The following is a 57,671-nucleotide window of genomic DNA, read 5'->3' on the forward strand; positions in this document are numbered from 1 at the left end:
CCTGACAGTGGGGGCAACATCGGCAAGCGGGGAGTTGAGCGGCCAGCGAGGTGATGGGATGGGGAGTCGTGAGTTCATGTTGCGCAAGACGACGCTGGCGCAAGGTGAGCAGTGGGAAGAGAGACAGTAGATGTTGAAAGGCTTGGGTATCCATGATGGTGGCCCTCAGGGGGATGACCTATTTCAAGGTTAGCCTTTCAACACGTAATTGGGACAGCGCCTTAGTTTTGGGCAAACTCGAAGGCCTTGATCACCTGCTTCACACCGCTGACGTGGCGGGCGATCTCGACGGCCTGATCCCCTTCCTTGCGAGTGACCAGACCGATGAGGAAGACCTCGCCATTCTCGGTCACGACCTTGACCTTGGTGCTGTCAAAATCCTTGGTGCCCAGCATGTCGGCCCGCACCTTGGAGGTGATCCAGGAGTCGTTGCTGCGCACGCCTATGCTCACTGGCTTGCCCAGACGCAGCTCATTGTAGACATGACGCACCCCTTCGATACGGCCCACGATCTTGCCCGCCTCCTGCTTGTAAGCGTCGGACGGCGTCTGACCGACTAACAAGACGCGGCCGTTGTTGCTGTAGACACTGATCTTGCTGGCCGCATTCAACTGCTTGTTGTCTGCCAGCAGATTGGCCGCCTTCAGTTCGATGGCCTGATCGTCCCATTGGGCGCCCAGGGTGCGGCGATCGCCGGTCGCCTTGGCGGTACCGGCTGCTCCACCGACCACCACGGCGGCGCAGCCTTGCAGCAGCAGGGAACCGGCGAGCAGGCCAAGTACGAGAATATGCTTGTTCATGGTTTCAATCTTCCTGTTGCGGGAAAAGTGTCTGGTCGATGAGATCACAGAGGCAGTGCAGGGTCAACAGGTTCACCTCCAGAATGCGAGGGCGACGGGCCGACGGCACCCTGACTTCCACATCATTGGGGCCGAGCAGGCCGGCGATCTCGCCGCCATCGCCACCGCCGAGCACGATGATGGTCATGTCGCGGGAGAGCGCCGCCTCGGCGGCCTTGATCAGGCTGCGGCTGTTGCCCGTGGTGGTGATGACCACCAGGATGTCGCCAGGCTGGCCCAGGGCCCGGATCTGTTTGGAATAGACCTCTTCGAAGCCGTGATCGGTGGCGATGGCGCTGATGGTCGCCATATCGGGGGTGAGTGCCAGACCCGGCAGGGAGGGGCGTGGCGTCTCGTAGCAGTTCACCAGTTCGGAAATGAACAGCTGAGCCAGTGCCGAGGAAGGGCCATTGCCGCAGGCCATCACCTTGTGGCCATTGAGCAGGCAGATGGTCAGCATCTGGGCCGCGGTGTGGATGGCCTCCGGCAGCGCCTCGGCGGCGGCTATCTTGGTCTGGATGCTTTCGGTGTAATTCTCTTTGATGGGATCAGTCATGGGGTCCTCTTAAAAAGCGTTCTGGATCCAGTCTGGCTGGTCGCCCTCGAACGCGATCACATCGAATCGGCAGGCCTGGCTGGCCTCGTTGATGGCATGTTGCTTGAAATAGTGGCGGGCGGCCAGCACGATCTTGTGCTGTTTGCGTCGGGTGACCGAGGCGGTGGCCCCACCATGGCTGGTGTGAGCACGATATCTGACCTCGACAAACACCAGGGTATCCCCCTGGCGCATGACGAGATCGATTTCGCCTCCTCGGCAACGGTAATTGCGAAGCACGGGCTGCAGGCCCCGGGCCTGCAACCAGCGTTCAGCTACTTGCTCAAAGTGCTGTCCCTTGCTCACCGTTGCCGATGGCAACAGGTTCAACCACTGCTGGTGCAGTCTGGTCAGTAGCTTCTTCATGGGAGCTGTTCTCGGGCTGGGGCAGGGCGCTATCGCTGACCAGCTTGCCATCCTGATAGACGGCCCAATCCAGCACACGCACTATGTTGCCATTGGGATCCACGCTCAGCTGGCCGCTCATGCCTGGTTGCTGCATGGCGTTGACCTTGCGCATCTGCTGCAGATTGCCGGCCAGGCTGACCGCATCGTAACCGAGGGCAAACAGACGCAGCAGGTCACCCTGGGTCTGTGGCCAGAGCAGCGCTATCTGCTCCCGCTCTTTCTCGTAGCCGCCCAGCAGCAGCGGCATGTCGGCGATATGCATGCCGTTGAGCTCGGAGGCCGCCTCGGTGGCTCCGCTGTCATAACCTCGCGAGCTGCTGTAGATGGGCAGGCTGCCCATGGGATTGACCGAGATGTCCACGTAGGGCTTGATCATCCGGGTCTCCAGGCTGTTGGCCACCACATAGACGGCGTCTATGCTGCGTGGGGCTGCATCTTCGATCTGGACTATTTCCCCGGCACGGGCGGTGGAGCGCCCGCTCAGGGCGTTCTTGACCATGCCTTGCACCTCGTTGCGCGCACCGAAGGTGGCGACCACGGGTTTCTCCTGGCTGACGCCGGCCCAGGCCTGTTCGAACGCCTTGATGCTGCTGTAACCAATCCGGCCTTGTGCCGCGATCAGCAGTGGCTTGCGATAGCCCTGACCATAGAGGTACTGGGCGGCCTGGCTCGCATCGGCGGCGGCGGAGAGGGAGAAGTAGTAGGTGTTGTCGTTGACGATGGGCTTGTCCAGCTCGTTGAGGGCCAGCACCGGTACGGCGGGGTTGGACTTGAGCAGCTCCTCGACCCTGTCCTTGAGCAGCGGGCCGATGATCATGTTGGCCCCCTCCTGGATCGCCTGTTTGTAGAGATCCGCCATCGCCTTGCTCTGAGTGTCATAGAAGTTCAGGGTGAATTGGCCCTGATTCTCCTTGTAGGACATCAGCATACCGTTGCGAATGGCCGTCCCCTGAGCTTCCAGATTACCGGAAAGAGGCAGGAAGACGGCGATCTGCTGCAGCGCACCTGCGTCCGTCGCGGCCAGATCGCCGAGGCCAGCTGGCATGTCGGTCTGGGCCGGGTGGTTCGGGAAGCTCTGCTTCCAGCCTGTCAGCTGGCGAGCGAGCTGGTTCGGCTGAGCGCCGAACTCGTTCACCAGCGCCGCCAGTCGCAGCCAGCCGGTGGTCACGTCGGGAGCGGGGGCTTCTTCCAGCGCCTGCAGGGTGGAGGGGGTCATGCTCTTGAGCAGGGACCAGATCTGCTGGTGATTGGTCGACAGTTCATTCTTGGCCAGATAAGGTTCCAGCAAGATCAGCGACTTGGCTGCACCAAACTTGTTGTTGATGTCCAGCTGCAGCACCACCCGCTGGCGATACCAGTCCTTCTGGGTGTCGGCATCGAGGGCCACCTCGGGTTTGCCTTCCAGCAGGATCAGCGCCTGATTGGCATTGCCCTGGGCCAGCAACAGATGCGCCTGCAACAGTTGCAACTGCGCCTTCTGCTCCGGGCTCTGGGCCTGCTTCTGCAGTTGCTGGTACAGGGCGGCAGCCGGTTTGGCCTGACCGAGCGCCAGGTAGCTGCGCGCCGCCATCACTTGCCAGGTGAAGGCCTCGGCCGGTTTGGCAGGGTCGACCTGCTCCAGATACCATTGGGCATTCTTGGTCAGATCCGAGAACGCCGACGGCATGCCAGGCTGCCCGGAAGATGGATTAGGCTCCGACGCACAGGCGACGAGCAGAACCGCCGCGAGTAGGATGCCGAAGAGTCGTGATACACTTAGCTGCTTTGTAACCCGGTTCAAGTTCATTCCCCGACCAGTGTTGAAGTTCCCCATAGTGTAAACGGGCCAATATGGCGACACAATTGTCGGGACACTCGGAGATCCCATGAGTGACATCCCAACCCTGTATATAGTCCCCACTCCCATCGGTAATTTGGCGGATATCACCCAGCGTGCATTGAACATTTTACGCAGCGTCGATTTGGTGGCTGCCGAGGATACGCGTCATACCGGTATCCTGCTCAGCCACTACCAGATCTCGGTGCCGACCTTCGCCCTGCACGATCATAACGAGCAGCAGAAGGCCGATGTGCTGATCGGCCGGATCAAGGAAGGCAAGAGCGTGGCCCTGGTGTCCGATGCGGGCACCCCGCTCATCAGCGACCCCGGTTATCACTTGGTCACCCGCTGTCGCGAGGCCGGGGTCAAGGTGGTGCCGCTGCCGGGCCCTTGTGCCGCCATCACAGCGCTCTCTGCCGCTGGCCTGCCCACCGACCGCTTCGCCTTCGAGGGATTCTTGCCAGCCAAAGCCAAGGGCCGTGACGACCGGCTGCAAGCCGTCATCGAAGATACCCGTTCCCTGGTGTTCTACGAATCTCCCCGCCGGGTACAGGATACGGTGGAGGCGATCGCGCGCATCTTGGGGGAGCGTCAGGTGGTGGTGTGCCGCGAGCTGACCAAGACCTTTGAGTCCATCCACGGTCTGCCCGCCTCCGAGATGCTGGCCTGGCTTGGCGAAGACGATAACCGCTGTCGCGGCGAAATCGTGCTGGTGGTGGCCGGCGCCAGCAAGCTGGATGAAGAGCTGCCTGCCGAGGCGCTCCGCACCCTGGGGCTGCTGGCGGCCGAATTACCGCTGAAGAAAGCCGCCGCCCTCACCGCCGAAATCCACGGCGTGAAGAAGAATGCCCTCTATAAATATGGTCTCGAGCACCATTGAGTCAGACGTCAGTGCAGGCGCCGAGTTGCGGCTCAAGAAAGAGCATTGGCGCCGAGAACCACGGCGTGAAGAAGAATGCCCTCTATAAATATGGTCTCGAGCACCATTGAGTGATCTAATAGCGCAGAAAATTGTCTTGATGGCAGTGAAATGCACTGATTGGAGTGTAAAAATCAGCGATACTCTCTGTTGAAATGGGGCTGTTATCACCCTGAATGGAGGTGAACGGCAATTGTCGGTTTACCCGGGGCGACGGACAAGGCTATAATCCGCGCCCGGAGTCGGCTGGGCAATCGCTGCTTCGTCGTTGTGTCCCTCGGGACAGACGGGCGGAGGGGAGGAAAGTCCGGGCTTCATAGGGCAGGGTGCCAGGTAACGCCTGGGGGGCGTGAGCCTACGACCAGTGCAACAGAGAGCAAACCGCCGATGGCCCGCAAGGGATCAGGTAAGGGTGAAAGGGTGCGGTAAGAGCGCACCGCGCGACTGGCAACAGTTCGTGGCACGGTAAACTCCACCCGAAGCAAGACCAAATAGGCCCCTATTGGCGCGGCCCGCGTTGGGGGCGGGTAGGTTGCTTGAGCCAGTGAGCGATTGCTGGCCTAGAGGAATGATTGCTACCGGGGCAACCCGGAACAGAACCCGGCTTACAGGCCGACTCCGACCTATTCCTGAAGAGCCTTGCGATTTATCGCGAGGCTCTTTTTTATTACCGGGAAAATATGCTGCATGTGAGCATGGGGTATCTGGATTGAATAGGTCTGTGATGCAGTCAGGTTGCTTTAAGATCATGAGATTAGGGCCCGTTTGCGCTAGCCTCGGCGCCATAAACGGTCGTATTGACGAGTCTGAAAGTATTCAAGGATACTTCCACCTTGTTTATTTTTTAATTGATTTCAAGCAGACGCACAGCCGTCATCAGAAATAACTCGTGGAAAATCAACTCATTTAATCGGTAGCCTCCCCGCGCTGCGTCAATATGTTCCCCATGCCCGAGATCCTTGCTTGAAAAGCCCTCAGCTCGTCCTTAAACTTCAAGGTGGGGAAAAGTGGATCAAAGTGGTTTTATGGGGCAGTCTGCCCTCCTTAATTCACCTTCGGGGACTGCAATTTGTTGCGTGGCGCTCACGCCATCAGCCTGGACAGCAAAGGGCGATTGGCGATTCCGACCAAATATCGAGATTGGCTGCGCGACGAATGCGACGGCCAGCTGGTCTGCACCATCGACATCGCTCACCCCTGTCTGCTGCTTTATCCCCTGAACGAATGGGAAGAGATAGAGCGCAAGCTCAAGACGCTTTCCAGCACCCAACCGGCGGAGCGCCGCCTGCAGCGCCTGTTGCTCGGTAATGCCGTGGAGTGTGAACTGGACGGCAATGGCCGCCTGTTGCTCAGCCAGCCGCTGCGCAGCCACGCTGGATTGGACAAGAAAATCATGCTGGTGGGCCAGCTCAACAAGTTTGAGCTGTGGGATGAAGCCCGCTGGCAACAACAGATCAATGACGACATTCAGGGGTTGCCTGAGGATGATTGGGCAAGCTCACCACGACTACAGGATTTTTCTCTATAAATGACCCAAGCCGCTGAACACATCACAGTGCTGTTGCACGAAGCCGTCGAAGGGCTGGCCATCAAGCCGGACGGCATCTATGTCGACGGTACCTTTGGCCGGGGTGGTCACTCTCGTCTCATTCTCCAGCAGCTTGGCCCCCATGGTCGGCTGATCGCCATCGATCGGGATCCCCAGGCCATCGCCGAAGCGGGCAAGATCCAGGATCCCCGTTTCGAAATCGTGCACGGCCCCTTCTCCGGCATCACCACCTATCTGAGCGAGCGCGGCTTGCTCGGCAAGGTCGACGGCTTCCTGTTGGATCTGGGGGTTTCCTCCCCCCAGCTCGACGATGCCGAGCGCGGTTTTAGTTTTATGAAGGACGGTCCCCTCGACATGCGGATGGATCCGACCAGCGGCCAGAGCGCCGCCCAGTGGCTGGCCAAGGCCGATGTGGACGACATCGCCTGGGTCTTGAAGACCTTCGGTGAGGAGCGTTTCGCCAAGAAAATCGCCCGCGCCATCGTCCATGATCGCGTCACCGAGCCCTATGTCCGCACTCGCCAGCTGGCGGAGATGATCGCCCGGGTCAATCCGAGCAAGGAGAAGGGCAAGCACGCCGCGACCCGCAGCTTCCAGGCCATTCGCATCTACATCAACAGCGAGCTGGACGAGATCGAAACCGCGTTGGACGGTGCCTTGCAGGCGCTGGCCCCCGAAGGACGGCTTTCCGTCATCAGCTTCCACTCGCTGGAAGACCGCCTGGTCAAACACTTCATCCGCAAGCATGAGAAGGGTCCCGAGGTGCCGCGTGGCATCCCGTTGACCGAGGCGCAGCTGGCCGGCGGACGCAAATTGAAATCGATCGGCAAGGCCCTCAAGCCTTCCGAGCATGAAGTAACCGAAAACAGTCGATCCCGCAGCTCGGTGCTGCGGGTCGCCCAGCGTCTGGCGGATTGAGCCATGAGCGAGGTGCGCGTTCATCTGTCCAAAGAGATCATCGGGGATCTCTGGCGCCACAAGCTGCAGATTGTGCTGGCTGTCGCCGTGCTGATCACCGCCTTTGCGGTGATCTTGGTGACCAACATGACTCGCGGTTTGACCGCCAAGCAGAATGATCTGATGGCGGAAGAGGATCGGCTCAACATCGAGTGGCGACACCTGCTGCTGGAGCAGGGCACCCTGGCCGAGCATTCCCGGGTAGCAAGTCTGGCCATGGACAAATTGCAGATGGCTCGCCCGCTGGTGACCACCGAGAAGGTAATAACCCAACCATGACACGCAAGGTCACCACCAAGGCACCGGCAAAGGACAAAGCCAAGGCGAAAGCCCCGTCACTCTACCCGTGGCGCTTTCGCACGCTGATATTTTTCATCGGTATCGCCTTTGCAGGCCTGATCCTGCGTCTGGCCTGGATCCAGGTGATAGATCCCGACCGGCTGCGCCAGGAAGGGGATATGCGTTCCTTGCGCACCACCTCCACCCAGGCCGTGCGCGGCATGATCACCGATCGCAACGGCGAACAGCTGGCGGTGTCGGTGCCGGTGGAAGCGGTCTGGGCCGACCCCAAGACGGTGCACGAGTCCGGCGCCATCCATAACGAGCGCGCCTGGCTGGCGCTCTCCGCCGTGCTCAAGCTCGACATCAACACCCTCAAGCACCGCATTTCAAATCCAAGCAAGCGCTTCGTCTATCTGCAGCGCCAGGTGACCCCTGCGGTGGCGGAATACATCAAGGGTCTCAAGCTGGGTGGCATCTACTTGCGACCCGAGGCGCGCCGCTTCTACCCCACCGGCGAGATCAGCTCCCACCTGGTGGGGGTGACCAACATCGACGGCAGCGGCATCGAGGGGATCGAGCGCAGCTACAACGAGTGGTTGACCGCGACCCCGGGCGAGATGCGGGTCCGCAAGGATCGTCAGGGCCGGGTCATCGAGCGGCTCGGTCTGGTCAAAGAGGGCAAGAACGCCAACGATCTGCAACTGAGCATCGATCAGCGGGTGCAGGCACTGGCCTACCGCGCCCTCAAGCGGGCCACCGACGAGAACAAGGCCACCTCCGGCTCCATGGTGATGCTGGACGTGAAGACCGGCGAGGTGCTCGCCATGGTCAACACCCCTTCCTACAACCCGAACAACCGCGGTCAGTACCAGAGTTTCCGGGTACGCAACCGGGTGGTGACCGATACCTACGAGCCGGGGTCGACCGTCAAACCTTTGATCCTGTTGAGTGCCCTGCAGGCTGGCGTTACCAGCTGGAAGGACACTATCCAGGGTGGACCACTGTTTATCGGGGCCAAGCAGATCCGCGATGTGAGTATTCACAAGGCGACCAACCTGTACGACATCCTGCGTTACTCCTCCAACATCGGCATGTCGCGCATCGCGCTGCGGATGCCTGCACAGGAGATGATCAACACCCTCAGCATGGTCGGCTTTGGCATGGACACCGGCAGTGGCCTGATGGGTGAAAGCAGCGGTATGCTGCCCCAGCGTCGCCGTTGGTCCGACATCGAGCGGGCGACTCTGTCGTTTGGCTACGGTCTGCGGGTCACCCCGCTGCAACTGGCCTCCGCCTACGCCACCCTGGCCAACAAGGGCAAGCGGGTGCCGCTCTCCATCATCAAGGTGACCACTCCGCCCAAGGGTGAGCAGGTCATCGATCACAACAATGCCACCGCCATGTTGCAGGCGCTGGAGTATGTGGTCAGCAACGCCATCCCGAAGGCGCAGATCCCGGGTTACCGGGTCGGCGGCAAGAGTGGTACCGCCAAGGTCGCCGTCGCCGGTGGTTACGGCAAGGACTACATGGCCTGGTTTGCCGGCTTCGCTCCCGCCAGCAACCCCCGCTTCGTCATGGTGGTGGTGATCAACGAACCCAAGGGCAGTGCCTACTACGGTGGCGCCGTCGCGACACCACCGTTCGCCGAGGCCATGGGCGGCGTGCTGCAACTCTTCAATATTCGTCCCGACGCGGTGCCCGCAGAGGTACCCGCCAAACTTGCCCGTACGGAGGCTCCCCTTGCACCGCGCACCTGATCTGCCCCTCTATCCCATCGGTTCCGGGGTGTATTCCATGCTGTTTTGCGGTGTGAGCGTCTGCATTCCTGCCCATGCGGAGGCTTCCCATGTCGCACCGCGTACTTGATCAACTGCTGCGCCCCCTAGGCATCCATGCCCCGGCGCTCCCCCTCACCGATATCCAGCTGGACAGTCGGCGGGCGGGGCCAGGTTGCCTCTTCGTCGCCGTCCGCGGGCATCAGGTGGATGGCCGACGCTTCATCGAACAGGCGGTGGCACAAGGTGCCGCCGCCGTGCTGTTTGAGGAGGACGGGGAATTCGTCGCGCCCGAGCTGACCGTGCCCTGCTTCGGGATCCCTGCGCTGCCCGCCAGACTCTCCGAGTTGGCCGGTTATTTTTACGATCAGCCCGCGCACAAGCTGCAACTGGTCGGCATCACCGGCACCAACGGCAAGAGCACCACGGCGCTGCTGGTGGCCAACTGGCGCACCCTGCTGGGGGGCAAGGCCGGGGTGATGGGCACCATAGGCAACGGCCTGTTTGGTGAGCTGGTGGAAGCACAGAACACCACGGGTAGCGCAGTGGAGGTACAGGCCAATCTGGCAGCCCTGCAACAGCAGGGGGCTGATCTGGTGGCGATGGAGGTCTCCAGCCATGGTCTGGTACAGCACAGAGTCTCAGCCCTGCCGTTCGCGGCGACCGTGTTCACCAACCTGAGCCGGGATCATCTGGATTATCACGGCACCATGGAGGCCTATGGCGCCGCCAAGGAAGAGCTGCTGAAGCTGGTCGATGAGCCCAATGCGGTCATCAATGCCGACGACGAGGTGGGGCAGGCATGGCTGGCACGTTATCCCGCCGCCGTGGCGTTCGGGGTGAATGGCCCGATTGAAAACCATCCGGGGCGACAGTTAACGGCGCAGGATCCCCATTTCCACCAACAAGGTTTTCACACCAGGATTAACTCCAGCTGGGGGAATGGTGTATTATCCGCCCCCTTGCTCGGCCGCTTCAACGTCAGCAATGTGCTGGCGGCGATGGGCGCCATGCTGGTGCTCGGTTACGACTTCGATGCGCTGCTGGCCAGTGCGCCGCAATTGCAGCCGGTGACCGGCCGCATGGAGTGCTTCGGGGGCGGCAATGCGCCGCTCGCCGTGGTCGACTATGCCCATACCCCGGATGCGCTGGAAAAAGCCCTGCAGGCCCTGCGGGTGCACTGCGAGGGCGAGCTCTGGTGCCTGGTGGGGTGCGGTGGCGACCGGGATCGCGGCAAGCGTCCCATGATGGCTGCCATGGCAGAACAGTATGCGGATCGCGTGATCCTGACCGACGACAATCCCCGTACCGAGGAGCCGGCCCAGATCATGGCGGACATGGTGGCGGGTCTTCGCGATCCCGCCGCCGTGCAGATCGAGCACGACAGAACCAGGGCGATCGCACTGGCGCTCGGTCAGGCGAGCAAGCAGGACATCATCCTGGTGGCCGGTAAGGGCCACGAGGATTATCAGATCATTGGAACCGACAAGCGGCACTACAGCGATCGGGAAACCGTCGCGGCCGCCTTGCACACATTATTGGAGTCATTCAGATGATGACCCTCAGGCTTGCCGACCTGGCGCAGGTACTCGATGCCCGTCTGATCGGCGGCGATGCCGAGATCACGGCGGTCAGTACCGACACCCGCACCCTGGGTGCCGGCGCGCTGTTCGTCGCCCTGCGCGGCGAGCGATTCGACGCCCACGATTTTTGCGAGCAGGCCGTTGCCGCAGGGGCCTCTGCCCTGCTGGTGGAACGTGAACTGCCGCTGGCCGTGCCCCAGCTTGTCGTGACTGACAGCCTCAAGGGGCTGGGCCGTCTCGGCAAGCTGGTGCGTGAGTGCATCAACCCGAAAGTGCTGGCCATCACCGGCAGCTGTGGCAAGACCACGGTCAAGGAGATGGCGACTGCCATCCTGCGCCACGAAGGGGAGGTGCTGGCCACCGCCGGCAACTTCAACAACGAGGTGGGGGTGCCGCTCACCCTGCTGCGCCTCGAGCCGCAACACAGGTTCGCAGTGATGGAGCTGGGGGCGAACCACCCCGGCGAGATCGCCTGGACTACCTCCCTGGCCCAGCCCGATGCCGCCATTATCAACAACGTGGCGGCGGCCCATCTGGAGGGCTTCGGCTCCCTGGAAGGAGTTTTCCACGCCAAGAGCGAGATCTTCGAAGGCTTGCGTGAACAAGGCGCGGCCATCGTCAACGCCGACAACGAGTTCTGGCCCAAGTGGCAGGCGAAGGGCATTCATTGCGCCTTCTCCATCGATGATCAAGGTCAGCCGTTCCACGCCCGCGACATCCGCTTCAACACAGAAGGTTGTGCCCAGGGCACTCTGGTGACACCCCAGGGAGAGGTGAGCCTGACCCTGGCGATCCCGGGTCGTCACAACGTGGCCAACGCCCTGGCCGCCACCGCCGGTTGCCTCGCGCTCGGCGCTTCGCTTGCATCCGTCAAGGCGGGGCTGGAGCAGATGGCGCCGGTCAAGGGCCGCTTCTGCGTGCAACGCTGGGGTGGTCTCACCCTGGTGGATGACACCTACAACGCCAGCGTGGAATCCGTGCTGGCAGGCATCGACGCCCTGACCGCCATGGGCGGCTACAAGGTGCTGGTGTTCGGTGACATGAAGGAGTTGGGTGAGGAGTCCGCCGAGCAACACGCCCGGGTCGGACGCCACGCCAGCGAGCAGGGCCTTGACGCCGTGCTGACCGTAGGGGAACAGAGTCGTCACACCGCAGATGCCGCGGCTGGCCGACATTTCGATAACAAGGCATCGTTGTTTGAAGTGCTTGCGCAAATGATAAATACACATCAAGAAATTTCGATACTGGTCAAGGGCGCCCGTGGCTCCCGCATGGAAGATATCGTCAAGATGGTCGTGGACCGTCAGGAGTCAGCCACATGCTAGTCTGGCTGGCAGAACTGCTCACCCCGCACTTCACCTTCTTCAATGTCTTCTCCTACCTGACGTTTCGCGCCATCCTGTCGATCATCACCGGTCTGACGGTGGCGCTCTGGATGGGGCCACGCCTCATCCGTCGCCTGCAGATCATGAAATTCGGCCAGGTGATCCGCAACGACGGTCCCGAATCCCACCTGAGCAAGAAGGGTACCCCGACCATGGGGGGTCTGATGATCATCGCCGCCATCTTTATCTCAGTGTTGCTCTGGAGTCGCCTCGACAACCCCTATGTCTGGCTGGTGCTGTTCGTGCTGGGTGCCTACGGCGCCATCGGTTTTGCTGACGACTACCTCAAGGTGGTGCGCAAGAATACCGACGGCCTGATCGCCCGCTGGAAGTATTTCTGGCAGTCGGCGGTGGCGCTGGCGGTGGCCGTCTTCCTCTACGCGACGGCCACCCACGATGGCCAGACCCAGCTGGTGGTGCCCTTCCTCAAGGATGTGATGCCGCAACTCGGCCTGATGTTCATCGTGCTGACCTATTTCGTCATCGTCGGTACCTCCAACGCGGTCAACCTGACCGACGGCCTGGATGGTCTGGCCATCATGCCGACCGTGATGGTGGCGGGGGGCTTCGCGCTCATCGCCTGGGCGACCGGCAACGTCAACTTCGCCAACTATCTGCATATTCCCTATGTGCCCTATACCTCCGAGCTGGTGATCGTCTGTACCGCCATCGTCGGCGCTGGTCTTGGCTTCCTCTGGTTCAATACCTATCCTGCCCAGGTCTTCATGGGGGACGTCGGTTCCCTGGCCCTCGGGGGGGCGCTCGGCACCATCGCCGTGCTGGTGCGTCAGGAGTTCCTGCTGGTGATCATGGGCGGCGTCTTCGTGATGGAGACCGTCTCGGTGATCCTGCAGGTGGGTTCCTACAAGCTGCGCGGTGTGCGCATCTTCCGCATGGCCCCGATCCATCACCACTATGAGAAAAAGGGTTGGCCGGAGCCGCGCGTGATAGTGCGCTTCTGGATCATCACCCTGATGCTGGTGTTGCTCGGTCTCGCTACCCTGAAGGTGAGATAAGCCATGGTCATCATCATCGGACTCGGTAAAACCGGACTCTCCTGCGTCGACTACTTCCTCGGCCGCGGCGTGACGCCGTTGGTGATGGATACGCGAGCCAATCCGCCAGGCAAGGATCAACTGCCCGCCGAGGTGGAGCTCATCCAGGGGCTGGACGCGGAGCGGCTCAAGCAGGCCCACATGATAGTGGCGAGCCCGGGCATTGCCTTGGCGACGCCTGAGCTGAAAGCCGCCGCCGAGTTCGGGGTGCGCATCGTCGGCGACATCGAGCTGTTCGTGCGCGAGACCCAGGTGCCCGTCATCGCCATCACCGGCTCCAACGGCAAGAGCACGGTCACTACCCTGGTGGGAGAGATGATCGCCGAGGCGGGTCTCAAGGTCGGAGTCGGTGGCAACATCGGCATCCCGGCGCTGGATCTGCTCAAGCAGCCGATGGAGCTCTGCGTGCTGGAGCTCTCGAGCTTCCAGCTGGAGACCACCCACAGCCTGCGCGCCGCCGCCTCGGTGGTACTGAATCTGTCCGAGGATCACATGGATCGCTACGCTGGCATGGCCGACTATCGCGCCGCCAAGCAGGAGATCCATCAGCACTCCCAGCACATCCTGATCAACCGTGACGATGCCCAGACCCTGCCCGATGTGGGCCAGGTGTGGCAGAGCTTCGGGCTGGATTGCAACGGCTACGGCCGCTGCCTGCTGGACGGCCGCCACTGGCTGACCCTGCACGGCGAGCCGCTGCTGGCGGTGGACGAGATGAAGATCGTCGGCGCCCACAATCAGGCCAATGCCCTGGCCGCCATGGCCCTGTGCGATGCGGTCGGCATTCCCCGTGAGCCACAGCTGCGGGTGCTGCGCCGGTTTGAAGGGCTGCCCCACCGTGCCCGCTTCGTGCGGGAGGTGAACGGGGTGCGCTGGATCAACGACTCCAAAGCCACCAACGTGGGCGCCACCCTGGCTGCCGTGGCCGGGGTGCGCGAGTCGGTCAAGGGCCGCTTGCTGCTGCTGGCTGGCGGTCAGGGCAAGGGCCAGGACTTCGGCCCGGTGCAGGCGCTGCTCGGCACGCAGATCGATCACATGTATTGCTTCGGTCAGGATGCGGACGTGCTGCTCGCCCTGGGGGAGCAGACCGAACGGGTTGCGGATCTTGACGCCGCCGTCGCCAAGGCTGCGGCAGATGCCCGTCCTGGCGACTGGGTGCTGCTGGCCCCCGCCTGTGCCAGCCTGGATCAGTTCAAATCCTTCGAGGCTCGCGGCGATCGCTTCACCGAACTGGTAAAGAAGCTATGAACGTCCCGTGCACCGGCCTGGATCGGTTTAATTCCTTCGAAGCGCGCGGCGATCGCTTCACCGAAGTGGTAAAGAAACTATGAACGCCCTTCGCGTCGTCGCAGGCTTCTTGCAACGCTGGTTGTTACCGGCGCGCCCCGCCGGTCTCTACGATCGGCAGCTGGTGGTGCTGGCGCTGGCGCTGATGTCGGTGGGTCTGGTGATAGTGGCGTCCGCCTCCATTCCCGAAGGCATTGCTCTGGGCAACGATCCCTTCATGTTCGTGAAGCGCCACGGCCTCTTCCTGGTGATGGCGCTCGGTATCTCCTGGTTCGTGCTGCAGGTGCCCATGGCGCGCTGGCAGCAATACAACAGCCCCATGTTGTTGCTTGCCATTCTGATGTTGGTTCTGGTGCTGCTGGTGGGTCGTAGCGTCAACGGCTCCATCCGCTGGCTGCCGCTCGGCCCCTTTAACCTGCAGCCTGCGGAATTTGGCAAGCTGGCGCTGTTCGTCTATCTGGCAGGCTACCTGGTGCGTCGCCAGAACGAGGTGCGTGAGCGCTTCATCGGCTTCATGAAGCCGATGGCGGTGCTGTTCGTGGTGGCCATCTTGCTGCTGGCCCAGCCGGATCTGGGCTCGGTGGTGGTGATGTTCGTGACCTCCCTTGGCATGTTGTTCCTGGCAGGAGCGCGGCTGGTGCAGTTCATCGGCCTCATTCTGGTCGGGGTGAGCGCCGTGGTGACCCTGATCATCGCCGAGCCGTACCGGATGCGGCGAGTGACGTCCTTCCTCGACCCCTGGGCCGATCCCTTCGGCAGCGGCTATCAGCTGACCCAGTCACTGATGGCGTTCGGCCGTGGTAGCTGGTTTGGCGAGGGGCTAGGCAACTCCATCCAGAAGATGGAGTACCTGCCGGAGGCGCACACCGACTTCGTGTTCGCCATCCTGGGTGAAGAGCTGGGGTATGTGGGCGTGCTGGGTGCGCTCTTCCTCATCTTCGCACTGGCGTACAAGGCATTGCGACTCGGCCATCAGGCGCTGGTAGCCGAGAAGTTGTATGAGGGCTATCTGGCCATCGGCATCGGCATCTGGTTCAGCTTCCAGACCTTTGTCAACGTCGGCGCGGCCAGCGGCATGATGCCGACCAAGGGCCTGACCCTGCCCCTGGTCAGCTACGGCGGTTCCAGTCTCATCATCATGATGGTGGCGGTGAGCATGTTGATTCGTATCGATTTCGAGTTGCGCCAGGCCAGTGCCCAGGCGCGCGTGCGGGAGGTTTCGTGAGCAAGACGTTACTGGTGATGGCAGGTGGTACCGGGGGCCATGTGTTCCCCGGGCTGGCCGTGGCCGATCGCCTCAAGGCCCAGGGCTGGACCGTTCACTGGCTCGGCACCGCCGACCGGATGGAGGCCGAGCTGGTGCCTGCCCACGGTTACCCCATCTCCTTCATCGACATCCAGGGGGTGCGTGGCAACGGCATCAAGCGACTGCTGGCGGCTCCCTACCGCATTGTGAAATCCGTGCTGCAGGCCCGCAAGGTGCTGAAGACCATTCGCCCGGACGTGGTGCTCGGCATGGGGGGCTTCGCCTCCGGCCCCGGTGGCGTCGCGGCCTGGCTGTCCGGCATTCCCCTGCTGCTGCATGAGCAGAACGCGGCGGCCGGCATGACCAACAAGCTGCTGGCGCGCCTCGCCAAGCGGGTGCTGATGGCCTTCCCCGGCGCCTTTGCGCCGAGCCATCGCACCGCCGTGGTCGGCAATCCAGTGCGTCCCGAAGTGGTGGCCCTGCCGGATCCGCAGCTGCGCAGCAGTGCCGAGCCGCTGCGTCTGCTGATCGTCGGCGGCAGCCTGGGCGCCAAGGTGCTCAACGAGCAGGTGCCCCCCGCCGTCGCCGCCGCCGGTGTGCCCATCCAGGTGCGCCATCAGTGCGGCAAGGGCAATAGCGATGCCGTGGCGGAGGCCTATACCCAGCAGGGGGTTGATGCCGAGGTTAGCGAATTTATCAAGGACATGGCCGATGCCTATGCCTGGGCCGATCTGGTGGTGTGCCGCGCGGGAGCCCTGACGGTCTCCGAAGTCGCCGCCGCCGGGCTCGCCGCCATCTTCGTGCCACTGCCCCATGCGGTGGACGATCACCAGACCCGCAACGCCCTGACTCTGGTCGACGGCGGTGCGGCCGAATTCCTGCCCCAATCCGAGCTGACCACGGCCTCCCTGGCCGCGCGCCTCTCCTGGCTCGCCGGGCGCAGGGAAACCCTATTGAACATGGCCCAGGCCGCCCGTCGCGTCGCTATTACCGATGCCGCCGAGCGGGTTGCCGATGAATGCAAACGGCTTGCGGCAGACTAAAGAGAGAACTATGACCAAGGTTGAACTGGCAAAACTGCGTACCGTGATCCCCGAAATGCGCCGCGTGCGCCGCATTCACTTTATCGGCATCGGTGGTGCCGGTATGGGCGGGATCGCCGAGGTGCTTGCCAACGAGGGGTATCAGATCTCCGGCTCCGATCTGTCCCGCAATGCGGTGACCGAACGGCTGGCCTCGCTCGGTGCCCACATCTTCGTGGGTCACAGTGCCAGGCACGTGAACGAGGCGAGCGTGGTGGTGGTCTCGACCGCCATCAAGCAGGACAACCCCGAGCTGCTGGCCGCCCGTGAGCTGCGCATCCCAGTGGTGCGCCGCGCCGAGATGCTGGCCGAGCTGATGCGCTTCCGTCACGGTGTCGCCGTCGCCGGCACCCATGGCAAGACCACCACCACCAGTCTGGTGGCGAGCATCTATGCCGAGGCCGATAGAGATCCGACCTTCGTCATCGGCGGCCTGCTCAACAGCGCCGGTACCAATGCTCGCCTGGGTAGCAGCCGTTACCTGATTGCCGAGGCGGACGAGAGCGATGCCTCCTTCCTGCATCTGCAGCCCATGGTATCCATCGTGACCAACATCGAAGCGGATCACATGGACACCTATGGCGGCGACTTCTCCAAGCTCAAAGCCACCTTCATCGACTTCCTGCACAACCTGCCATTCTACGGGCTGGCGGTGGTCTGTGTGGACGATCCCGTGATCCGTGGCCTGCTGCCGGAGATCGCTCGCCCGACTCTGACCTACGGCCTGTCTGACGACGCCGATGTGCAGGTACTGGACTTCGTGCAGACCAGCAACCGCAGCCGTTTCCGGGTGTGCCGCAAGGATGCCGGTGAGCTGCTGGTCACCCTGAACCTGCCCGGGGTGCATAACGCACTCAATGCCGCCGCTGCCATCGCGGTGGCGACCGAAGACGGCATCGGCGACGAGGCCATCATCCAGGCGCTCGCCAAATTTGAAGGGGTGGGGCGCCGTTTCCAGCAATATGGCGAGTTCGAGACCGGCCGTGGCAAGGCCATGCTGGTGGATGACTACGGTCATCATCCGAGCGAGGTCAAGGTCACCATCAACGCCGCCCGCGCCGGTTGGCCGGAGAAGCGCTTGGTCATGGTGTTCCAGCCCCACCGCTACAGCCGTACCCGGGATCTTTACGAAGACTTTGCCGACGTGCTCTCCAAGGTGGATGTGTTGGTGATGCTGGAGGTCTATGCCGCCGGTGAAGAGCCCATTCCCGGCGCCGATGGTCGTGCCCTGTGCCGTTCTATCCGCTCCCGCGGCAGCCTGGAACCCATCTTTGTCGCAACGCCGGACGATGTGCCTGCGGTGCTGGCGGAGCTTATCGGTGAAGGGGATCTGGTGTTGACCCAGGGGGCCGGGAACGTTGGAGCGCTGGCTCGCCGTCTCGGTGAGATGAAATTGAGCGTAGATAGCATGAAATCCGGCGCCTGAGGGCCCAATGAGTGTTTTGACCGCCAAGCCGGGGCCTATATAATGGCGAACCGGTCTGCAAGGGCCGGCATGGCGCGCTAAACGGGGATAGATCGGGTGGAGGCAAGGGCACAAGGGCGCACCAAGGGGGGCTTCATCATCGGGGTGGGATTTTTCATCCTGGTCATGTGGGGGCTCTACCAGACTGCGCTGGATGTTAAAGATTGGCTGACGGATGCCAGTCGGTTGCCCATGAGCGAGCTGTTGCTGCAGGGGCAACACGAATATTTGAAAGCCGATGAGCTGCGTGATGCCGTGCTGGATGGTGCCGAGCTGCGCAACTTCTTCGAGCTGGATGTGAACGAATTGCAGGGGCGGTTGAACGCCCTGCCCTGGGTAGCCCAGGTCTCGGTCCGCAAGAAGTGGCCGAACAAGATCAAGGTCTACCTCACCGAACAGGCGGTGGCGGCACGCTGGAATGGCAACCGCTTCGTCAACACCAAGGGTGAGGTATTCAGTGCCCCGGACAGGGTGAAGACACCCCTGATGCAGTTGTCCGGGCCCGATGATCAGGCTGCCAAGGTGCTGGAGGCGAGCCATCAATACGAGGCGCAGCTGGCTGCCAAGGGATACAAGTTGCTGGGGGTGAATCTGACCCCCCGCCATGCCTGGGAACTGACCCTGGATGGCAACATTCAGCTGTTTGTGGGGCGCTCGGACATCGCGCTTCGCCTGCAGCGGTTTATCGATGCCTTCCCGGTCATCGAACCCCGTGAGCGGGTTGCTTACGTGGACCTTCGATACGACACCGGAATGGCAGTTGGCTGGAAGAAGAACGAAGAGAAAGTGAATGACCAACACCGCAGATAGAAATTTGATTGTCGGACTGGATATCGGCACGACCAAGGTGGCGGTACTGGTTGGAGAAGTGCTGCCGGATGGCGAGCTCAATGTCATCGGCATGGGCAGCCACGCCTCGCGCGGGATGGAGAAGGGGGGGGTCAATGACCTCGATTCCGTCGTCAAATCCTTGCGCCGCGCGGTGGAAGAGGCAGAAATGATGGCCGACTGCCAGATAAGCTCCGTCTATCTGGGCTTGTCAGGCAAGCACATCGATTGTCGCAACGAGACCGGCATGGTGCCCATCTCCGATGAGGAGGTGACCCAGGAGGATGTGGATAACGTCATCCACACCGCCAAGTCGGTGCGACTGTCCGATGAGCTGCGGGTGCTACACGTGCTGCCCCAGGAGTTTGCCATCGACTATCAGGAAGGGATCAAGAATCCGGTCGGCCTGTCCGGCGTGCGGATGGCGGCCAAGGTGCACCTGATCACCTGCCACAACGACATGGCTCGCAACATCGAGAAATGCGTTGAGAAGGTCGGTCTGCGGGTGGATCAGCTGATCTTCTCGGCGCTGGCCTCCAGCTATGCGGTGCTGACGGAAGACGAGAAGGAGCTGGGTGTCTGCGTGGTGGACATCGGGGGTGGCACCATGGACATGTCGCTGTTTACCGGCGGTGCCCTGCGTCATACCAAGGTGATCCCCTATGCCGGCAGCACAGTCACCAGCGACATCGCCTACGCCTTCGGCACACCGCCGCTGGACGCGGAGGCGATCAAGGTGCGCTACGGTTGCGCCCTCGGCCGACTGGTCAGCAAGGAAGACAATATTGAAGTCCCCAGTGTCGGCGGCCGTCCGGCGCGCAGCCTGCAGCGGCAGACACTGGCTGAAGTGATTGAACCCCGTTACACCGAGTTGCTCTCCATGGTGAATGATGAGCTGGTGCGGGTGCAGAGCGAGTTGAAGGCGCAGGGGGTCAAGCATCAGCTGGCGGCCGGTGTGGTATTGACCGGTGGCGCGGCCCAGATCGAAGGCATTGTGGAGTGCGCAGAGCAGATCTTCCAGAGCCAGGTCCGGGTGGGCGAGCCCATGAATATTCGTGGATTGAGTGATTACGTGCAGGCGCCGGTGTACTCGACTGCGGTCGGGCTGCTGCAATATGGCCGTACCCATCAATCCACCGGCAGTAGCAAGGAATATGCCGCCAAGGCAAGCGTGGGTGGCCTGGTCAAACGGGTCAGCAACTGGCTGCGTGGCGAGTTCTAAAAAATTTTGCGTCAGTCAGCAAATAAAGCGGAGAGACAACATGTTTGAATTTATGGATAGCCACACTGACGAAGCCGTCATCAAGGTGATAGGTGTGGGTGGCGGCGGCGGCAACGCAGTCGAGCACATGGTTCGTCAAAACATCGAGGGTGTTGAGTTCATTACCATCAACACCGACGCCCAGGCGCTGCGCAACTCCAGTGCCAACACCACTCTGCAGATCGGCAGTGGTATCACCAAGGGACTGGGTGCCGGAGCCAGCCCGGATGTGGGTCGTGACGCCGCCCTGGAAGATAGGGAAGCACTGCGCGAGCTGCTGACCGGGTCAGACATGGTGTTCATCGCCGCCGGCATGGGCGGTGGTACAGGTACTGGTGCTGCCCCCATCGTGGCCGAAGTGGCCCGCGAGATGGGTATCCTGACCGTTGCCGTCGTGACCAAGCCGTTCTCCTTCGAAGGGAAGAAGCGGATGGGCTTCGCCGCTCACGGTATCGAAGAGCTGTCCAAGAACGTCGACTCCCTGATCACCATCCCCAACGACAAGTTGCTGAAGGTGCTGGGTCGTGGCATCTCCCTGCTGGACGCCTTCAAGGCGGCCAACGACGTCCTGCTGGGTGCAGTACAGGGCATTGCCGAGCTGATCACCCGCCCGGGCTTGATCAACGTCGACTTCGCGGACGTGCGTACCGTGATGCGCGAGATGGGTACCGCCATGATGGGGACAGGTTCTGCTTCCGGTGATGACCGTGCCGAAGAAGCCGCCGAGAAAGCCATCTCTAGCCCGCTGCTGGAAGACGTGGACTTGGCCGGTGCCCGTGGCATCCTGGTCAACATCACCGCCGGCATGGACATGACCATCGAAGAGTTCGAAACCGTGGGCAACGCGGTTAAGGCCTTCGCCTCCGAGAACGCCACCGTGGTGGTGGGTACCGTAATCGACCCTGAAATGCACGACGAACTGCGTGTCACCGTGGTCGCGACCGGTATCGGTGCCGAGCGCAAGCCCGACATCACGCTCGTGAAAAATAACATGGTCCAGGAACGTCCGGCCCGTCAGCCCCTGATCAGCGAAGCCCTGCAGTCTCGCGTGATGGAAGAGGCCCCGGCCAAGGTGGTGAACGCCGAGCCGCAAGCTCGTCGCGAACCGGATTATCTCGATATTCCTGCGTTCCTGCGCAAACAAGCTGACTAAGCCTCTGATGGCTCTGGTTTGTTTGTTGCTTAAGGATTGTGCTAAGATGGCCCGGCAACGACCATCTGGTCAGGAATTTGAGCTGTTGAGCGGATACACCCATGATTAGACAAAGAACCTTGAAAACGAGTGTTCAGGCCACCGGTGTGGGCCTGCATTCGGGCCGGAAAGTCACAATGACGTTCCGTCCGGCACCTGTTAACACAGGGATCGTTTACTTGCGTACCGATCTGAATCCTGTTGTAGCGCTGCCAGCCAACGCCGATCAGGTGCGTGATACCGTGCTTTGTACCGCTTTGGTAAACGAAGCCGGTGTCCGCGTGTCGACCATCGAACATCTGTCTGCCGCCCTGGCCGGGATGGGGATCGACAACCTCTACGTAGAGGTTGATGCGCCCGAAATCCCGGTGATGGATGGCAGTGCGCATCCGTTCATCTACCTGCTGCAAGAAGTGGGTATTCGTGAACAGAGCGCTCCCAAGCAGTTTGTGCGGATCAAGCAGAGCGTCCGGGTTGAAGACGGCGACAAGTGGGCGGAATTCCACCCTTATCGCAACGGCTTCAAGATGGATCTCGAGATCGATTTCCAGCATCCGGTGTTTGAAGGCCGCAACCAGCGTTGCGTGCTGGACTTCTCCGGCAGCTCTTTCGTGAAAGAGATCAGTCGTGCCCGTACCTTCGGCTTCATGCGTGACATCGAGTACCTGCGTTCCCAGAACCTGGCATTGGGCGGAAGCCTGGAAAATGCCGTGGTGCTGGATGACTATCGGGTGCTGAACGAAGATGGTCTGCGTTACGAAGACGAGTTCGTCAAGCACAAGATGCTGGATGCGATCGGTGATCTGTATATGTGCAACCGCAGCATCATCGGTGAATTCCGCGCCTACAAGACGGGCCATGCCCTGAACAACAAACTGCTGCGTGCCTTGCTGGCCAAGCAGGAGGCCTGGGAACTGGTGACCTTCGAGGGTGAGGGCGAGAAAGCGCCCATCGCTTACTACGATAACGGTCTGGTTCTGGCCTGATAGCTGTGCAACGGGACGTCGGTCATCTCTCCGCACCGACGTCCCGTCATTTGTTTATTCCATCCTTTAATACCGATTATCTCCCGGTTTTATTGCCCGTGCTGGCTCCTGGCCTCACCTGACCGAGAAGACATATTTCTATGAGCATTACCCTGATCCTCAACGGTAAGCAGCGCCGCAAGTTGCACTTACCCAAACAACGTCTGGCCTGGGTCGGCGGTATCCTCTTCACTGTATTGGCCCTGAGTGGTGGTTGGCTCTGGCAGAGCTGGCACCAGAAGATGGAAGCGCTGGAAGTCGCGCTGGCCATGGCCGAACAGCAAAAATCCACGCAAGGGGCCGATGAAGCCCGCGAACAACTCGCCATGCTGGCCGCCCAGGTGGGCACCATGCAGGGGCAGCTGGGTCGTCTCAATGCGCTCGGCGAGCGGCTGACCGAAAAGGCAGACCTCGATCCCGAAGAATTCAACTTCAAGGAACTGCCTCCCATGGGTGGTCCCTCCTACGATACCGATCTCGAAGTCAGCCTCAACGAGCTGCAAGATTCCATGAAACATCTCAGCCGACAGCTCAGCAGCCGTGAAGAGCAACTGTCGGTACTTGAATCTTTCATCATGAATCACCATATCACCGATGCCGGTTTTATTGCCGGCTCGCCGGTCAAGCAGGAGCGGGTCTGGATCTCCTCCGGCTTCGGTGGCCGGGTCGATCCGTTCAACGGCCGCGCCAAGATGCACAAGGGGGTGGATTTCCGTGGCAAGCCCGGCACACCCATCCTGGCCACCGGCAAGGGGATCGTCAGCTGGTCAGGCCGTCACCCGGAATTTGGCAACATGGTGGAGATAGACCATGGCAACGGTTTGGTGACCCGCTACGCCCATAACTCCAAGTTGTTGGTGGATGTGGGCACCCTGGTCGACGAAGGCCAGAAGATCGCCCTGATGGGGCGGACCGGTCGCGCGACCGGGGTTCATTTGCATTACGAAGTATTGAAAGATGGTCGTCAGGTCAACCCCGCACGCTTTCTGAACGCCAGACGGGGTTAGGTTTTTTCTTCAGGTTCCAGTGACGGAACGCTCAAATATAACCAAAACAGTTGGTACCCATGATTAGCACACTGCTCACCAAGATTATCGGCAGCCGGAACGACAGAACGCTCAAGGCTTTGCGAAAAATTGTAAAACAGATCAATGCGATGGAGCCTCAGTTCGAGGCACTGTCCGATCAGGAACTGCAGGCAAAGACCGCTGAGTATCGTCAGCGTCTGGAGCTGGGTGAGACGCTGGAGCAACTGTTGCCGGAAGCGTTCGCCACCGTGCGCGAAGCCTCCCGCCGGGTGTTCGGCATGCGTCACTTCGACGTCCAGCTGATCGGTGGCATGGTGCTGAACTCCAACCGTATCGCCGAGATGAAGACCGGTGAAGGCAAGACCCTCACCGCGACCCTGCCAGCTTACCTGAATGCCCTCTCCGGCCGCGGCGTGCACGTGGTGACGGTGAACGACTATTTGGCCAAGCGTGATGCGGAGGCGAACCGCCCGCTGTTCACTTTCCTCGGCATGACGGTGGACTGCAACGTGCCCGGCATGGATGCGTCCCAGAAGCGCGATGCCTACGCAGCTGACATCACCTACGGCACCAACAACGAATTCGGTTTCGACTACCTGCGCGACAACATGGCGTTCTCGCCGGAGCAGCGCGTGCAGCGTCCGCTCAACTACGCGCTGGTGGATGAGGTGGATTCCGTGCTCATCGATGAAGCCCGTACCCCGCTGATCATTTCCGGCCCGGCGGAAGACAGCTCCGCCATGTATACCCAGATCAACAAGCTGATCCCGCTGCTGGTCAAGCAGGACAAGGAAGACTCCGAGGAGTACACCGGCGACGGCCACTACACAGTGGACGAGAAGAACCGTCAGGCGCTGCTGACCGAGAACGGCCAGATCTTCGTGGAAGAGCTGCTCAAGAAAGAGGGGCTGCTGGCGGAAGAGGACTCCCTGTTCTCCGCCACCAACATCAGCCTGCTGCACCACGTCAACGCCGGTCTGCGCGCCCATACCCTGTTTGAGCGCAACGTCGACTACATAGTGCAGAAGGACGAGATCGTCATCGTCGACGAGCACACCGGCCGTACCATGCCGGGCCGTCGCTGGTCCGATGGCCTGCATCAGGCCGTCGAGGCGAAGGAAGGGGTCAAGATCCAGAACGAGAACCAGACTCTGGCCTCCATCACCTTCCAGAACTACTTCCGTCTGTACGACAAGCTGGCGGGGATGACGGGGACCGCCGACACAGAAGCCTTCGAATTCCAACAGATATATGGTCTGGATACCGTGGTCATCCCGACCAACAAGCCGATGGTGCGCAAGGACATGGGCGATCTGGTCTATCTAACCGCCCAGGAAAAATATGCCGCCATCGTCGAAGACATTCGTGGTTGCGTCTCCCGTGGCCAGCCGGTGCTGGTGGGGACCGTCTCTATCGAGAACTCCGAGCTGCTGTCCGGCATCCTGACCAAGGAAAACATCCCGCACAAGGTGCTGAACGCCAAGTTCCACGCCATGGAGGCGGAGATCGTCGCCCAGGCGGGCCAGATTGGCGCCGTGACTATCGCCACCAACATGGCCGGTCGGGGTACCGACATAGTGCTGGGTGGCAACTGGCAGGCCGAAATCGCCGCGCTGGAGAACCCGACCGACGAGCAGATCCGTGCCATCAAGGCCGCCTGGCAGATCCGCCACGATGAAGTATTGGCCGCCGGCGGCCTGCACATCATCGGCACCGAGCGCCATGAGTCCCGCCGTATCGACAACCAGCTGCGCGGCCGTTCCGGTCGTCAGGGTGACCCGGGTTCTTCCCGTTTCTACCTCTCCATGGAAGATACCCTGATGCGGATCTTCGCCTCCGATCGCGTGACCGGCATGATGAAGAAGCTGGGCATGGAAGAGGGCGAGGCCATCGAGCACCCCTGGGTGACCAAGGCCATCGAGAACGCCCAGCGCAAGGTGGAGGGTCGCAACTTCGACATCCGTAAAAACCTGCTCGAGTTCGATGACGTAGCGAATGATCAGCGTAAAGTGGTCTATGAGCAGCGCAACGAGCTGCTGGATACCAATGACATCTCCGACACCATCCACGTCATTCGTGACGACGTCTATGGCGCCATCATCGATGAGTACATTCCGCCCCAGTCCCTGGAAGAGATGTGGGACGTGCCGGGTCTGGAAGCGCGCCTGAAAGCCGATTTCGCACTGGATCTGCCGCTGCAGCAGTGGCTGGCGGAAGATGACAAGCTGTACGAAGAGAAGCTGCGCGAGCGAATTCTGGAAGAGGCCACCAAGCTGTATGCCCATAAGGAAGAGCTGGTCGGCACATCGGTGCTGCGCAACTTCGAGAAGGCGGTGATGCTGCAGACCCTGGATGGTCTGTGGAAGGAGCATCTGGCGGCCATGGATCACCTGCGTCAGGGCATCCATCTGCGCGGCTACGCCCAGAAGAACCCCAAGCAGGAGTACAAGCGCGAGTCCTTCGATCTGTTTACCCAGATGCTGGAAACCCTCAAGCGCGACGTGGTCAGCATCCTGAGCCGGGTTCAGGTGCAGGAGCGCGACGTAGAGGCGATGGAAGAGCAGCAGCGCCAACAGGCAGAAGCGGCTCCTCGCACCTATACCCATGCCGCCGCCGAGAATCAGCTGGCCGACGAAGAGGCCCAGGCCGAAGCGGCGCCGGTGACCTTCGTGCGAGATGAGCAGAAGATCGGCCGCAACGATCCCTGCCCTTGTGGATCCGGCAAGAAATACAAGCACTGCCACGGTCAGTTGACCTGATCCGTTGTCAGGCTCCATGCACCGCCTCCGGGCGGTGCATCTATTTCAGGGCATCCGACCGGGTGGCCCATGAAGTGCGCTGGCTAGAGTGAGGACAAAGATGGAATCGAAGAAACGCATCTGGGTGGCGGTGGGCGTCATCGAGAATGAGCGGGGGGATATCTTCCTCGCTAAACGCTCCTCTGACCGCCATCAGGGCGATCGCTGGGAATTTCCCGGAGGCAAGGTGGAGTCAGGGGAAGACCTGCTCACCGCGCTGGACAGAGAGCTGTGGGAAGAGATCGGGATCCGGGTGCTGGATTGTTCCCCCTTCATGGAGCTGCACCACGATTACCCCGACAAGCAGGTGCTGCTGGATATCTGGAAGGTGACCAGCTTCAATGGCGAGCCCTTTGGCAAGGAGGGGCAGGAGTGCCGCTGGGTGCCACTGGCGTCCCTGCACGAATACCGGTTCCCGGATGCCAACGGCCCGATCGTCGCCCGCCTGCAGGAACAGCTTGCGCAGTAAGATCGAATGCCGATGGCGCTGTGGTGTGTGGCAGTGCCGAAGACGCCGCTAACCGAGCCATCCGTGGGATATGCGCATTAAAAAAGGGCCTTGCTGGCCCTTTTTGCTGTTCGGCTTATTGCCACTGTTCCCCTTCCTCGGGATAGGGCAACAGCTCCGGATTGATTTCGCCGGGGATACGCTTCTCTTCGTCGGCCCACTCACCGAGGTCGATCAGCTGGCAGCGCTTGCTGCAGAAGGGACGAAACAGGCTCTCTGGGGTCCATTCCAGCTCGGTCTGACAGGTCGGGCACTTTACCTTGGTTACCATCTGATCACTCCTTAGCAGCAGGCGAGCTGGAAGGGCACGTCGCCGATCTGCTGTTCTGTGGTTGGCAGGAAGCGCAGGGCGAAGCGGTTCTTGTGGCCGCTCAGGGTCGGATAGCAGGAGGGCGCGCCAGGCAGGCGGATGCGAATGAGTTCGGCCCCCTCGGCGGTGTCCTGGAAGAAGCCATTGGTGGCGATCTGAGCGCTGAAGTTGCCTGATTCGCGCCACAGGCGCAGCAGCAGGGTGATGGCGTTCATCAGTAGATTGATGTCACTGAGCCACAGCTGCATCTGCTGATGGCGATCCACCGCCGGGGTGACCAGCCAGTGATGCAGCTGGGGCACGTCGAAGGCGCAGAGGCCGCCAGGGATGGAGAAGCGCTGGCGGATGGAGCCGAGCAGGCGATCCTCTTTCAGGCGGGCTCCGGGGCGAGGGGAGTTGAGCAGGCTGCGGGAAAGCTGGGTACTCTCCTGCTGCATCCGCTGGATCTGCTCAAGGTCGACTTCCGGCAGGCTGGCCCAGTGGCTCAGACGCTGGCTGAGCCGCTCCAGATCCTTGATCAGATCGGCGCGCAAGTCACCACGCTCCAGCAACTCCTGCAGATCGAACAGCCCCTTGAAGAAGGCGATGTGTGCCCAAGGCTGGTCACTCTCCAGATTGTCGCGGATCTGGGAAAACAGGGACTCCAGACGAAGATAGGTCCGGCTTTTTTCGTTGAGGGGAAAATCGTAAATCATGCCTAATCCTGGCCAGCCATAAACCGATCTAGTGTACTCACAGTTGGGGGGCTTGTTGAGAGGCAAATGCCAGATATGTCTCGTGCAGCGCCAAAATTCGCGCCTGAATGGTCTCGCTTGTGCCACTCTGGTTGTCCAGCACATCGTCTGCCGCCGCGAGGCGTTCGGCACGGCTCGCCTGGGATGCCAGAATGGCCTGGGCCTGCGCCCGACTCACCCCATCCCGGCGACAGGTGCGCTCGATCTGGGTCTCTTCATCCACGTCGATGACCAGCACCCGATCGGCGAGGCCGGTGAGTTTGTTCTCGACCAGCAAGGGGACGACCAGCAGGCAGTAGGGGGAACTGGCTGTGGCACACTGGCGCAGCATCTCGTGGCGTATAAGGGGGTGAAGCAGTGCATTCAACCATAATTTGTCTTCATTATGGTTGAAAATGCGTTCACGCAGGGCGCGTCTGTCCAGCTCGCCCTGGGCATTGAGGATGACGCTGCCGAAATGGCTGACGATGGCGGCCAACGCCGGAGTGCCGGGTTCCACCACTTCACGGGCGATCACATCGGCATCGACCACCTCGATGCCAAGGGCCGCAAACTGGTTGGCGATGGTCGTCTTGCCGCTGCCGATCCCGCCGGTAATAGCTACCACATACATTTGTCAGAGATCCCGTTGTTAGAGGACGGTGTTCAGATACCAGCGGGTGATGCTATCTCCCCACAGCAGCGCGATCCAGCCCGCGATGGCGAGATAGGGGCCGAAGGGGATGGGGTTGGCCTGATGGTGTTTACGCAGCGCGATGAGCCCGATGCCGATGATGGCACCGACCAGGGAGGAGAGCAGCAGCACTATGGGCAGGGCCTGCCAGCCGAGCCAGGCGCCGAGGGCTGCCAGCAGCTTGAAGTCCCCATAGCCCATCCCCTCCTTGCCGGTGAGTAGCTTGAAGGCCCAGTAGAGGCTCCAGAGCACCAGATAACCGGCCATGGTGCCGATGACGGCATCCTCCAGCGACACAAAGCCCCCCAGCAGGTTGAACAGCAAGCCCCCCCACAGCAGTGGCAGGGTGAGTTGATCCGGGAGCAGCATCTTGTCCAGATCGATAAAGGTGAGCGCGACCAGCGTCCAGGTCAGCATCAGAGCGGCCAGCATGCCCCAGCCAGGGGGGAGGGTGGCTGCGACGGCCACCGACAGCAGGGCGGTCAGCAATTCGACTAAGGGATAACGGGCCGAGATGGGGGCCTTGCATGCCCGGCAGCGCCCCTTGAGCCATAGCCAGCTCAGCAGAGGGATGTTTTCGATGGCCGTGATGGGATGCTCGCAATGTGGGCAGGCGGAGCGTGGCACCATCAGGTTATAGGGGGCCACGGGGGGCGTTTCGGTATCGCTGTCGAAGTAGCCACGATATTCGGCGTGCCATTCGCGTTCCAGCATGATGGGCAGGCGATGAATGACCACGTTGAGGAAACTGCCGATCATCAGGGCGAAGATAAATATCAGGGAAAGGTAGAGCCAGGGCAGGCCCTGGGCCAGCTCGATCAGAAGCACCATATTCAACCGCTTGTGTTGGGAAAGGAGGGAGTCGAGGACCATGCCCAAGGCGATGCATGCCAGTTGGGCCTGTCCTGGACCGGGGGCTCAGTGTATCACAGAGCCCAGCTTGAAGATGGGGAGGTACATGGCGACGACCATGCCACCGACCAGCACCCCGAGCACCACCATGATGAGGGGCTCGAGCAGGCTGGTGAGGCCATCGACCATATCATCGACTTCCTGTTCGAAGATGGTGGCCACCTTGGAGAGCATGTCATCGATGGCGCCGGACTCCTCGCCTATCATCACCATCTGGATCACCATATCGGGAAAGAGATCCACGGTGCGCATGGCGACGTTGATCTGCATACCGGCGACGACCTCGTTACGGATGGCCATGATGGCGGTGCGATAGACGTAGTTGCCGGAGGCGCCAGCAGACGAGACCAGAGCATCCACCAGAGGAATACCGGCAGAGAAGGTTGTAGAGAGGGTGCGGGCGAAGCGGGCCATGGCGGCCTTGTGAAGGATGGAACCCACTATCGGTATGGTGAGGACGAACTTGTCCGTGTTATCACGCACCTTCTGGGAACTGCGCCAGGCGCGCACGTAGAGGAAAATGGCCAGGGCGATGCCGCCAAAGATCGCATACCACCAGTGCTGCATGAAGCGGGAGATGCCGATGACGAACTGGGTGAAGATGGGCAGTTCGGCACCGAAGCTCTTGAAGATATCCTCGAACTGCGGAATGACGAACAGCAGCAGGATGGAGGTCACGACGATGGCGACCAGGATAACCATGGTCGGGTAGAACATCGCCTTCTTGATCTTGGACTTGAGTGCCTCACTCTTCTCGCGGTAGATGGCGATCCGATCGTAGATGGTTTCCAGCGCACCGGATTGTTCTCCCGCCTCCACCAGATCGCAATAGAGCGCATCGAAATGGCGAGGGTGGCGGCGCAGCGCGTCTGACATGGGCGTACCGGTTTCCACATCGGCGGCGATCTGGCCGATCAGCTCGCGCACTGCCGCCTTCTCGTGACCGCGCGCGATGATCTGCAGGCTCTGTACCAGCGGCACGCCAGCGGAGAGCATAGTGGTGATCTGGCGAGTAATGACGGCGATGTCCATGGGCTTGATCTTGGCGCCGCCTTTGGAAAACATGCCCTGACTCTGTTTGCCGACCTTGGTGACATTGACACCTTGCTTGCGCAGCTCGATTTTGACGGTGTTGATGCTGTCGGCCTGCAACTCGCCTGAGACCTTCTGCCCCTTGCGATTGACACCGTGCCAGCGGAAGGAGAAGACTTTTTTCGGAGCGTTCTGTTTTTGCGCTAATGTGGCCATCACTGCATCCTGCAATTGGGCGACGGGGGCCGGATGATATTGCTTCCTGTCCGGCTCATCTTGGCTTGAAAAACGTATCAGGGGAGCGGCATCGGCTTCACCCGGGTGAATCGCCTGAGAAACTATGTGCTTAGTTGGTGGTAATCCGGTTAATTTCGGCCAGGCTGGTGACCCCTAACCTCGCCTTCTCGAGGCCGGAGGTGCGCAGATTGCGCATGCCTTCCTTCTGGGCAATGGCCGCTATTTGTAATGAGTTGGCCCCTTGCATGATCAGTTTTGCGATGTTGTCTGACATGAGCAGAATTTCATAGATACCGACCCGTCCCCTGTATCCTCCAGAACACTCCTTGCAGCCCACGGGCTTGAATAGCCTCAGCCCGGCGACCAGCTGTTGTTGGGTAAACCCCAGTTCCAGCAGTTCGGTATCGGGCACTATCTCGGGTGTCTTGCAGTGTTCGCACAGCTTGCGGGCGAGGCGCTGAGCCATGATGAGGGTCACCGAGGAGGCAATGTTGAAGGCGGGAACCCCCATGTTCATCATCCGGGTCAGGGTCTCGGCTGCCGAGTTGGTATGCAGGGTCGAGAGTACCAGATGGCCGGTCTGGGAGGCCTTGATGGCTATCTCTGCGGTTTCCAGATCCCGAATCTCACCCACCATGACGATGTCCGGATCCTGACGCAGGAAGGAGCGCAGGGCGCTGGCGAAGGTGAGCCCCGCCTTGGGATTGATCTGTACCTGGTTGACGCCGGGCAGATTGATCTCCACCGGATCCTCTGCAGTAGAGATATTGACCTCGTTGGTATTGAGGATGTTGAGACCGGTATAGAGTGAGACCGTCTTGCCCGAACCGGTGGGGCCTGTGACCAGGATCATGCCTTGAGGCTTGGAGAGGGCGCGCAGGTATTGCGCCTTCTGCTGTTCGTCAAAGCCGAGTTGATCGAGGTTGAGCCGCGCGGCCGACGAGTCCAGCAGACGGATAACGATCTTCTCGCCCCACATGGTGGGCAGGGTGTTGACCCGCATGTCCATGGACTTGCTGCGCGATATCTTCAGCTTGATACGGCCATCCTGCGGCAGACGTCGCTCGGCGATATCGAGCCGCGCCATCACCTTGAGACGGGCCGCGAAGCGATTGGCCAGATTGACCGGCGGTGTGGCGACCTCGTGCAGTATGCCGTCGACCCGAAAGCGGATCCGGTACTTGGTCTCGTAGGGTTCGAAATGCAGATCAGATGCGCCCCGCTTGATGGCATCCATCATGATCTTGTTGATGTATTTGACTATGGGGGCATCGTCGTCTGCGGTATTGACGCTCTCATCGAGCCGCGAACCCTCATCGGAGACTTCGAGCTCCGAAATCTCGGATTCGTCGATGTCATCCATGCCGAGGGCATCCTGCTCGCTCTCCATCAGCTTGCCGATGGCAGTGGTCAGCTTGCTCTCTTCAACCAGCAGGGCTTCGGTGTGCAGACCGAAGCTGAAGCCAAAATCTTCCAGCGCCGACACATTGGTCGGGTCCGACATGGCGATATAGAGGGTGTGGCCCTGGGTGTAGATGGGCAGCACATGATGTTTCTCGATCAGCTTCTGATTGAGGTATTTCTGCGGGATCTCGGCCAAGTCGAAGGCGGCAAGATCCAGCAGAGGTACCCCATATTCCAGCTCACAGAAATCGGCCAGTGCCTTGCTGTCGAGGATGTCATTCTCGATCAGAAAGGTAACAAAGGGCTTGCGCTGTGCCCTTGCTTGGCTCAGATAACGCTGTGAGTCTGGCTCACTGAGAAGGGAAGAGGCGGCCAGGCTAGTAGCCAGGCCGCTATTGGGGCTAGAGGTCATGCGTTAGCAAATGCCAGTCGAAGTACAGGTACTTCCACTTGCTGCATTTGTCCAGATTACTTGGCCATTGGTGTAGGTTCCCCCCAAAACATAGGTTTTTTCGGCATCCTCAAATGGAGGGTTTGATCCTACGGCTGTTATGTCAACAGAGGCACTAGCTGCTCCTGCACCTACGGTAACTGACGCAACAAAACTACCAGTTGAACCACTTACTGCTGCTGGTATTCCATTGGTTCCCGCAGTTAAACAATTTGCTAGAGATCCATCTTTTTGTGCACAGACCTCTACGGCACTCTTCAAGCCACCAGTTGCAGCAACGACTTCTGAAAACTTGGCTTTTTTGGTATAGCTCTGGTAAGCCGGGAGGGCGATGGCGGCCAAGATGGCAACGATCGCGACCACTATCATCAATTCAATTAGCGTAAACCCTGACTGTTTTTTCATGTCAAATATCCTTTTGTCCATGGTTCCTGAGAAGTGCCGGTGGAATTCTATCCACACGTCCGTATCTTATCCGAGCGCTTAGGGTTGGCAACAGAGGCAAGCCCCTTGTTGGCGGTTTTTCTGTCATTTGGTGAAAATCGCAGGAAAATCAAAGCTTAAATAGTGTCTATTGACTCTGGATACAGTCGGGAGGGCCCATCTTCACACTCCTTATGTCGTGGGATCCTGCATAAAGAAAAGGCGCCGATGGCGCCTTTTGCAAGTTCCGAGTCCTGTAATATCTGGCAGGGTCACTGAGAACCTCTTGTTCCGATGAGTTCAGACAAAACGCATCGACAGATCCAGCGCTCGCACATGCTTGGTCAGGGCACCCACAGAGATAAAATCGACGCCGGTGGCGGCGTACTCGGCCAGGGTTTCCAGGGTCACGTTACCGGACACCTCCAGCTTGGCGCGTCCCCGGTTCAGGGCTACCGCCTCGCGCATCATGGGCACATCGAAGTTATCCAGCATCACGATATCTGCATTGGCTGCCAGCGCTTGTCCCAGCTCGGCCAGCGATTCCACTTCCACCTCAACCGGTTTGCCCGGATTGAGGCGGCGCGCTTCGCTGATCGACTCCTTGATACCGCCGCAGGCGAGGATGTGGTTCTCCTTGATGAGATAGGCGTCGAACAGACCGATGCGGTGATTCTTGCCGCCGCCGCAGGTGACGGCATATTTCTGGGCGCTGCGCAGCCCGGGCAGTGTCTTGCGGGTGTCGAGCAGACGGCAGTCGGTCCCTTCCAGCTCAGCGACATAGCGGGCGGTGAGAGTGGCGACACCGGAGAGGGTCTGCACGAAGTTCAGTGCATTGCGCTCGCCAGTCAACAGTGCGCGAGCAGGGCCATGGAGCCGGAACAGCTCCTGATTGGGGGAGAGGCGCTCACCGTCTTGCACCAGCCACTCCACCCGGACTTCGCCGCCGAGCTGGGCAAATACTTCATCCACCCAGGGCTGGCCGCAGAACACGCCGGCCTCGCGGGTAATGACCCGGGCGGTCGAGACACGATCGGCCGGGATCAACTGGGCCGTGATATCGGCGCTGGCATCCGGTTGATCCAGTGCGGTGAGGGCGTCGCCCAAATCTTCGAGTAGTGCGGCGCGTACGGCGCGGCTGATGTCCTGTTGTAACATGCCTTATTCCTGCAAGGGTCTGAGAAGCAACTGCCTGTCTTTCTGGCGCAATTCCAGTCGGCCTAGGGCATTCATGCCCACCAGGATCTCCTCCCCGTCGGCCACCGGATTGATAAAGACGGACAAATCGTACAGGGTCAGTGGGCCCATCGCCAGGCTTTCGATCTGGCCGGTCTGCACCTGGATCTCACCCGCCGCGGTATTGACCCGGCTGCGACCGGTGGCGACGAGACCGAGACGCGTCGCCACCTGACCCGGTACCGTCACCCTGGTGGCGCCAGTATCGAGCAGCAGTTGCACCGGCTGGCCGTTGATGGCACCCTCCAGACGATAATGCCCGCTGGCATCGGCCTTGAGCAGCAGGTCACCGTCGGCGGTCACGGAGGGCTTGGCGCTGGAATAGAAGTAAAGTGTCAGCAGTCCTAGCAAAGAGAGCCAGGCGAGCAGCCAGAGACGGCGGGCCATCGGGTGCATATGGGGTCCAGTGCCTTGCAAAAGATGGTTCAGCCTAACACAATTTTATCCGTGGATTCAGACGCTTGTTCCCGGTTTATCGCGGGAGCCGTCACCCCGTTGCGGGCCATACTTTCATTGCGAGTCGAGTAGATGATGACCCAACCGACAACCATTTTTTCCATCGATGATGCTGGCTGGTGCGAGCAGGCCCGTCGGGTGCCTTCCCCCCATCACAATAAGCGGAGCAGCCCGGACGACATCTCCCTGCTGGTGGTGCACGGTATCAGCCTGCCGCCGGGGCAGTTTGGTGGTCCCTGGATAGATGATCTCTTCCTCGGCAAGTTGGATCCCGCCGCTCACCCCTATTTCACCGACATCCATCAGCTGCGAGTCTCGGCCCATTGCCTGATCCGGCGCGATGGTGAGCTGGTGCAATATGTGCCATTTGGTGCCCGCGCCTGGCATGCCGGGGTATCGAGCTGGGAGGGCAGGGAGGCTTGCAACGACTTCTCCATCGGCATCGAGCTGGAAGGCACAGATGAGCAGCCTTACAGCGTTCAGCAGTACCAGGTGCTGGCGAGCCTCACTCGAGCCATCTCCCACCAGTATCCCGCCATCACATCCGATCGCATCGTCGGACATTGCGACATAGCGCCGGGCCGCAAGACGGATCCGGGCGACAGTTTCGAATGGCAGCGCTATCGTGGGATGCTCAACTTTGAGTAAAAAATCCAAACATTAGTTTGTATTTTTAAAATCAATGGCTTGCCTTTTGGGTGAGCCATTTTTCATGCTGTTGGCCAAATGTTATCTGTGAGCAAGCTCATAAATATTGGTCAGACCATTTTCTATGAGCTATATCATGATTTCGCTTTTTTACCCCTAAAGTGGCAAGCGTCGTTCTTGATGCAGATCATATTTTGGGTGGACTTTTTCCAAGCCCTCTGCTAATTTTCGCCCCAATCATAGAATTGGTAATACCAATTTAACAAAGTAGCCCCATGCCCTATATCAAGATTACTCAGCCCAAGCTGGCCGACGCCATCGTCGCCGAGCTGGAAAGCATGATTCTGGAAGGCAGCTTGCAGCCGGGGCAGAAGTTGCCCCCCGAGCGTGAACTCGCCATCCAGTTTCAGGTATCGCGCCCCTCCTTGCGCGAAGCCATCCAGCGTTTGGAAGCCAGAGGACTCTTGTATCGTCGTCAGGGCGGCGGCACCTATGTGCAGAATGCCCTGAGCAAGGGGATCGCGGATCCCCTGTTCGAGCTGCTCAGCACCCACCCGGAAGCCCAGTATGACCTGCTGGAGTTTCGTCACGCGCTGGAAGGCATCTGTGCCTACTATGCGGCGTTGCGGGGGACTGAGGCCGATTTCGAGCGGATCCGCCTGGCGCAATCCGCCATCGAAGAGGCGGGTCAGTTGGGGTCGCTGGTGACCGAATCTGCTGCCGTCACCCAGTTCTATCTGGCAGTCGCAGAGGCGTCCCACAACGTGGTGCTGCTGCACCTGCTGCGGGCCATGGGCCCCATGCTCGAACAGAACATTTTACGAAATAATGAGATTTTGAATCGCCGTCCGGGAGTGGTAGCCAAGATCCGTCGCCATCGTGCGAGCCTGATCGAGGCTATCCTGTCGGGGGCTCCGGAGCGGGCCAGGGCAGCTTGTCATGAGCACCTGGCCTTTATCGAGGACACCTTGTTGGATATGCAGAGGGAAGACAGCCGGATCCAGCGATCCATGCGTCGGATCCGTCAGCAGGATAACTAATCCCACAAGGCTCTATTGTCGAATGCTTGCGCCCTTCGCCGTGCAATGCCGTGCAATCACAACAAAATAGGAACCAGCCATGTCTGATATCCTGAAGAACGATGTGGACCCGATAGAAACGCTGGAGTGGCTTGCCTCTCTGGAATCCCTGCTGCGTGAAGAGGGTCCGCAACGCGCTCAGTTCATCCTTGAACAACTGGCCGAGAAAGCCCGCATCAGCGGTGTTGACGTGGCTGAGAAGGCGAATCGCGACTACATCAACACCATTCCTGCCAGCGACGAACCGGCTTACCCGGGCGACCTGGAGATGGAACGTCGCATCCGCGCCATCATCCGCTGGAATGCCATGATGATAGTGCTGCGCGCCTCCAAGAAAGACCTGGACCTCGGTGGTCACATGTCTTCCTTCGCCTCTTCCGCGACCATCTACGAAGTCTGCTACAACCACTTCTTCCGCGCTCGCAGCGAGAAGGACGGTGGCGATCTGGTCTACTTCCAGGGTCACATCTCCCCGGGCATCTACGCCCGTGCATTCGCCGAAGGTCGTCTGACCGAAGAGCAGCTGGACAACTTCCGTCAGGAAGTGGACGGCAAGGGCATTCCTTCCTACCCGCACCCGAAACTGATGCCGGACTTCTGGCAGTTCCCGACCGTTTCCATGGGTCTGGGCCCCATCGCCGCCATCTATCAGGCTCGCTTCCTGAAGTACCTGACCGACCGTGGTATCAAGGATTGCTCCGAGCAGACCGTGTACGCCTTCCTGGGTGACGGCGAGATGGACGAGCCGGAAGCCAAGGGTGCCCTGACCGTTGCCGTGCGTGAAAAGCTCGACAACCTGGTCTTCGTGGTCAACTGCAACCTGCAGCGTCTGGACGGTCCTGTTGTCGGCAACGGCAAGGTCATCAACGAGCTGGAAGGTCTGTTCGCAGGCGCCGGCTGGGATGTCACCAAGGTCATCTGGGGTCGCAAGTGGGATGAGCTGCTGAAGAAAGACACTTCCGGCAAGCTGATCCAGCTGATGAACGAAACCGTGGATGGCGACTATCAGACCATGAAGTCCCGCGACGGCGCTTACGTCCGTGAGCAGTTCTTCAACCGTTATCCGGAAACTGCCGCCCTGGTCAAAGACATGACCGACGAGGAGATCTTCGCCCTGAACCGCGGTGGTCACGACCCCCGTAAACTGTTCGCCGCCTTCTCCAAGGCCGCAGCGACCAAGGGCAAGCCGACCGTCATCCTGGCCAAGACCATCAAGGGTTACGGCATGGGCGAAGCGGCCGAAGGCAAGAACATCGCTCACCAGGTCAAGAAGATGGATCTGGGCTCTGTTCGTCACCTGCGCGATCGTTTCAGCCTGCCGGTCACCGACGAGCAGCTGGAAAACCTGCCGTACCTGAAGATCGAAGAGGGTACCGAAGAGCACAAGTACCTGCACGCCCGCCGTGCCGCGCTGAAGGGCTATGTACCGACCCGTCTGCGCGAGAGCACCACCAAGCTGGAAATCCCGGCGCTGGATGCCTTCGGCCCGCTGCTGGGTGAGCAGGCGCGCGAGATCTCCACCACAATGGCGTTCGTGCGTTCCCTGAACGTGCTGCTGAAAGACAAGTCCATCGGCAAGCGCATAGTTCCGATCCTGGCCGACGAAGCCCGTACCTTTGGTATGGAAGGTCTGTTCCGTCAGATCGGCATCTACAGCCCGCACGGTCAGCAATACACCCCGCAAGATCGCGACATCGTCTCCTATTACAAGGAAGACAAGCAGGGTCAGGTTCTGCAAGACGGCATCAACGAGCTGGGCGCCATGTCCTCCTGGCTGGCTGCTGCGACCTCTTACAGCACCAACGATTGCCCGATGATCCCGTTCTACATCTACTACTCCATGTTCGGCTTCCAGCGGATCGGCGACATGGCGTGGGCAGCCGGTGACCAGCAAGCCCGTGGCTTCCTGCTGGGCGCGACCTCCGGTCGTACCACCCTTAACGGCGAAGGTCTGCAGCACGAAGATGGTCACAGCCACATCCTGGCCGGCACCATCCCGAACTGCATCTCCTACGATCCGTCCTACGCCTATGAAGTGGCGGTGATCGTACAGGACGGCCTGCGCCGCATGTACGGTGAGAAGCCGGAGAACGTCTTCTACTACATCACCACCCTGAACGAGAACTATGCCATGCCGGCCATGCCGGAAGGCGCCGAGGAAGGCATCCGCAAGGGTATCTACAAGCTGGAATCCGTGGCCGGTAACAAGGCCAAGGTACAGCTGCTGGGTTGTGGCTCCATCCTGGGTCATGTCCGTACCGCCGCCCAGATCCTGGCCAGCGAATACGGCGTGGGTTCCGATGTGTTCAGCGTGACCTCCTTCAACGAGCTGGCTCGTGATGGTCAGGACGCCGATCGCTGGAACATGCTGCACCCGACCGCGACCGCCCGTGTACCCTACATCACCTCAGTGCTGGGTTCCGAAGCCACCATCGCCGCGACCGACTACATGAAGTCCTTCGCCGAGCAGGTGCGTGCCTTCGTGCCGACCGAGCACTACCGTGTACTGGGTACCGATGGTTATGGCCGTTCCGACAGCCGTGCCAACCTGCGTCGTCACTTCGAAGTGAACGAGTTCTATGTCGTCGTCGCTGCCCTGACCGAACTGGCCAAGCGCGGTGAGATTGACAAGCAGGTTGTGGCCGACGCCATCGCCAAGTACGGCATCGATGCCGACAAGGTTAACCCGCTGTACGCATAAGAGAACGGAGGCGCTGTCCGGCATTGCGCCGGACAGCGCCTTGCCAGGTTCAGTGACAGTAGAAGCAAGGGAAATTATCCGTTTTTGCAGTGGTTTATATGCCAAACGGGCCCTTGCCAAGGTTAACGCGACAGATGCGTAAGAGGATAAAGTTCTGTATCTAGGCAGAAAGTGCCGGATATGGGGCTGCCAGGGTTAACGCGATAAACGTACGCGTAAGAGGATAAAGCACAATGTCCAAACAGATTATGGTGCCGGATATCGGTGCCGATGAAGTTGAAGTGACCGAAATCATGGTCGCCGTGGGTGACAAGGTCGAGCTCGACCAGTCCCTGATCGCCGTGGAAGGTGACAAAGCCTCCATGGAAGTCCCGGCTCCTGCCGCGGGCATCGTCAAAGAGATCCTGGTCAAGGTGGGCGACAAGGTTGCCACCGGTTCCCAGATCATGATCTTCGAAGCCGAAGGTGCGGCCGCTGCCGCGCCGGCTCAGGCTGCTGCCCCGGTTGCCGCCGCAGCGGCAGCCGCCCCCGCTGCTGCCGCCCGCAAAGACGTGCACGTGCCGGACATAGGTGACGACGAAGTCGAAGTGACCGAGCTGATGGTTGCCGTTGGCGACATGGTTGAAGCCGACCAGTCCATCATCGCCGTGGAAGGTGACAAGGCCTCCATGGAAGTGCCGGCGCCGTTCGCGGGCCGCGTGGTCGAGATCAAGGTTGCCGCCGGCGCCAAGGTCTCTACCGGTTCTCTGGTAATGGTATTCGAAGTGGCTGGCGCCGCGCCTGCCGCCGTTGCCGCGCCGGTTCAGGCTGCCGCTCCCGTGGCTGCGGCCCCGGTTGCCGCCGCTGCCAAAGAGGTCAACGTACCTGACATCGGCGGTGACGAAGTGGAAGTCACCGAGATCATGGTCGCCGTGGGTGACAAGGTCGAAGCCGACCAGTCCCTGATCGCCGTGGAAGGTGACAAGGCCTCCATGGAAGTCCCTGCGCCGTTCGCCGGTATCGTCAAGGAAATCAAGGTGAAGGCCGGTGACAAGGTCTCTACCGGTTCCCTGATCATGGTGTTCGAAGTGGCGGGTGCTGCCCCTGCCGCCGCCCCGGTTGCCCAGGCTGCTGCCCCCGTTGCCGCTGCACCTGCCGCCCCGGTGGCTCAGGCCGCTGCCCCGGCTGCCGCTTCTTCCGACTTCGTCGCCAACGATGCCTACGTCCACGCCTCTCCGGCCGTGCGTCGTCTGGCCCGTGAGTTCGGCGTCAACCTGGCCAAGGTGAAGGCCTCCGGTCGCAAGGGCCGCATCGTCAAAGAAGACGTGCAAGCCTATGTGAAGGATGCCGTCAAGCGCGCCGAGTCCGCACCTGCTGCAGGTCAAGGCAATGGCAACGGCATGAACGTGCTGCCATGGCCGAAGGTGGACTTCAGCAAGTTCGGCCCGGTCGAAGAGCTGGAACTGACCCGGATCCAGAAGATCTCCGGTCCTGCCCTGCACCGCAACTGGGCCATGATCCCTCATGTCACCCAGTTCGACGAAGCCGATACCACCGATCTGGAAGCGTTCCGCAAAGAGCAGAACATGCTGGCCGAGAAGCAGAAGCTGGATGTGAAGATCACCCCGCTGGTGTTCATCCTGAAAGCCGCCGCCAAGGCCTTGGAAGCGCACCCGCGCTTCTGCAGCGCCCTGTCCGAAGACGGCAGCAAGCTGATCATGAAGAAGTACATCCACATCGGTGTGGCGGTTGACACTCCGGGGGGCCTGGTCGTACCGGTCGTTCGCGACGTCAACAAGAAGGGCATCTATGAGCTGTCCCGCGACTTGGCCGAGATTTCCAAGAAGGCCCGTGCCGGCAAGCTGACCGCTGCCGACATGCAGGGCGGTTGCTTCACCATCTCCAGCCTGGGTGGCATCGGCGGTACCAGCTTTACCCCGATCGTCAACGCGCCGGAAGTGGCCATCCTCGGTGTTTCCAAGTCCGAGATGAAGCCGAAGTGGAACGGCAAGGAGTTCGTGCCGCGTCTGATGCTGCCGCTGGCACTGAGCTATGACCACCGTGTCATCGACGGTGCTGACGGTGCTCGCTTCGTCAGCACCCTGAGCGGTGTGCTGTCCGACATTCGTCGACTGGTTCTGTAAATGTAAATGAGAGGGCGAGCACAGAGCTCGCCCTTTTCACTTCTCATTTCATTAACAAAATTATAAACTTGCCCCGTTTTTTTCACGGCTGCAGCCGCCTTCTTTGGCATAAGACTGTGCTGTCCGGGGATATAGAACGACAAAGAGGTCATGATGAGTAAAGAAATCAAAACTCAGGTCGTAGTACTGGGTGCTGGCCCTGCCGGTTATTCCGCTGCTTTCCGTGCCGCCGATCTGGGTCTGGATACCGTTATCGTCGAGCGCTACTCCACCCTGGGTGGCGTCTGCCTGAACGTGGGCTGCATCCCGTCCAAGGCGCTGCTGCACGTTGCCAAAGTGATCGAAGAAGCCAAGGCGCTGGCCGATCACGGTATCGTCTTCGGTGCCCCGCAGACCGACATCGACAAGGTGCGTCTGTGGAAAGAGAAGGTCATCAACCAGCTGACCGGCGGTCTGGCCGGCATGGCCAAGATGCGTAAAGTCCAGGTTGTGAACGGCTTGGGCAAGTTCACCGGTCCGAACACCCTCGAAGTGGAAGGCGCCGATGGCAAGACCACCGTCACCTTCGACAACGCCATCATCGCCGCCGGTTCCCGTCCGGTGAAGCTGCCCTTCATCCCCCACGATGACCCGCGTGTATGGGATTCAACCGATGCGCTGGAGCTGAAAACCGTTCCCGGCAAGCTGCTGGTCATCGGTGGCGGCATCATCGGCCTGGAGATGGGTACCGTGTACTCCTCCCTGGGTTCCGAGATCGACGTGGTGGAATTTGCCGATCAGCTGGTTCCGGCTGCCGACAAAGACATCGTCAAGATCTACACCAAGCGCGTTGCCAAGAAATTCAACATCATGCTGGAGACCAAGGTCACCGCAGTTGAAGCCCGTGCAGACGGTCTCTACGTCTCCTACGAAGGCAAGCACGCCCCGGCCGAGCCGGTTCGCTACGACAACGTGCTGGTCGCGGTCGGTCGTGTGCCGAACGGCAAGCTGATGGACGCCGAGAAAGCCGGTGTGGTCGTCAACGAGCGCGGTTTCATCGAGGTGGACAAGCAGCTGCGTACCAACGTCGCTCACATCCACGCCATCGGTGACATCGTCGGTCAGCCGATGCTGGCCCACAAGGGTGTGCATGAAGGCCACGTGGCGGCCGAAGTCATCGCCGGCAAGAAGCACTACTTCGACCCGAAAGTGATCCCGTCCATCGCCTACACCGAGCCAGAGATGGCCTGGGTGGGTCTGACCGAGAAGGAAGCCAAGCAACAGGGCCTGAACTTCGAAGTCGCCACCTTCCCCTGGGCTGCCTCCGGTCGCGCCATCGCGTCCGATTGCTCCGACGGCATGACCAAGCTGATCTTCGACAAGGACAGCCACCGCGTTATCGGTGGTGCCATCGTCGGTACCAACGGTGGTGAGCTGCTGGGTGAGATCGGTCTGGCCATCGAGATGGGTGCCGACGCTGAAGATCTGGCGCTGACCATCCACGCTCACCCGACTCTGCACGAGTCCGTGGGTCTGGCTGCCGAAGTGTACGAAGGATCCATCACCGATCTGCCGAACGCCAAGGCCAAGAAGAAGAAATAACCTTCTTCTTGCCGCCCTGATGAAAAGCCGCTCCCGTGAGCGGCTTTTTTGTTTTCTGATGAGAAAAGAGATTTGTTCGGGGCTGTTTGCTATGCTGGGGTCTGTCATGTCACGCAACGGCCCGCCCATGCAAGTCCCCCTCCTGCCCGATCACGAACGACAGCGCCTCGATGCCTTGCGTCGTCTCGCCATTCTGGATACCTCAGCCGAGGAGCGTTTCGATCGTATCACCCGGATGGCGCGCAACATGTTCGAGGTGCCCATCTCCCTCATCTCTCTGGTGGACGAGGAACGGCAGTGGTTCAAGTCCCGCTGCGGTCTGGACGCACAGGAGACCCCGCGCGACATCTCCTTCTGCGGTCATGCCATCCTCGGCGACGATATTTTCGTGGTGGAGGATGCGACTCGGGATCGGCGCTTTGCCGACAATCCACTGGTGTTGGGAGAGCCCCATATCCGTTTCTATGCCGGCAGCCCCCTGCAGATCGCGGGCGGCCACAAGATGGGGACCCTGTGCATCATCGATCATACGCCTCGCCATCTGGACGAGCGCCAGCGGGCCTTGCTGGCGGATCTGGCCGGTATGGTGGAGCACGAGCTGGCGGCCATTCAGCTGGCGACCCTGGATGAACTGACCGGCATCAGCAATCGCCGCGGTTTCATCATGTTGGCGCAAAAATGCCTGCAACTCTCCCATCGACAGGGGAGGGAGGCGACCCTGCTGTTTCTCGATCTCAACCGCTTCAAAGAGATCAACGACACCCTGGGGCACGAGGCGGGCGACGATGCCCTGCGGCAGATGGCCAACCTGCTGTGCCGGGTATTTCGCAACGCGGATATCTTTGCCCGTCTGGGTGGGGATGAATTCGCCGTGCTGTTGCCAGGCATTGGCCCCCGGCTGGTATCGAGGGTGCTGGCCCGCTTCGATGAGGCGCTGGTGACGTTCAACCGGGAGGCGGGCAAACCCTATCGACTGATCTGCTCCACCGGGGTGGCGCACTATGATCCGGCGTTGCCGCCCGAGTTGGAAACGCTGTTGCAGCAGGCCGACAAGCAGATGTACGACTGTAAAAAAAGGCGCTAGCAGCGCCCTTTCTTGGCCTGTCCCGGTGGACAGAAGTGACCCCTGTGGCCGCCATGATAGTCATCGTAGTAGTAGCCATCATGATGGCCATCGTAGACCCGGATCCGGGTGTCATCCAGGCTGACATCGGCGCCGTGCACCCGCACCGGGCCGCTGCTGCAGGCCGACAACAACGCGCCCAGTACCATTACCATCATCAGTTTGCCCATCTTGTTCTCCTTCACTCTCCTCTGATTATGCGGTATTCCGGCAGCGACCCTGAGTCGGATTTGTGACGCTGCGTCATGGCTTGCCGTTGTCACAAAACAGGGAGCGCTGAGGCGCTCCCTGGGTGAGGGGGTGGAGCGCGGGAGACTCAGAGCCGGAAGTTGCCGACCAGCTTGTCGAGCTCGCCGGAGAGCTGCTGCAGACTGCGGCTGGACTCGGTCAGCTGGTGGGCGATGTCGGCTGTCTCCATGGTGAGCTGGTTGATGTCCTCCACGTTGCGGTTGATCTCGCCCACCACGCTGGACTGCTCCTCGGTGGCGGTGGCGACCTGGATGTTCATGTCGCTGATCTGGGTGATATGGGCGGTGATCTGCCCCAGCGCCCCGTTGGCCTCGTCAGCCTGAGCCACCACTTCCAGACTCTGGTTGCGACCCTGGGTCATGGCGCTGACGGCGCGGGCGCTCTGCTCCTGCAGGCGGTTGATCATGCCCTGGATCTCGGCGGTGGAGGCGGCGGAGCGGCTGGCGAGGTTGCGCACCTCGTCGGCCACCACGGCGAAGCCACGGCCCTGCTCACCGGCGCGGGCGGCCTCGATGGCGGCGTTGAGGGCCAGCAGGTTGGTCTGCTCGGAGATGCTGCGGATGGTGTCGAGGATGCTGCCGATGGAGTCGGTCTGGCTCGCCAGGGATTCGATGACGCCGGATACCTGCTCGATCTCGCCCGAGAGGCCGACAATGCCGTGTCTGGCCTGAGCCACCACCAGGGCGCCCGCATCGGCCTGCTCGTTGGCCTGCTTGGCCACGTCGGCAGCCAGCGACGCGTTGCCGGCGATTTCGCCCACTGTGGCGCCCATCTCGTGGATGGCGGTGGCGACCTGCACGGTGCGATCCCGCTGGGCGGTGCAGTTGTGCAGGGTCAGATGGGCCTTGCTGGCCACCTCGTTGGCGGTGGCGGCGAGCTGGCGGGAGTTGTTGGCCACCTGCTCGATAGAGCCGTGGATCTTGGCGACGAAGTTGTTGAAGCCGGTGGCAACCTGGCTCAGCTCGTCTCGCCCTTCTACCTTGAGGCGCCGGGTCAGATCCCCGTCACCGCTGCCGAGTTCCCGGAACAGCCGGGCCAGCTCGTTGAGGGGACGGCTGACCGAACCCGCCAGCAGCACGCCGAGCAGCCCCATGCCGACGGCGATGGCGAGGCTCACCAGCAGGATGTGCAGGCGGGCCCGATCCAGCTCGGCGTAGATCTCGGCCTCCGGTACCTGGGCCACCAGATACCAGTCGAGCAGCGGGATATAGCTGGTGGCCAGCACCACCGGCTGGCCGTCGATCTCGGCGTGGGTCGCGGCGAACGGCTGCCTGGTCAGCAGACCGCTGGCGCCCGGGCCTGCCAGTTGGGCCAGGCTGTCTCTGTCGATGCGGGCGGCGTCCGGGTGCAGTTTCACTTTGCCGCTGCCATCGGTCATGAACACGAAGCCGCTGTCGCCGATGCGGAAGTTGGCGAGCATGCTGACCATGCTGTCGAGGGACTTGGCGAGCCCCGCCAGACCGCGACCGTTGAGCTGCTGGAAGTTGACGAACAGCTTCACCTCGCCGTTGGTCTCGCGGAAGATGCTGAGCATCAGATCCTGCGGACTCTTGGTGTAGTCGTAGAACCAGTTGTCCTGGTCATGGTTCAGGACGCGCAGGAAGCCATCCTGGTTGTAATAGGCGGCGCTCTGCCGATCGGCGAAGGAGGCGGTAACCAGGCCATACTGGGCGGTCATGTCCTTGAGTTGTTCAATGAGGATGGACTCCTGCTCCTTGGGCATGCCACGGGCGACCCAGTCCAGCACGAAGCGATCGTTGGCCAGCTGTTTGGCGGCGCCGGCGACCGAGGTGAGATCCTTCTCGATCTCCTTGCCGATACGCTGGGTCAGGTTCGGCAGCTCCTGTTCGAACATGCGGGTCTCGATCAGTTGCTGGGCCGAGCGCTGGCTGAAGTAGCCCACCAGCAGACAGGAGAGCGCCACGGCCAGGATGATGGTGGCCAGAATTTTCTGTTTGAGTGTCAGGCTTGCGAACATAGGGTGACTCGGGTGTGGGCCTAAGGTTGAGCTCATATTAGCGGCCGCCGGATGACGCTCTTGAGGTGGGGATGGCGTTTATTGTCGATTAACGTTTGCGCTCACATCAGGCTGGGACTGGATTGGCGCCCTGCTTGCTTCGGGCCTGCGGTCGGCTGAAAGGCGATGAAATCTCGCCAGCACAAGGAGTTGCGGTTACAGTTCCTCAACTTATAGTAGGTAACACTCGGCCGGCGGCATCGCTCACTCGGCTCGCACTGGATCAATGGACACTCATATGCGCATCTTTCATCGGGGATGGACCCACCTGCTAATGCTCCTGCTGGCAGCCTTGCCATTGATGGCGGCGGCCCAGACTCCCGACGCTGCCAAGGCGCACGGGGATGGTGCCAAGATGGACCGCCCCAGGATTGCGCTGGTACTGAGTGGCGGCGGCGCCAAGGGGGCGGCCCATATCGGGGTGCTCAAGGTGCTGGAGGAGAAGCGGATCCCGGTCGACATCGTGGTGGGCACCAGCATGGGCTCCTATGTGGCGGGCATGTATGCCATGGGGCTCAGTGCCGAGGAGGTGGAGCGCATGACCCTCTCCATCGACTGGAACAAGGGCTACCAGGACAAGGTTGGTCGTGACGAGCTCTCCTTGCGCAAGAAGCAGCAGAGCGAGAAGTACCAGCTGCGCACCGACATCGGCGTCAACGGCGATCAGGCCCAACTGCCGGATGGCTTCTTCCAGGGCCAGTCCATGGCCAGCCTGCTGCGCCATGCCACCTCCAACCTGCCGGTGCAAAAGAGCTTCGATAACCTGCCCATTCCCTACCGCGCCATGGCCACCAACATGGAGACGGTGACCCCCTTCGTGCTGGATCACGGCAGCCTCGCCAAGGCGATGCAGGCCTCCATGTCCATTCCCGGCGCCCTCAAGCCGGTGGATTGGGAGGGGCACATCCTGGCCGACGGCGGCACGGTCAACAACATGCCGGTGGACGTGGCCAAGGCGATGGGGGCCGACATCGTCATCGCGGTGGACATCAGCGCCAAGCTGCGCACCCGGGAGTCTCTCAAGTCGGGGCTGGCCATGATAGACCAGCTCACCACCTACATGACCCAGGTCGGCACCGAGCAGCAGAAAGCCCTGATGGGGCCTAAAGACGTGCTGCTCAGCCCGGAGTTTGGCAACATGGGCATCGCCGATTTTGCGCTCATGCCGGAGGGGATCAAGATAGGGGAGCAGGTGGCCATGCGTGCCTCCAGCCAGCTGGATGTGCTGTCTCTCTCCCCTGAGCGTTATGCCGACTACCGTAACCAGAAGCTGAGCCGCCGTGCCGAGCGCAGCGGCCAGCCGGCCTACTACATCGACAAGGTGGAGATCATCAACAAGTCGCGCCTCTCCGACGACACAGTGCGCGCCATGCTCAAGGTGCGACCCGACAAGGTGCAGACCTATGAGAGCCTGGAGGCGGGGATCCGCCGCCTCTATGCGCTGGAGTCCTTCGATCGCATCACCTACGAGGTGGTGGAGCGCGATGGCGAGAACGTGCTGGTGGTCAATGCCAGTGAGAAGAACTGGGGGCCTGGCTACCTCAACTTCCAGCTCGGCTTCTCCGATGATTTCGAGAACAGTTCCAACTACAACGTCGGCATGTCCTATACCCTCACCAACGTCAATGACTGGGGAGGGGAGTGGCTGACCGAGGCATCGCTCGGTACCGCCAAGCACCTCAAGACCGACTTCTATACGCCGCTCGAGCCCTCCCAGACCTATTTCGGCGAGGCGAGCCTGGCCTATGACAAGACCCAGCGCCGGGTCTTCTTCCCGGAAGAAGATGTGCTTTCCTCCGGTGTGCGTTATCTGGATTCGGAGTACAGCTTTACCAGCATGGATCTCGCCATCGGCTGGAACCGTCAGCCCTGGAGCCGGTTATCCCTCGGGCTGGAGGGCAAGGTGGGCAGCGTCGATATCCAGAACCTGTCCGATGCGGATGCGGACGCTTCCGCCTGGGGCCCCTATGTGCGCTTCGAGCACGACACCCTCGACAGTCGCTACTTCCCCTATGAGGGCATCTACTGGGATATCAAGGGAGGCTACTCCCATATCAGGCTAGAGCCGACCAATGAACCGACCGAGAACACCGAGGGGCTCAACTACCACCTGGTGATGATCAAGCCCTGGTCATGGGGACGCCACAGCGTCAACCTGATGCTGGAGGGGGGCGGCTCCACCTCGCAGGAGGACGTGCCGCTGTTCGTACAGGATCTGGGTGGGCTGTTCCGGTTGTCCGGTTTCCAGCACTACCAGTTGAGCGGGCGCTACAGCCTGTTCGGTGGCCTGCGTTACATCTACCGGGTGGCGGACAACGACTTCGGGGCGGTCAAGGCTCCGCTGTTCCTCGGTGGCTCTCTGGAGCAGGGGGGGGTCTGGGATAGCGGCGAGGATATCAGCGTCGAGAGCTCCTTCACCGCCGGCTCCGTCTATGTGGGGGTGGAGAGTTTCCTCGGTCCCATCTTCCTCGGCTACGGCATGGCGGAGGGGGGCCATGACATGTTCTATCTGCAGTTGGGCACCACCTTCGAATAAGGTTTAAATGCTGATTTTTTGTTAACTCATCAATGGTGTGTTTTTTGTCCGCAGCAAAAACATCAGTAACTTTAGTTGGTTAGATTTATTTGGCGGATAAGCATACAGGCCTTGGATTTTAATTAGTCGTTAAAACTTATATAGTGGGGGGCACCCTACGGGTGTCCCGCAAGGACGATCGCCGCGAGCTTGGGCGAACCCAAAAAAAGACCAAAGAGGAATTAGTCGTGCTTGAAACCTACCGTAAACACGTCGCAGAACGTGCTGCCGAGGGCGTAGTTGCCAAACCTCTGGATGCAGAGCAAGTCGCCGCCCTGGTTGAACTGATCAAGAACCCGCCCGCCGGTGAACAAGATTTCCTGAAAGAACTGCTCTCTTCCCGTATTCCTCCCGGTGTGGACGAAGCGGCCTATGTGAAGGCCGGTTTCCTCACCGCCATCGCCAAGGGTGAGGCTCACTCGCCCATCCTGAGTGCGGCCGAAGCCGTCGAGCTGCTCGGCACCATGCAGGGTGGCTACAACATCCAACCGCTGATCGACTTGCTGGATCATGCAGAACTGGCCCCTCTTGCTGCCAAGGGCCTCTCCCACACCCTGCTGATGTTCGACTCCTTCCACGATGTGGAAGAGAAAGCCAAGGCGGGCAATGCCCACGCCAAGCGGGTGATGCAATCCTGGGCCGATGCCGAGTGGTTCCTGAACCGCCCGGCCCTGGCCGAGAAGATCACCGTCACCGTGTTCAAGGTGACCGGTGAGACCAACACCGATGACCTGTCGCCCGCGCCGGATGCCTGGTCCCGTCCCGACATTCCGTTGCATGCCCTGGCCATGCTGAAGAACGCCCGTCCCGGCATCACCCCGGACAAGGATGGCGTGATAGGCCCCGTCAAGGCCATCGAAGCGCTCAAGCAGACCGGCTTCCCGCTGGCTTACGTCGGTGACGTGGTCGGTACCGGCTCTTCCCGCAAATCCGCCACCAACTCGGTGCTCTGGTTCATGGGTGACGACATCCCCCATGTGCCGAACAAGCGCGCCGGCGGTGTCTGCCTGGGTGGCAAGATTGCCCCCATCTTCTTCAACACCATGGAAGATGCCGGCGCCCTGCCCATCGAAGTGGATGTCTCCAAGCTGGAGATGGGGGATGTGATCGACATCTACCCCTATGCCGGCAAGATCTGCAAGCATGGCACCGAGCAGGTGCTGGCCCAGTTTGAACTCAAGACCGAGGTGCTGATCGACGAGGTGCGCGCCGGTGGCCGTATCCCGCTGATCATCGGCCGAGGCCTGACCGACAAGGCGCGCGAGGCGCTGGCTCTGCCGTTCTCCACCGTGTTCCGTCGCCCTGTGCCTGTGGCCGACACCGGCAAGGGTTACACCCTGGCCCAGAAGATGGTGGGCAAGGCCTGCGGCGTGCAGGGCATCCGTCCCGGCACCTACTGCGAGCCCCGCATGACTACGGTCGGTTCCCAGGACACCACGGGCCCCATGACCCGCGATGAGCTCAAAGACCTGGCCTGTCTCGGCTTCTCCGCCGACCTGACCATGCAGTCCTTCTGCCACACCGCCGCCTACCCGAAGCCCATCGACGTGCAGACTCACCACACCCTGCCGGACTTCATCATGAACCGCGGTGGCGTCTCCCTGCGTCCGGGTGACGGCGTCATCCACTCCTGGCTGAACCGCATGCTGCTGCCGGATACCGTCGGCACAGGTGGTGACTCTCACACCCGTTTCCCCATCGGCATCTCCTTCCCGGCGGGCTCTGGTCTGGTGGCTTTCGCTGCCGCCACCGGCGTGATGCCACTGGACATGCCGGAATCCGTGCTGGTGCGCTTCAAGGGCGAGCTGCAACCGGGCATCACCCTGCGTGACCTGGTCCATGCCATTCCCCATGCCGCCATCCAGAAGGGGCTGCTGACCGTCGAGAAAGCGGGCAAGAAGAACATCTTCTCCGGCCGCATCCTCGAGATCGAAGGTCTGCCGACTCTGAAGGTAGAGCAGGCATTCGAGCTGGCCGATGCCAGCGCCGAGCGCAGCGCCGCCGGTTGCACCATCAAGCTGGATCAGGCGCCGATCACCGAGTACCTCAAGTCCAACATCGTCATGCTGAAATGGATGCTGTCCGAAGGCTACGGCGACGTGCGCACCATCACCCGCCGCATCAAGGCCATGGAAGAGTGGCTGGCGAAGCCGGTGCTGATGGAAGCGGACAAGGACGCCGAGTATGCCGAGATCATCGAGATCGATCTCGCCACCATCAAGGAACCCATCCTCTGTGCGCCGAACGATCCGGACGATGCCCGTCTGCTCTCCGAAGTGGCTGGTGCCAAGATCGATGAGGTGTTCATCGGTTCCTGCATGACCAACATCGGCCACTTCCGCGCCGCCGGCAAGCTGCTCGAGAAGTACCAGGGCGAGCTGCCGACCCGCATGTGGATAGCCCCGCCCACCAAGATGGACAAGGATCAGCTGACCGAAGAGGGTTACTACGGCATCTTCGGCCGGGTCGGTGCCCGTATCGAAATACCGGGCTGTTCCCTCTGCATGGGTAACCAGGCACGGGTCGCGGAAGGCGCCTCAGTTGTCTCCACCTCCACCCGTAACTTCCCGAACCGTCTGGGCAAGGGCGCCAACGTCTACCTGGCCTCTGCCGAGCTGGCTGCTGTTGCCGCCATCACCGGCAAGATCCCGACCGTGGCGGAATACCTGCAGTACGCCAAGACCCTGGATGCGACCGCTGCCGATACCTATCGCTACCTGAACTTCAACGAGATCGCCTCCTACACCCAGAAGGCCGATGCGGTGATTTTGCAGCAAGCGGTATAAGGATGGGCGCCAGTATGGCGCCGCCTGTCTGAGAACGAGCCCCGGCCCCTGCCGGGGCTTTTTTGTGGCGACCACCCGGCGGTTGTGTGCTGGTCGGGTATTTCCTCGCCTCATTGAGTAAAAACTGATCTGGCTCGTGAAAGGGGCTAAAGGGGCACAGTATGATGCCCCGTTTTCTGGCCGTGCCTCTGTCGCCCGGGCACTCCACCTCCATGGATACCGGCTTCGTGAGTCCCACTCGTTTTTCTCATTTGCGTGGTCACACTATGTTTTTATTCGGATTCGATGCCGCTCGCCCTTGCTGGCGTCTGCTGTGCGCCCTGCTGGTGTTCATGCTGCCCGTGTCGGTGGGGATGTGGGAGTTGCACAGCAACTATCTGCGCACGCTGGACAACGAGGCGGAGCTCGCCGCCACCAAGGCGGTCCGGTTGATGGAAGGCATGTTGCATCATGCGGAAGGGACCAACATCAGCGTGGAGCCGCTGATCAAGCAACCCTGCAAGGCGTCGTTCCTGGCCCTGCGCAAGCGGGTCACCTTGACGCCCTTCGTCCGCAGCACCAGCCTCATCAACCATCGAGGGGTGTACTGCAACTCGCTGCTCGGGGATGTGCACTGGGAGGACGATGTCGAGTCTTACAGCGACAGCTTCCTGCGCCTGCTGCCAGGCAATCAGATCAGAGCCCATCACCCTGTGCTGGCGCTGCGGACCGCGTCGCAGGATGGCGCCGCCCTCAGCACCATCGACAGCGAATACCTGAAGGTCATGCTGGCCCTGAGTGCCCCCGTCTCGGGGGAGGCGCAGCTTCGTGTGGGCAATGCCTGGCTGGACGAACAGGGACGCCTGGTGGAGGGTTATCCCAGACTGCCGAGCCTGGGCGTACGTAAGGTCCAGTCCGAGCACTATCCATTATCCGTCTATGCGGGTTTCGAACTCCCTTCCGTATGGGGGGCGCTGTGGCAGGTCCGGCACCTCACCATCATGATGCTGCTGGTCTTTTCCTTGTGCATCGCCCTGCTGGTGTGGTGGCTGCTGGGGCGGCCGCGATCCATGGAAGGGGAGCTGAAGCGCGCGTTGCGGGCGAAGGAGTTCGTGCCCTATCTGCAACCGTTGATAGCCAGCCGCAGTGGCAAGGTGATGGGCGCCGAGGTGCTGATGCGCTGGCAACATCCCAGTTCCGGCCTGATCCGCCCCGACCTGTTTATTCCCCAGGCGGAAGAGTGCGGGATGATAGTCCCCATGACCAGCGTGCTGATGCAGGCGGTGGCCCTGAGACTGAGCAGTTGCCAGGATCGACTGCCGGCAGGGTTCCACATCAGCTTCAATATCAGCGCCGTTCATTGCCTGGATCTCTCCCTGCTGGACGAGTGTCGCAGCTTCTTGGATCACTTCTCCCCGGGACGGGTCGTGCTGGTACTGGAGCTGACCGAGCGTGAGCTGCTGGTGGCGAATGTGCATACCCTGGCGCTGTTCAAACGACTGGACGAGATGGGGGTGAAGCTGGCGATCGATGATTTTGGCACCGGCCACTCCAGCCTGACCTACCTGCAGCAGTTTCATGTGGATTACCTCAAGATCGACCGCTCCTTCATCGGGCGCATCGGCACCGAGTCCCTCTCCGAACACATCGTCGACAACGTCATCGATCTGGGCACCCGGCTCGGACTGACGCTGGTGGCGGAAGGGGTCGAGACAGAGGTGCAGGCCGACTATCTCTGGAGCAAGGGGGTGCACTATCTGCAGGGCTACCTGTTTGGGTGCCCTCAGCCGCTGCGTCAGTTCTGCCAGGGGTTGACGGCAGGGGAGGCGGATGGCCAGCTGGTTGCCAGCCACGCCACCTCCGCCTGAGTCCCGCAGTGTGGCTGCTCGTTATTTGACCCGTTAGGCCTGGGTTCAGCTTGGGTTGCTAAGATGGCGACCCTTTACGAACGGGATCCGCCATGCGTTATTGCTCCGCGGCCGACACGGCCAGACCCAGGCCAAGACTGCTGATCACCTTGCTGATGTTCGCGCTGCCCATGCTGCTCGGCAACTGGGCCATGCTCGTTCGCTATCGGGTCGATCTGCAGTGGGAGTCCCATCAGGCGGCGAGCCATACCCTGGCGCTGATGGAAACCATGCTGTCTCATGCCCAGGCAGCCAATCGCCAGGCCTTGCCATTTCTGGGCAAGCCCTGCGCCACTGCGCTGCCGACCCTCAGATCCCTGGTCGCCATGGTGCCCTTCGTGCGTTCGGTCAACCTGAGCCAGGGGGACAGCGTCTACTGTACCTCCCAGTTTGGCCGGCGCCGGATCCCCTATACCGCCGAGCTGTACAGCCAGGGCCAGCTGCGCCTGATGGAAGGGAACGAGGTGCGGCGGCATCATCCCATCCTCTCGGTGCGCACCGGCACTGTGCAAGGGGCCGTGATGACCCTGATCGATGGGGATTACCTCAACTTCATGCTGAGCCTCAACCAGGGAGCCATGCCCCTCATGCTCAGGGTGGGCGATGGCTGGCTCGACGAGGAGGGCCACTTCTTCGCCGCCACGCCTTCCCTGGCGAGTCAGGAGCATGTCGAGCTCCAGGCTGCTGGCTATCCGCTCTCCATCTATGCGGGCTACTCCTCTGCTCCCACCCTGATGGGGCTGTGGCGGCATCATGGCTTCGGGATCTGGCTGCTGTTTGCCTTCAGTGCCGGTGTTGCCGTGCTCATGTGGTGGCTGCTGGGGCGCCCCCGCTCCCCGACCAGCGAGCTGGCCCGGGCCCTGCGAGCCAAAGAGTTCGTCCCCTACCTGCAACCCCTGGTGGAGAGCGGCAGCGAACGCATCATGGGGGTCGAGGTGCTGATGCGCTGGCAGCATCCTGACGTGGGGCTGATCCGGCCGGATCTCTTCATTCCCCAGGCGGAGGCCTGCGGCCTGATAGTGCCCATGACCAGCCTCATCATGGGGAGGGTGGGGCAGCAGCTGGTCGCAAGCCAGGCGCAGTTGCCCGATGGCTTCCACATCAGCTTCAACATCAGTGCGGCCCATTGCCGTGACGACAGCCTGCTGGAGGAGTGCCGCAGCTTCCTCGCCCGCTTCGCACCGGGCAAGGTGACGCTGGTGCTGGAGTTGACCGAGCGGGAGCTGCTGGTGGCGGATCCCCATACCCTCTCGCTGTTCCAGGCGTTGAACGAGATGGAGGTCAAGCTGGCCATGGATGATTTCGGCACCGGCCACTCCAGCCTGGTCTATCTGCAGCAGTTCCATGTGGACTACCTCAAGATCGATCAGTCCTTCATTCGTCGTATCGGTACCGAGTCCCTCTCCGAGCACATAGTCGACAACGTGATCGATCTGGGCCACCGTCTCGGCCTGGCGCTGGTGGCCGAAGGGGTCGAGACCCGCGAGCAGGCGGAGTATCTCAAGGGCAAGGTGACCTATCTGCAGGGCTACCTGTTCGGCCGCCCCGTGCCCGTCCGGCAATTCTGCGACGAGCAGTTGGTGCAGGCGGCCTCGCCAGCGATTGAGGCCAAAGAGGAACAGCTTGAACCAGCCTGAGCCGGACCTGCCACGCAAGCCGCATCACGAGTGTGCGGCAGTGGTGCCCCCTGATGAGCAAGCCCCGGCGAGTGCCGGGGCTTTTGTATCTGAGGTCAAAGGGAAAGTCAGGCGGAGAAGCCGCCATCTATGGTCAGGCTGGCGCCTGTGACATAGCCTGCTTCAGGCCCCGCCAGGTAGGCGACGAAGCTGGCGATTTCGTCATCCTTGCCGTAGCGGGTCAGCGCCATCATCCCCTTGAGCTGCTCCGCCGATTCCCCGTCAGCCGGGTTCATGTCGGTATCGACCGGGCCTGGCTGCACGTTGTTGACCGTGATGCCCCGGGGGCCCAGATCCCGTGCCATGCCTTTGGTCAGGCCGACCAGGGTCGATTTGCTCATGGCGTAGACGGATCCGCCCGCCATGGGGATGCGATCGGCATTGGTGCTGCCGATGTTGATGATGCGCCCCCCCTTGCCCATGTGATGAGCCGCCTCCTGACAAGCCACGAAGACGCTGCGGATGTTGACCGCCAGGGTGCGATCCAGGTCATCCAGAGTCAGCTCCTCAAGGTGGCCCCATACCAGTACCCCGGCATTGTTGACGAGAATGTCCAGCCGCCCGAAGCTGGTGACGCTCTGGCGTATGGCGTGCTGTACGGCCACGGCATCCGCGCTGTCGGCCAGGAGCCAGCACATGCCGCTCAAGGTGCGCGTCCTGGTCGATGCCTTGCTGCTGGCGGCGCAACAGAGTGGCAGTGCCTTTCGGGCCAACTGAGCCAGGTCACGGCTGGCTGCCGTGAGTCCCCGAGGTCAACATTGTAGTGCGGGGAGGTGCAGTGAGCGCTCAGCTCAGGCTGTGCAACCAGTTCGCCAGCGTCTCGTGGGCGCTGCCGGGCTCGGGTCTGGCGGGGGCGAGCAGGTGGTAGCCTGTGCCATCCGGAACGAAGCCGAGCGGGGCCACCAGTAGCCCAGCCTCCAGATCGTCACACACCAGCCGGCAGGGGCCTATGGCGACGCCAAGGCCCGCCACGGCGGCCTGCAGGCTGAAGTAGAAGTGTTCGAAGGTCTGGGTCGGCGCCTCGTCATTCAGGGGTTGCCCTCCATTCTCCTGCCAGCGTGACCAGGCATCCGGGCGCGTCTTGGTGTGCAGGCGGGGGGCCGAGGGACGCAGGGCGGATTCTTCCCCTAGCGGCTCGAAAAACTGCGCCACCTTGCCCGGCTGGCAGACAGGCCCGGTCAGCTCCTCGAACAGCAGCTGGCTGTGCAGATCCTCGGGCCAGTCGAAGTCATTGCGCCGGATGGCGAGATCGATGCCGCTGCCAAAGCTGAGGGCGCCGCCCCCCGCCATCAGATGGACGTCCAGCTCGGGGTGCAGGGCCTGAAAGGCGGGCCAGCGCGGGATCAGCCAGCGCATCAGCAGGGTGGGCTCGCAGGAGAGCACCAGCGACTGGGGGCGGCTCTGCTGGCGCAGCGCCTGGGCCGTCTCCCGGATCTGGCCCAGCCCCTCCCTGACCGCCCGATAGAGCCGGTCGCCCGCCTCGGTCAGGAAGACCCGGCGCTGGCGCCGCTCGAACAGCCTGACTCCCAGGTCTTCCTCCAGCAGGCGCACCGCCCGGCTGATGGCGCCATGGGTGAGGTGCAGCTCGTCGGCGGCGCGGCCGAAGTGCTCGGTGCGGGCGGCCACCTCGAAACAGCGCAGGGCCGTGAGGGAGGGCAGCGACAGGCTTTTCTGTGAATTTTTTTCACCGTTCATGTCAGAAGTTATCGTTCGTCATTGGGGTTATTGCCAAATAAAATAGCCGATATTCCATGTGATCAGGACTATTTTCATGACCGAACTGTTAGCCGTAGTCGCCATTACCTTCTTTGCCGTCATCAGCCCGGGCCCCGATTTTGCCATGGTGTCGCGCAACAGCCTGCTGCTCTCCCGTCGCACCGGCGTGCTGACGGCGCTCGGCATAGCGGCCGGGGTCTGCGTCCATGTGAGCTACACCCTGCTGGGGGTCGGCCTGCTGATCCAGCAGTCGCTCTGGTTGTTCAACCTCATCAAGCTGGCAGGGGCCGCCTACCTCATCTTCCTCGGCATCAAGATGCTGCGGGCCCAGCCCGCGACCGGTGAAGAGATGGCCAGTCAGCCAGCCCTCTCCAGCCTGGGGGCCCTGCGCACCGGGTTTCTGACCAATGTACTCAACCCCAAGACCACCATCTTCATCGTCAGCCTCTTCATGCAGGTAGTGCAGCCGCAGACGCCGCTGGCGGTTCAGCTCGGCTACGGCGCCTTCATAGTGCTGGCCCACGCCCTCTGGTTCAGCGCGGTGGCGCTCTTCTTCTCCAGCGAGTCGGTGCGGGCTCGTCTGCTGGCGGTGCGCCACTGGATCGACCGGGTGTTTGGCGGTCTGCTGGTGGGATTCGGTATGCTGCTGGCGTTGACCCAGCAATCACGCTGAGGGGAAGGGGGTTGGTCCCTCTTATCCACCCTCGACTGTAGGGGCTTGTTTTCCATGCCTTGCGGGCCACTTTTCGGTAGAATT

47 protein-coding genes, 1 other RNA gene and 1 pseudogene are annotated in these 57,671 nt (G+C 61.1%); 31 read left to right on the top strand and 18 right to left on the bottom strand.

Going from position 1 to position 57,671, the window contains the following annotated elements:
* The 5 genes and pseudogenes from MM194_RS02415 to MM194_RS02435 form a co-directional block, all read right to left on the bottom strand.
* Positions 1–154: pseudogene (locus MM194_RS02415) on the bottom strand (IS1595 family transposase); the annotation flags it as partial.
* A 67-nt stretch (positions 155–221) separates the two neighbouring features.
* Positions 222–800: a division/outer membrane stress-associated lipid-binding lipoprotein gene (gene dolP / locus MM194_RS02420; protein ID WP_033132314.1), complete on the bottom strand. Its 579-nt coding sequence runs from the start codon at positions 798–800 to the stop codon at positions 222–224.
* A gap of 4 nt (positions 801–804) precedes the next feature.
* On the bottom strand, positions 805–1,395 hold the full coding sequence (locus tag MM194_RS02425) for an SIS domain-containing protein (protein WP_033132315.1): 591 nt from the start codon (positions 1,393–1,395) through the stop codon (positions 805–807).
* Between the two features lie 9 nt (positions 1,396–1,404).
* On the bottom strand, positions 1,405–1,800 hold the full coding sequence (locus MM194_RS02430) for a YraN family protein (protein ID WP_241342543.1): 396 nt from the start codon (positions 1,798–1,800) through the stop codon (positions 1,405–1,407).
* A complete protein-coding gene (locus MM194_RS02435) occupies positions 1,718–3,508 on the bottom strand; it encodes a penicillin-binding protein activator (RefSeq protein WP_241342544.1) in 1,791 nt (596 codons plus the stop codon). Before MM194_RS02435 ends, MM194_RS02430 begins: the two co-directional genes overlap by 83 nt.
* Positions 3,509–3,707: 199 nt before the next feature.
* Here MM194_RS02435 and rsmI point away from each other — a divergent pair, with 199 nt between their 5' ends.
* From rsmI to mutT, 20 genes are all read left to right on the top strand, one after another.
* The gene (rsmI, locus tag MM194_RS02440) at positions 3,708–4,541 is read left to right on the top strand and encodes a 16S rRNA (cytidine(1402)-2'-O)-methyltransferase (protein WP_033132317.1); all 834 of its coding nucleotides are present in this window, start codon (positions 3,708–3,710) and stop codon (positions 4,539–4,541) included.
* A gap of 277 nt (positions 4,542–4,818) precedes the next feature.
* An RNA gene (gene rnpB / locus MM194_RS02445) (RNase P RNA component class A) lies at positions 4,819–5,204 on the top strand.
* A gap of 445 nt (positions 5,205–5,649) precedes the next feature.
* Positions 5,650–6,108 (top strand): division/cell wall cluster transcriptional repressor MraZ, encoded by a 459-nt coding sequence (mraZ, locus tag MM194_RS02450; RefSeq protein ID WP_033132318.1) that lies wholly within the window; start codon positions 5,650–5,652, stop codon positions 6,106–6,108.
* Positions 6,109–7,047 (top strand): 16S rRNA (cytosine(1402)-N(4))-methyltransferase RsmH, encoded by a 939-nt coding sequence (gene rsmH, locus MM194_RS02455; RefSeq protein ID WP_241342545.1) that lies wholly within the window; start codon positions 6,109–6,111, stop codon positions 7,045–7,047.
* A 3-nt stretch (positions 7,048–7,050) separates the two neighbouring features.
* Complete coding sequence (gene ftsL / locus MM194_RS02460) at positions 7,051–7,365, top strand: cell division protein FtsL (RefSeq protein ID WP_033132320.1); 315 nt, start codon at positions 7,051–7,053, stop codon at positions 7,363–7,365.
* Positions 7,362–9,125 carry a penicillin-binding transpeptidase domain-containing protein gene (locus MM194_RS02465; protein ID WP_033132321.1) on the top strand — a complete coding sequence of 588 codons (1,764 nt, stop codon included), beginning with the start codon at positions 7,362–7,364 and terminating at the stop codon, positions 9,123–9,125. The genes ftsL and MM194_RS02465 overlap by 4 nt, the downstream gene beginning before the upstream one ends.
* 89 nt (positions 9,126–9,214) lie before the next feature.
* Positions 9,215–10,699 carry a UDP-N-acetylmuramoyl-L-alanyl-D-glutamate--2,6-diaminopimelate ligase gene (murE, locus tag MM194_RS02470; RefSeq protein ID WP_241342546.1) on the top strand — a complete coding sequence of 495 codons (1,485 nt, stop codon included), beginning with the start codon at positions 9,215–9,217 and terminating at the stop codon, positions 10,697–10,699.
* Positions 10,696–12,051, top strand: coding sequence for a UDP-N-acetylmuramoyl-tripeptide--D-alanyl-D-alanine ligase (gene murF / locus MM194_RS02475; protein ID WP_241342547.1), 1,356 nt, complete (start codon positions 10,696–10,698; stop codon positions 12,049–12,051). The genes murE and murF overlap by 4 nt, the downstream gene beginning before the upstream one ends.
* On the top strand, positions 12,045–13,127 hold the full coding sequence (gene mraY, locus MM194_RS02480; RefSeq protein WP_033132324.1) for a phospho-N-acetylmuramoyl-pentapeptide-transferase: 1,083 nt from the start codon (positions 12,045–12,047) through the stop codon (positions 13,125–13,127). The genes murF and mraY overlap by 7 nt, the downstream gene beginning before the upstream one ends.
* A 3-nt stretch (positions 13,128–13,130) precedes the next feature.
* Complete coding sequence (gene murD, locus MM194_RS02485) at positions 13,131–14,414, top strand: UDP-N-acetylmuramoyl-L-alanine--D-glutamate ligase (protein WP_241342548.1); 1,284 nt, start codon at positions 13,131–13,133, stop codon at positions 14,412–14,414.
* Between the two features lie 79 nt (positions 14,415–14,493).
* Positions 14,494–15,678, top strand: a complete 1,185-nt coding sequence (gene ftsW, locus MM194_RS02490; RefSeq protein WP_033132326.1) for a cell division protein FtsW — start codon at positions 14,494–14,496, stop codon at positions 15,676–15,678.
* On the top strand, positions 15,675–16,742 hold the full coding sequence (murG, locus tag MM194_RS02495; protein WP_033132327.1) for an undecaprenyldiphospho-muramoylpentapeptide beta-N-acetylglucosaminyltransferase: 1,068 nt from the start codon (positions 15,675–15,677) through the stop codon (positions 16,740–16,742). Before ftsW ends, murG begins: the two co-directional genes overlap by 4 nt.
* Positions 16,743–16,752: 10 nt before the next feature.
* A complete protein-coding gene (gene murC / locus MM194_RS02500) occupies positions 16,753–18,207 on the top strand; it encodes a UDP-N-acetylmuramate--L-alanine ligase (protein WP_241342549.1) in 1,455 nt (484 codons plus the stop codon).
* A 96-nt stretch (positions 18,208–18,303) separates the two neighbouring features.
* Positions 18,304–19,056, top strand: a complete 753-nt coding sequence (locus MM194_RS02505; protein ID WP_033132329.1) for a cell division protein FtsQ/DivIB — start codon at positions 18,304–18,306, stop codon at positions 19,054–19,056.
* Positions 19,037–20,296: a cell division protein FtsA gene (gene ftsA / locus MM194_RS02510; protein ID WP_033132330.1), complete on the top strand. Its 1,260-nt coding sequence runs from the start codon at positions 19,037–19,039 to the stop codon at positions 20,294–20,296. The genes MM194_RS02505 and ftsA overlap by 20 nt, the downstream gene beginning before the upstream one ends.
* Positions 20,297–20,336: 40 nt before the next feature.
* Positions 20,337–21,488 (top strand): cell division protein FtsZ, encoded by a 1,152-nt coding sequence (ftsZ, locus tag MM194_RS02515; protein WP_033132331.1) that lies wholly within the window; start codon positions 20,337–20,339, stop codon positions 21,486–21,488.
* A gap of 101 nt (positions 21,489–21,589) precedes the next feature.
* Positions 21,590–22,513, top strand: coding sequence for a UDP-3-O-acyl-N-acetylglucosamine deacetylase (lpxC, locus tag MM194_RS02520; RefSeq protein ID WP_033132332.1), 924 nt, complete (start codon positions 21,590–21,592; stop codon positions 22,511–22,513).
* Positions 22,514–22,653: 140 nt separating this feature from the next.
* Complete coding sequence (locus tag MM194_RS02525; RefSeq protein WP_241342550.1) at positions 22,654–23,559, top strand: M23 family metallopeptidase; 906 nt, start codon at positions 22,654–22,656, stop codon at positions 23,557–23,559.
* A 59-nt stretch (positions 23,560–23,618) separates the two neighbouring features.
* Positions 23,619–26,339 (top strand): preprotein translocase subunit SecA, encoded by a 2,721-nt coding sequence (gene secA / locus MM194_RS02530; RefSeq protein WP_241342551.1) that lies wholly within the window; start codon positions 23,619–23,621, stop codon positions 26,337–26,339.
* Positions 26,340–26,439: 100 nt separating this feature from the next.
* Positions 26,440–26,847 (top strand): 8-oxo-dGTP diphosphatase MutT, encoded by a 408-nt coding sequence (gene mutT, locus MM194_RS02535; protein WP_241342552.1) that lies wholly within the window; start codon positions 26,440–26,442, stop codon positions 26,845–26,847.
* A 115-nt stretch (positions 26,848–26,962) separates the two neighbouring features.
* On the opposite strand, the gene yacG is transcribed toward mutT, so the two are convergent.
* The 9 genes from yacG to MM194_RS02580 form a co-directional block, all read right to left on the bottom strand.
* Positions 26,963–27,157 carry a DNA gyrase inhibitor YacG gene (yacG, locus tag MM194_RS02540; protein WP_033132336.1) on the bottom strand — a complete coding sequence of 65 codons (195 nt, stop codon included), beginning with the start codon at positions 27,155–27,157 and terminating at the stop codon, positions 26,963–26,965.
* Positions 27,158–27,168: 11 nt separating this feature from the next.
* Complete coding sequence (gene zapD, locus MM194_RS02545) at positions 27,169–27,891, bottom strand: cell division protein ZapD (RefSeq protein WP_241342553.1); 723 nt, start codon at positions 27,889–27,891, stop codon at positions 27,169–27,171.
* A 37-nt stretch (positions 27,892–27,928) separates the two neighbouring features.
* A complete protein-coding gene (gene coaE, locus MM194_RS02550) occupies positions 27,929–28,543 on the bottom strand; it encodes a dephospho-CoA kinase (RefSeq protein ID WP_241342554.1) in 615 nt (204 codons plus the stop codon).
* Positions 28,544–28,561: 18 nt separating this feature from the next.
* Positions 28,562–29,434, bottom strand: a complete 873-nt coding sequence (locus tag MM194_RS02555; RefSeq protein ID WP_241342555.1) for an A24 family peptidase — start codon at positions 29,432–29,434, stop codon at positions 28,562–28,564.
* Between the two features lie 87 nt (positions 29,435–29,521).
* Positions 29,522–30,763 carry a type II secretion system F family protein gene (locus MM194_RS02560; RefSeq protein ID WP_033132340.1) on the bottom strand — a complete coding sequence of 414 codons (1,242 nt, stop codon included), beginning with the start codon at positions 30,761–30,763 and terminating at the stop codon, positions 29,522–29,524.
* A 130-nt stretch (positions 30,764–30,893) separates the two neighbouring features.
* The gene (gene tapB / locus MM194_RS02565; protein ID WP_241342556.1) at positions 30,894–32,600 is read right to left on the bottom strand and encodes a PilB family type IVa pilus assembly ATPase TapB; all 1,707 of its coding nucleotides are present in this window, start codon (positions 32,598–32,600) and stop codon (positions 30,894–30,896) included.
* Positions 32,601–32,603: 3 nt separating this feature from the next.
* Complete coding sequence (locus MM194_RS02570) at positions 32,604–33,044, bottom strand: prepilin-type N-terminal cleavage/methylation domain-containing protein (RefSeq protein WP_241342557.1); 441 nt, start codon at positions 33,042–33,044, stop codon at positions 32,604–32,606.
* 318 nt (positions 33,045–33,362) lie between these two features.
* Complete coding sequence (gene nadC / locus MM194_RS02575) at positions 33,363–34,220, bottom strand: carboxylating nicotinate-nucleotide diphosphorylase (RefSeq protein WP_241342558.1); 858 nt, start codon at positions 34,218–34,220, stop codon at positions 33,363–33,365.
* Positions 34,221–34,223: 3 nt separating this feature from the next.
* Positions 34,224–34,694 carry a retropepsin-like aspartic protease gene (locus MM194_RS02580; RefSeq protein WP_241342559.1) on the bottom strand — a complete coding sequence of 157 codons (471 nt, stop codon included), beginning with the start codon at positions 34,692–34,694 and terminating at the stop codon, positions 34,224–34,226.
* Positions 34,695–34,829: 135 nt separating this feature from the next.
* On the opposite strand from MM194_RS02580, the gene ampD reads away from it, so the two are divergent.
* The 6 genes from ampD (at position 34,830) to MM194_RS02610 (ending at position 43,970) form a co-directional block, all read left to right on the top strand.
* Entirely contained in the window at positions 34,830–35,402 is a 573-nt protein-coding gene (gene ampD, locus MM194_RS02585) for a 1,6-anhydro-N-acetylmuramyl-L-alanine amidase AmpD (protein WP_241342560.1), read from the top strand.
* A 275-nt stretch (positions 35,403–35,677) separates the two neighbouring features.
* Entirely contained in the window at positions 35,678–36,442 is a 765-nt protein-coding gene (pdhR, locus tag MM194_RS02590) for a pyruvate dehydrogenase complex transcriptional repressor PdhR (RefSeq protein WP_241342561.1), read from the top strand.
* Between the two features lie 79 nt (positions 36,443–36,521).
* The gene (gene aceE / locus MM194_RS02595; protein ID WP_241342562.1) at positions 36,522–39,182 is read left to right on the top strand and encodes a pyruvate dehydrogenase (acetyl-transferring), homodimeric type; all 2,661 of its coding nucleotides are present in this window, start codon (positions 36,522–36,524) and stop codon (positions 39,180–39,182) included.
* Between the two features lie 233 nt (positions 39,183–39,415).
* Complete coding sequence (gene aceF, locus MM194_RS02600; RefSeq protein ID WP_241342563.1) at positions 39,416–41,305, top strand: pyruvate dehydrogenase complex dihydrolipoyllysine-residue acetyltransferase; 1,890 nt, start codon at positions 39,416–39,418, stop codon at positions 41,303–41,305.
* Between the two features lie 153 nt (positions 41,306–41,458).
* Positions 41,459–42,886: a dihydrolipoyl dehydrogenase gene (gene lpdA / locus MM194_RS02605; RefSeq protein WP_241342564.1), complete on the top strand. Its 1,428-nt coding sequence runs from the start codon at positions 41,459–41,461 to the stop codon at positions 42,884–42,886.
* A 127-nt stretch (positions 42,887–43,013) separates the two neighbouring features.
* Positions 43,014–43,970, top strand: coding sequence for a sensor domain-containing diguanylate cyclase (locus tag MM194_RS02610; protein WP_241342565.1), 957 nt, complete (start codon positions 43,014–43,016; stop codon positions 43,968–43,970).
* Here the strand turns inward: MM194_RS02610 and MM194_RS02615 are convergent.
* Both MM194_RS02615 and MM194_RS02620 read right to left on the bottom strand, forming a co-directional pair.
* On the bottom strand, positions 43,967–44,179 hold the full coding sequence (locus MM194_RS02615; protein ID WP_241342566.1) for a hypothetical protein: 213 nt from the start codon (positions 44,177–44,179) through the stop codon (positions 43,967–43,969). The genes MM194_RS02610 and MM194_RS02615 overlap by 4 nt on opposite strands.
* A gap of 146 nt (positions 44,180–44,325) precedes the next feature.
* Positions 44,326–46,236: a methyl-accepting chemotaxis protein gene (locus tag MM194_RS02620; protein ID WP_241342567.1), complete on the bottom strand. Its 1,911-nt coding sequence runs from the start codon at positions 46,234–46,236 to the stop codon at positions 44,326–44,328.
* A 277-nt stretch (positions 46,237–46,513) separates the two neighbouring features.
* Here MM194_RS02620 and MM194_RS02625 point away from each other — a divergent pair, with 277 nt between their 5' ends.
* The 4 genes from MM194_RS02625 to MM194_RS02640 all read left to right on the top strand — a co-directional run bounded on the left by MM194_RS02625 (position 46,514) and on the right by MM194_RS02640 (position 55,159).
* On the top strand, positions 46,514–48,811 hold the full coding sequence (locus MM194_RS02625) for a patatin-like phospholipase family protein (protein WP_033129504.1): 2,298 nt from the start codon (positions 46,514–46,516) through the stop codon (positions 48,809–48,811).
* A gap of 227 nt (positions 48,812–49,038) precedes the next feature.
* Positions 49,039–51,636, top strand: a complete 2,598-nt coding sequence (gene acnB, locus MM194_RS02630; protein ID WP_241342568.1) for a bifunctional aconitate hydratase 2/2-methylisocitrate dehydratase — start codon at positions 49,039–49,041, stop codon at positions 51,634–51,636.
* Between the two features lie 266 nt (positions 51,637–51,902).
* Positions 51,903–53,483, top strand: a complete 1,581-nt coding sequence (locus MM194_RS02635; RefSeq protein WP_241342569.1) for an EAL domain-containing protein — start codon at positions 51,903–51,905, stop codon at positions 53,481–53,483.
* A 92-nt stretch (positions 53,484–53,575) separates the two neighbouring features.
* Positions 53,576–55,159: an EAL domain-containing protein gene (locus MM194_RS02640; protein WP_241342570.1), complete on the top strand. Its 1,584-nt coding sequence runs from the start codon at positions 53,576–53,578 to the stop codon at positions 55,157–55,159.
* A 107-nt stretch (positions 55,160–55,266) separates the two neighbouring features.
* Here the strand turns inward: MM194_RS02640 and MM194_RS02645 are convergent, their stop codons facing one another.
* Together MM194_RS02645 and MM194_RS02650 are read right to left on the bottom strand one after the other, a co-directional pair.
* Complete coding sequence (locus MM194_RS02645; RefSeq protein WP_241342571.1) at positions 55,267–55,836, bottom strand: SDR family oxidoreductase; 570 nt, start codon at positions 55,834–55,836, stop codon at positions 55,267–55,269.
* Positions 55,837–55,984: 148 nt separating this feature from the next.
* Positions 55,985–56,893, bottom strand: a complete 909-nt coding sequence (locus MM194_RS02650; RefSeq protein ID WP_241342572.1) for a LysR family transcriptional regulator — start codon at positions 56,891–56,893, stop codon at positions 55,985–55,987.
* Positions 56,894–56,969: 76 nt separating this feature from the next.
* Between MM194_RS02650 and MM194_RS02655 the strand changes: the two genes are divergently transcribed.
* Positions 56,970–57,587, top strand: a complete 618-nt coding sequence (locus MM194_RS02655) for a LysE family transporter (RefSeq protein WP_241342573.1) — start codon at positions 56,970–56,972, stop codon at positions 57,585–57,587.
* Positions 57,588–57,671: the final 84 nt, after the last annotated feature.

It is taken from the genome of Aeromonas sp. MR16 (assembly GCF_022549315.1).
Classification (GTDB): domain Bacteria; phylum Pseudomonadota; class Gammaproteobacteria; order Enterobacterales; family Aeromonadaceae; genus Aeromonas; species Aeromonas aquatica.

Excerpts from the sequence above, each read along its gene's own strand:
- ampD (WP_241342560.1), top strand. The coding sequence starts at position 34,830 with ATGACCCAACCGACAACCATTTTTTCCATCGATGATGCTGGCTGGTGC.
- lpdA (WP_241342564.1), top strand. The coding sequence starts at position 41,459 with ATGAGTAAAGAAATCAAAACTCAGGTCGTAGTACTGGGTGCTGGCCCT.
- secA (WP_241342551.1), top strand. The coding sequence starts at position 23,619 with ATGATTAGCACACTGCTCACCAAGATTATCGGCAGCCGGAACGACAGA.
- mutT (WP_241342552.1), top strand. The coding sequence starts at position 26,440 with ATGGAATCGAAGAAACGCATCTGGGTGGCGGTGGGCGTCATCGAGAAT.
- murD (WP_241342548.1), top strand. The coding sequence starts at position 13,131 with ATGGTCATCATCATCGGACTCGGTAAAACCGGACTCTCCTGCGTCGAC.
- rsmH (WP_241342545.1), top strand. The coding sequence starts at position 6,109 with ATGACCCAAGCCGCTGAACACATCACAGTGCTGTTGCACGAAGCCGTC.
- MM194_RS02555 (WP_241342555.1), bottom strand. The coding sequence starts at position 29,434 with ATGGTGCTTCTGATCGAGCTGGCCCAGGGCCTGCCCTGGCTCTACCTT.
- murC (WP_241342549.1), top strand. The coding sequence starts at position 16,753 with ATGACCAAGGTTGAACTGGCAAAACTGCGTACCGTGATCCCCGAAATG.
- MM194_RS02580 (WP_241342559.1), bottom strand. The coding sequence starts at position 34,694 with ATGCACCCGATGGCCCGCCGTCTCTGGCTGCTCGCCTGGCTCTCTTTG.
- aceE (WP_241342562.1), top strand. The coding sequence starts at position 36,522 with ATGTCTGATATCCTGAAGAACGATGTGGACCCGATAGAAACGCTGGAG.
- MM194_RS02640 (WP_241342570.1), top strand. The coding sequence starts at position 53,576 with ATGCGTTATTGCTCCGCGGCCGACACGGCCAGACCCAGGCCAAGACTG.
- lpxC (WP_033132332.1), top strand. The coding sequence starts at position 21,590 with ATGATTAGACAAAGAACCTTGAAAACGAGTGTTCAGGCCACCGGTGTG.
- MM194_RS02525 (WP_241342550.1), top strand. The coding sequence starts at position 22,654 with ATGAGCATTACCCTGATCCTCAACGGTAAGCAGCGCCGCAAGTTGCAC.
- MM194_RS02655 (WP_241342573.1), top strand. The coding sequence starts at position 56,970 with ATGACCGAACTGTTAGCCGTAGTCGCCATTACCTTCTTTGCCGTCATC.
- MM194_RS02620 (WP_241342567.1), bottom strand. The coding sequence starts at position 46,236 with ATGTTCGCAAGCCTGACACTCAAACAGAAAATTCTGGCCACCATCATC.
- tapB (WP_241342556.1), bottom strand. The coding sequence starts at position 32,600 with ATGACCTCTAGCCCCAATAGCGGCCTGGCTACTAGCCTGGCCGCCTCT.
- pdhR (WP_241342561.1), top strand. The coding sequence starts at position 35,678 with ATGCCCTATATCAAGATTACTCAGCCCAAGCTGGCCGACGCCATCGTC.
- aceF (WP_241342563.1), top strand. The coding sequence starts at position 39,416 with ATGTCCAAACAGATTATGGTGCCGGATATCGGTGCCGATGAAGTTGAA.
- mraY (WP_033132324.1), top strand. The coding sequence starts at position 12,045 with ATGCTAGTCTGGCTGGCAGAACTGCTCACCCCGCACTTCACCTTCTTC.
- MM194_RS02645 (WP_241342571.1), bottom strand. The coding sequence starts at position 55,836 with ATGTGCTGGCTCCTGGCCGACAGCGCGGATGCCGTGGCCGTACAGCAC.
- dolP (WP_033132314.1), bottom strand. The coding sequence starts at position 800 with ATGAACAAGCATATTCTCGTACTTGGCCTGCTCGCCGGTTCCCTGCTG.
- MM194_RS02625 (WP_033129504.1), top strand. The coding sequence starts at position 46,514 with ATGCGCATCTTTCATCGGGGATGGACCCACCTGCTAATGCTCCTGCTG.
- coaE (WP_241342554.1), bottom strand. The coding sequence starts at position 28,543 with ATGTATGTGGTAGCTATTACCGGCGGGATCGGCAGCGGCAAGACGACC.
- MM194_RS02570 (WP_241342557.1), bottom strand. The coding sequence starts at position 33,044 with ATGAAAAAACAGTCAGGGTTTACGCTAATTGAATTGATGATAGTGGTC.
- yacG (WP_033132336.1), bottom strand. The coding sequence starts at position 27,157 with ATGGTAACCAAGGTAAAGTGCCCGACCTGTCAGACCGAGCTGGAATGG.
- ftsL (WP_033132320.1), top strand. The coding sequence starts at position 7,051 with ATGAGCGAGGTGCGCGTTCATCTGTCCAAAGAGATCATCGGGGATCTC.
- MM194_RS02610 (WP_241342565.1), top strand. The coding sequence starts at position 43,014 with ATGCAAGTCCCCCTCCTGCCCGATCACGAACGACAGCGCCTCGATGCC.
- zapD (WP_241342553.1), bottom strand. The coding sequence starts at position 27,891 with ATGATTTACGATTTTCCCCTCAACGAAAAAAGCCGGACCTATCTTCGT.
- ftsW (WP_033132326.1), top strand. The coding sequence starts at position 14,494 with ATGAACGCCCTTCGCGTCGTCGCAGGCTTCTTGCAACGCTGGTTGTTA.
- ftsZ (WP_033132331.1), top strand. The coding sequence starts at position 20,337 with ATGTTTGAATTTATGGATAGCCACACTGACGAAGCCGTCATCAAGGTG.
- MM194_RS02560 (WP_033132340.1), bottom strand. The coding sequence starts at position 30,763 with ATGGCCACATTAGCGCAAAAACAGAACGCTCCGAAAAAAGTCTTCTCC.
- murF (WP_241342547.1), top strand. The coding sequence starts at position 10,696 with ATGATGACCCTCAGGCTTGCCGACCTGGCGCAGGTACTCGATGCCCGT.
- MM194_RS02615 (WP_241342566.1), bottom strand. The coding sequence starts at position 44,179 with ATGGGCAAACTGATGATGGTAATGGTACTGGGCGCGTTGTTGTCGGCC.
- rsmI (WP_033132317.1), top strand. The coding sequence starts at position 3,708 with ATGAGTGACATCCCAACCCTGTATATAGTCCCCACTCCCATCGGTAAT.
- MM194_RS02425 (WP_033132315.1), bottom strand. The coding sequence starts at position 1,395 with ATGACTGATCCCATCAAAGAGAATTACACCGAAAGCATCCAGACCAAG.
- murE (WP_241342546.1), top strand. The coding sequence starts at position 9,215 with ATGTCGCACCGCGTACTTGATCAACTGCTGCGCCCCCTAGGCATCCAT.
- MM194_RS02465 (WP_033132321.1), top strand. The coding sequence starts at position 7,362 with ATGACACGCAAGGTCACCACCAAGGCACCGGCAAAGGACAAAGCCAAG.
- MM194_RS02635 (WP_241342569.1), top strand. The coding sequence starts at position 51,903 with ATGTTTTTATTCGGATTCGATGCCGCTCGCCCTTGCTGGCGTCTGCTG.
- MM194_RS02430 (WP_241342543.1), bottom strand. The coding sequence starts at position 1,800 with ATGAAGAAGCTACTGACCAGACTGCACCAGCAGTGGTTGAACCTGTTG.
- ftsA (WP_033132330.1), top strand. The coding sequence starts at position 19,037 with ATGACCAACACCGCAGATAGAAATTTGATTGTCGGACTGGATATCGGC.
- MM194_RS02435 (WP_241342544.1), bottom strand. The coding sequence starts at position 3,508 with ATGCCGTCGGCGTTCTCGGATCTGACCAAGAATGCCCAATGGTATCTG.
- nadC (WP_241342558.1), bottom strand. The coding sequence starts at position 34,220 with ATGTTACAACAGGACATCAGCCGCGCCGTACGCGCCGCACTACTCGAA.
- MM194_RS02650 (WP_241342572.1), bottom strand. The coding sequence starts at position 56,893 with ATGAACGGTGAAAAAAATTCACAGAAAAGCCTGTCGCTGCCCTCCCTC.